The sequence below is a fragment of the Rhizobacter terrae genome (assembly GCF_003852895.1).
Classification (GTDB): domain Bacteria; phylum Pseudomonadota; class Gammaproteobacteria; order Burkholderiales; family Burkholderiaceae_C; genus Albitalea; species Albitalea terrae.
Genome location: NZ_QUSW01000001.1, coordinates 339,702 through 397,372, shown reverse-complemented (window position 1 = coordinate 397,372; position 57,671 = coordinate 339,702). Strand labels below are relative to the sequence as shown.

Genomic DNA, 57,671 nt, shown 5'->3' with positions numbered 1-57,671 from the left:
CCCATGCTCGAGGTGTGGGGCATGACCGAGACGTGCGGCGCATCGACCTACACGCCCCTGGGCCGCATCAAGCCCGGCATGATCGGCCAACCCTGCCCCTTCACCGAAGTGCGGGTGGACGACAGCACGGGCGAGATCCTCGTGCGCGGTGGCAACGTCTTCATGGGCTACCTGAACCTGCCTGACAAGACGGCGGAGACCTTCGCCGACGGCTGGTTGCGCACCGGCGACGTGGGCCTGGTGGACGGCGACGGCTTCTTCAAGATCACCGACCGCATGAAGGACATCATCATCACCGCAGGCGGCAAGAACGTCACGCCCAGCGAGCTGGAGAACGACCTCAAGTTCTCGCCCTACATCACCGACGCGGTGGTAGTGGGCGACCGGCGCGCCTACCTCACGGCCATCGTCATGGTGGACCAGGAGAACGTCGAGAAATTCGCTCAGGACCACGACATTCCGTTCTCCAACTATGCGAGCCTCACGCGTGCGCCCGAGGTGCAGGAGCTCATCTGGCAGGAGATCGAGCGGGTCAACAAGAAGTTCGCCCGAGTGGAGCAGATCAAGAAGTTCTTCCTGCTGGAGACCCAGCTCACGGCGGAAGACGAGGAACTCACGCCCACGATGAAGCTCAAGCGCAAGCTCGTGGAGCGCAAGTACGCGGACCGCATCGAAGCGATGTACCAATGAAGGAGACGTGGACCATGACATCCAAGCTCGCAGTTCTTGCCGCAGCCGTGCTGGCCGCCGGCGCCGTGCACGCCCAGACCCAGGGCGTGTCCAAGACCGAGATCGTGCTCGGCTCCATCCAGGATCTGTCCGGTCCCATCGCCGGCTTCGGCAAGCAGGTGCGCTCGGGCATGATGCTGCGCATCGACGAGGCCAACGAGCAAGGCGGCGTGCACGGCCGCAAGATCAGGCTGCAGGTGGAAGACTCCGGCTACGACCCGAAGAAGGCCGTGCTCGCGGCGCAGAAACTGGTCAACCAGGACAAGATCTTCGCGATGGTGGCGCACATCGGCACGCCCACCAACAACGCCGCCATGCCGGTGCAGTTCGAAAAGAACGTCATCAACTTCTACCCGGTGACGGCCGCGCGCGAGATGTACGAGCCGCTGCACAAGCTCAAGTGGGCCGCGGGCTCCAGCTACTACGACCAGATGCGCACCACGCTGCCGCGGCTGGTGAAGGAGAAGGGCGCGAAGAAAGTCTGCATCATCTACCAGGACGACGACTTCGGTTCCGACGTGCTCAAGGGCGTGGAGGCCGGCTTGCAGAGCATGAACATGCAGCTGGCGGAGAAGACCTCGTACAAGCGCGGCGCCACCGATTTCTCCTCGCAGGTGGCGCGCATGAAGGCGGCCAATTGCGACATGGTGGCCATGGGCACCATCATCCGCGAGACCATCGGCACCATCGCCGAGTCCAGGAAGACCGGCTTCTCACCGGTATTCGTCGGTACCAGTGCCTCGTACACCGACCTCATCCACAAGCTGGGCGGCAAGGCCATGGACGGCCTGTACGCCACGCACACCGTGCAGCACCCCTACCTCGACGAGGCGGCGCCGCAGATCCGCTTCTGGGCCACCAAGTACAAGACCAAGTTCAACGAAGACCCGACCACCTTCTCGGTATACGGCTACAACGCGATGGACGTGTTCATCAGCGCGGCGCAGAAGGCGGGGCCGAATCTCACCACCGACGGCTTCGTCAAGGCCATGGAGACCATGAAGACCCAGGCCGACATGTTCGGCGCGCCGGCCCTGGCCTTCAGCCCGACCAAGCACTACGGCAGCGACCTGTCGCGGCTGTCGCAGATCCAGGACGGACGCTGGAAGGTGGTGGTCGACTACGGCCAGTGACCGCGCCCGCGCCAGGGCCGGGCTGCCGGCCCTGGCCGATACACTTCAGGCCCTCCCAACGCTGAACTTCCTGCCGTGTCGCGCCTTGCCGTCCTCCCCCAATACATCCTTCCGAAGCAGCTCCTGACGGCGCTGATGGGCAAGCTGGCGTCCGCGCAGGGCGGTTCGCTCACCACGGCGGTCATCCGTCGCTTCGTGGCGCGCTATGGCGTGAACATGAGCGAGGCGGCCAACCCCGACATCGCCGCCTACCCGACCTTCAACGAGTTCTTCACCCGTGCCCTGCGCGAGGGCGCGCGGCCCATCGCGAAGGCCGACCTCATCTGCCCGGTGGACGGGGCCATCAGCCAGTTCGGCGCGGTGGACCGCGACCGCGTCTTCCAGGCCAAGGGCCACGACTACACGACCACCGCGCTGGTCGGCGGCGATGCCCGCCTGGCTGCGCAGTTCGAGCACGGCAGCTTCGCCACGCTGTACCTGAGCCCGCGTGACTACCACCGCATCCACATGCCCTGCGACGGGCGCCTGCTGCGCATGATCCACGTGCCGGGCCCGCTGTTCTCGGTGAACCCGACGACCGCGCGCGGCGTGCCCGGCCTGTTCGCCCGCAACGAGCGGGTGGTGTGTGTGTTCGACGGCCCGCGCGGCCCCTTCGTGCTGGTGCTGGTGGGCGCGACCATCGTGGGCAGCATGGCCACGGTGTGGCACGGCGTGGTCACGCCGCCGCGCTCGCGCCAGGTGCGCGAGTGGCACTACCAGGACCAGAACATCACGCTGAAGCAGGGCGAAGAGATGGGCCGCTTCCTGCTCGGGTCCACGGTCGTGATGCTGTTTCCGAAGGATGAGTTGCGCTTCAACCCGGCGTGGGAGCCGGCGGGGGCAATCCGGCTGGGTGAGGTGATGGCGACGTATCCGGACGGCGCCAGAGGGGGCTGAGCATTCGCCGGCTGAGCCGGCACGCTGGCGTCAGCAGGCGCCCGGCGTTTCGAGCTCCCGAGCAGTCAGCCACAGCCGCGTGTCGAACTCCAGCTGGGTGTAGGCCGGCTCCATGTGCATGCACAGCGCATAGAAGGCCTTGTCATGCGTGCGCTCCTTCAGGTGCGCCAGTTCGTGCACCACGATCATCCTGAGGAACGGGGCTGGCGCTTCCTTGAACAGGCTGGCCACCCGGATCTCGCGCTTGGCCTTGAGCTTGTTGCCCTGCACGCGTGACACGCTGGTGTGGGTGCCCAGGGCGTTCTGGATCACATGCAGCTTGTTGTCGTAGGCCACCTTGGCGATGGCCTGGGCGTTGCGCATGAAGCGGTTCTTCAGCACGGCCACATAGTCGTACAGCGCCTGGTCCGTTCGCACGTCGTGCGCCTCGGGGTAGCGTCGGCGCAAGGTCTCACCCAGGCGGCCCTCGGCGAGGAGCTGGCTCACCTGGGCCAGCAGCTCTGGCGGGTAACCTCGCAGGTAGTTCATGGGCGCGATTCTGCCCCGCCCCGATAATCTCGCATGAGCACTTCCTCCCAGACGGCGGTCACGCCCGTGAATTCCGATCCCACCGCCGGCCCGCCATTCAGCAGCCTGCCGCTGCCCCCTCCCACAGTGGCCAACCTGCAGCGGCTGGGCTATGAGCGCATGACGCCGATCCAGGCTGCCAGCCTGCCGCTGGCCTTGGCCGGCAAAGACCTGATCGCGCAATCCAAGACCGGCAGCGGCAAGACGGCCGCCTTTGCGCTGCCGCTGCTGGCCAACCTGAACCCGCGGCGCTTTGCGGTGCAGGCCGTGGTGCTGTGCCCAACGCGCGAGCTGGCCGAGCAGGTGACGCAGGAGATCCGCCGCCTGGCCCGCGCCGAGGACAACATCAAGACGCTCACCCTGTGCGGCGGTGCCCCCATCCGCACGCAGATCGCGAGTCTCGCCCACGGCGCACACATCGTGGTGGGCACGCCGGGCCGCATCCTCGACCACCTGTCTCGTGACACCCTGGCCCTGGATGCGCTGAACACCCTGGTGCTCGACGAAGCCGATCGCATGCTGGACATGGGCTTTGCCGAGGACATCGCCAACGTGATCAAGCTGTGCCCTGCGCAGCGCCAGACCCTGCTGTTTTCGGCCACCTACCCCGACGGTGTGGCGAAGATGGCCAGCCGCTTCATGCGCGAGCCTCAGGAGGTGAAGCTCACCGAGCGCCACGCCGTCACCAAGATCCGGCAACGCTTTTACGAAGTGAAGGAGGACGAGCGCCTGCACGCCGTCGGCCTGCTGCTCAGGCACTACCGGCCGGTGAGCACGCTGGCGTTTTGCAATACCAAGCAGCAATGCCGCGACCTCGTGGCGGTGCTGCAGGCCGAGGGCATCGTGGCGCTGGAGTTGCATGGCGACCTGGACCAGCGCGAGCGCGACCAGGTGCTGGTGCAGTTTGCCAACCGCAGCTGCAGCGTGCTCGTGGCCACCGACGTGGCCGCGCGCGGGCTCGACATCGCCCAGCTCGAAGCCGTGATCAACGTGGACATCACGCCCGACATCGAGGTGCACACCCACCGCGTGGGCCGCACCGGCCGCGCCGACGAATCCGGCTGGGCCTTCAACCTGGCCAGCCTGGACGAGATGGGGCGCGTGGGCCGCATCGAGGAGATGCAGGGCAGCGCCAGCGTGTGGCACCCGGTGAGCGAACTGGTTGCACCCGCCGGCGCCGAGCCCCTGCACCCGCCGATGGTGACGCTGCAGATCCTGGGTGGCCGCAAGGAAAAGATCCGTCCTGGCGACGTGCTGGGCGCCTTGACCAAGGACCTGGGTTTCGAGTCCGCGCAGATCGGCAAGATCAACGTCAACGAGTTCTCCACCTACGTGGCCGTGGAGCGCGGCATTGCCGACAAGGCCTTGCGCGGGCTGAATGCGGGCAAGGTGAAGGGCAAGTCGGTGAAGGTGAGGCGGCTTTGAATCCCTTTGCCTTGCTCGGGCTGAGCCCGGCGCTGGTTCGCGCCGTGAGTGAACGCGGCTATGCCCAGCCCACCGCGATTCAAGCGGCTGCCATTCCGGTTGTCCTGGCGGGCAACGATGTGCTGGGGGCGGCTCGCACCGGTTCGGGCAAGACGGCGGCATTTGCCTTGCCCCTGGTGCAGCAAGTGGAAGGCGTGGCACGCGAGGCACCCCGAAGGCTTCACGCCCTCGTGCTGGTGCCCACGCGCGAGCTCGCGGCCCAGGTCGGCGAATCGATCCGTGGCCTGGCGCGGGAGCTGGCCGATCCGGTGAAGGTTGCCATCGTGTTCGGCGGCGTGTCCATCAATCCGCAGATGATGGGCTTGCGTGGAGGGGCCGAGGTGGTCGTGGCCACCCCGGGCCGCTTGCTGGACTTGATTGATCACAACGCGCTCAGCCTGTCGGGCGTGGCCCTGCTGGTGCTCGATGAAGCCGATCGGCTGCTCGACGCGGGCTTCTCCGACGAACTCGCTCGCGTGCTCGCGTTGCTGCCCCGGCGCCGCCAGAACCTGCTCTTCTCGGCCACCTTCCCGCCTGCGGTGCAGGCGCTGGCGCATGACCTGTTGCACGACCCTGTCCGCATCGAGGTGCCGCTCGAACCGGACGCGGGGCCTGCCGTGGAGCAACACGCCGTGGAGGTCGACGCGGCGAGGCGCACGCCCTTGTTGCGCCACATGATCCAGGAAGGTGGTTGGACACGCGTGCTGGTGTTCGTGGCGAGCCGCTACGCGAGCGAACACGTGGCCGACAAGCTGCGCAGGTCAGGCATCGCGGCGGCGGCCTTGCATGGCGACCTGAGCCAAGGCGCGCGCACGAAGGCCTTGGCGGACTTCAAGGCCGGCAGGCTGCAGGTGGTCGTCGCCACGGACGTCGCCGCCCGCGGCATCGACATTGCGCAGCTGCCCGTGGTGGTGAACTACGACCTGCCGCGCTCGGCCGTGGACCATGTGCACCGCATCGGCCGCACGGCCCGCGCGGGAGAGAGTGGGCTCGCGGTCAGCTTCATCAGCGCCGAGACCGAGGCGCACTTTCGGCTCATCGAAAAGCGCCAGGGCCATCGCGTGACGCGGGAGCGGGTCGCGGGGTTTGAGCCGACAGAATCGACCGCACCGGTGACGTCCGGCGGCGGCATCAAGGGCAAGCGCAAGAGCAAGAAGGACAAGCTGCGCGAAGCATTGGCGAATGGCAGCTCGGGAAGGGCTGAACATGAGCAATAGCCCGCCAGATGTCTTCTGGCAGTAGGTGGGCGATCGTGTTCTGCAGACACTGGTGGCGCACTCGATCGAACAGAACGCGGTGTGTGTGCCCTTCGCCAACGGCATCTGGACCTGCCACATCGTGCTGACAGGACGGTGCGCCCGGCCCGTGGTCGCCGCCGACCTCGCACGCTGGCATGTAGACAAACCGGAGCTGGCCCGCAGGGCAGTCGCCAATCTCGACCGACTCGCTGCGCCTGTCGACTTGAATCTGATTTGGCTCGGCACCGGAGTTCCGGAGGTGGTGTCTCACTCGTCGACTGTCGGGACAGCCGCGGCCTGGGTGCTCACGACATCGTTCCAACAAAAGATCGGAAGCCTGCAGCCCGGTGCGTGGTTCATAACTGTGAGCATCACGACTGCCGCTTCTTCTTCTCCTTGTCCGCGGGAACAGATTGCTCCTGGGCGGGTTTGGTCATCCGCGGAGGCGCAAACGGCGGCGGAAAGCCCACGAACGCCAGGAAGACCAGGATCGGCAACAGGCAGTAGACGAGCGGGCGCTTCCAGTGCAGGTTCATGGAAGCGGCAGGTTGAGGCACCGGCGCCCCGATTCAAGTCCCCGACCGAACCTCGATCACTTCATGGAACCCCTCCTCCAGCGACGGCGGCTCCAGGTTCTGCTCGACGTGCCGCATCGCTTCCTCCTTGATGCGGGCCAGTCCGGTGCGGCGCGCATTGCGCTCGAAGGCCACGTCGAAGGGCTCGTTGATCCACACGCCGACACAGCGGCAGCCGGCATCGCGGACGATGGCCAGGGCCCGCTCGCGATGCTTGCGTGAGGGCAGCGGACCCGACAGGTAGACGGCGCGTGGCGGAAAGCGAAGGGAGTTCGCCGCCACCCAGGTGGACTTGCCGGCCCCTTGCAGACCGAACACCAGGTAGAACGTCGCCTCCGCACCAAGCTCGGTCAAGCGTTGCGTGACGAGGGCATAGGCCTGGTCCCAGGCAGCCCGCACATCCTCCCGGCCGACCGGCACGGCGCCGGACAGGTCCAGGAACTGGTCGGGGTCGATGCAATAGGGCGGCGAGAGCGTGGACCGGGCTTCAGCCATGCCGCGGCCTCTTCGCAGGGGGCGGCGATTTGGCCGGAACGCGGGGCCGCTGCTTGGCGGACACCATCTTCACGGTGGTCGACAGTGCCGGAGCGCCCTGCAGTTCATCGCTGGCCGCCGCTGCGGCCTGTCCGATCAAGGCCTGCACCGCGGGCTGCAGCAGGTCGCCTGCCGACTTCAACCGGATGCTGCGCACCCGGCTGCCCGTGCCTTCCAGCAGTTGTTGCGGATCGTCCAGGTCCACGCCGTGCGAGAAGAACAGCGTGACCCACTTCGGATAGCCGGCCACCGACACGAAGGCATCGGTGCTGCGATCGGTGGGAGAGATCGCGAAGACCAGGGCGTTGTAGTTGTCGAAGACAAGCTCGTGCCCGCGCGGGAAGAGGCTTCGCAGGTGCTGCCTCGCGTCGCGCAGCTGGGAGGCGATCTCGGGCAAATACTTCGCGAGGAAGGATTCGACTTGGTCTTCGACGCTGGCCTGGTTCATGAGACTGCGATGCTAGCCTCTCTAGAGACGCGGCCCTATGCACCTCTGCTACGCTCGCGCCACCGAGTCTCCGCCCCCTGCCGCGCCCGGCGCGACGAGCGAACCCCCATGCCCATGTCTCCCGCCAACCGAAGGCAATTCCTCCTCACGGTCAACGCGGTCGTGGCTGCAATGACCGCCGCTGGCTGTGCCCAGGCGCCGACGGCGCCGCGGTCGACACCGATCCAGCACTATTCGGAGACCATCTCGTCGGTGCTGATCTCGCAGGATCGGCGTCATCTGGTGGTGATCGGCGACCACTATCACTACGTCTTCGACACGCCTGCGCACTTTGCCGAGTTGCTGGCGTCTCCATTGCACCAGAAGGTGAGTGCGACGCTGTCGGAGTTCCACGTCAGCCGCGAAGGTGACATCACCGGCCGATTCACGCTCGACATGGATGCAGACCTGTCATTGCGTGATCGCGACACGGCGCAGGCGCTGGGCTTCGTGCAGGTGGACGCGCGGCACCTGGTGCAATACGGCGAAATGCGTGGACGCCGCTTCGTCGGCTCGGCCCTTCGGGCAGACCGCCAGCGCTCGGCACTGAATCACCCCTACACGATAGAGATCAGCGCCGAGGAGCCGGTCGGATCGCAGGTGGCCGATCGCCTGTCCACGCCAATCACCGTCACCAGCGACGGCATCTTGCTGCTGTACTACGTGGCGCTGTCCCCGGTGCTGCTTCCGATGGCGCTGATGTCGCGGGAGCGCAAGAACTGAGGTCGTGGGTCGCAGGCCCCCGGGCATCACGCCTCCCAGCCGCCGCCCAGCGCCCGGATCAACCCCACCATCGACTGGAACTGCGCCGACTGAACCTGCACCGCCTGCCGCCGGCTGCGCAGCTCGCTGCGTTGTGCATCCAGCAGGTCGAGCTGGCTCACCAAGCCGTTGCGGTAGCGCGATTCCGACAGCGTCGTGGCGCGCGTGGCTGAAGCAATTGCACGGCCCTGTGCGCCGGACTGCTCGGACAGCAGCCTCAGGTTGGCGAGTTCGTCCTCCACCTCCTTGAAGGCCACCAGCACCCGTTCGCGGTAGCTGGCGATGCCGATCTCCAGCTGCGCCTGCGCCGAATCCACCGCGGACTGCCGCCGTCCACCGTCGAGCAGGGGCAGCGACAGCAGCGCGCCCACCGACCAGGTGCGGGCCGACCACTTGAACACGTCCGACAGCTCGGGCGATGCGAAGCCGCCGGCCGCGGTGAGCGTGATGTTCGGGAACCACGCGGCCTTTGCCGCACCCACGCGGGCCTGTGCAGCCTGCAGGTCGCTCATGGCGGAGGACACGTCAGGCCGGCGCGCGAGCACCGTGCTGGGCACGCCCGGCGGAACGACTGGCAGGGCAGGGCGCCACGCGGCCTGGCGCTCGATGCTGAAGTCCGAGGCCGACGCACCCACCAGCACCGCGATCGCATGCTCCAGCGTCGCGCGGCGTGCATCCAGCGCGAGCCCGTCGGACTCCGTCGATGCGAGTTCGGTGCGCACGCGGGCCACGTCCAGCTCGGCCACGTCGCCCGCCTGGAAGCGGCGTTCCACCAGCTTGAGCGTGTTGCCGTAGGCGGCAAGGGTGTCGCGCACGATGTCGCGTTCCACGTCCAGCGCACGCAAGGCGAAGTAGGCCTGCGCCACGTCGGCCTGGGCCAGCAGCCGTGCGCTTTGCAGGAGGGCTTCGCGGCTCTTCACGTCCAGGCTCGCGGCCTGGCTCTCGCGCGAAAGGCGGCCGAAGAGGTCGACCTCGTAGCTGAGGTTGGCACCGGCCGTGACCAGCGTCGCACCCTGGCCGCCCGCGAGCGGCAGGGCCTCGCGCACCGCGCCACCGGACACGCCGATCTGCGGGGACCGGTTCGCGTCCGTCGCACCCAGCAGCGCGCGCGCCTGGGCCAGCCGCGCAGTCGCGATCTGGATGCTGGTGTTGTCGCGGCCCGCGCGCTCGACGAGATCATCGAGCGTCGCATCGCCGAAGGCCTTCCACCATTCACCGCGAGCCTGTGCCTGGGCCGGCGCCGCGATGGCCCAGCGGCCGTCGCCTTCCTTGAACTGGGCCGGCGTGGCGGGCAGCCGCTTCTCGTCGATGGTCACTGCCGTGGAGCAGCCCGCCAGCACCAGGGCCAGGGTGAGCGCGCTCAGCATGCCGGCGTGGCGGGCTGTTGTTGTCGTATGCATGGTCGTCATCTCATTCATGGCTGGAGACCGGTGCGGCCGGCACGGGCTTGATGCTGCCGCCACCTGCGGAATGCGGCGCCGAACCGGCAAAGGCCTCGGCATGCGGTACCTCGCCGTGCAGCTTCAGCGGCCGGTTGCGCGTCAGGGCACGCAGCGCCACGTAGAACACCGGCGTGAGGAAGAGGCCGAAGGCCGTCACGCCGATCATCCCGGCGAACACCGCGATGCCCATGGCCGAGCGCATCTCGGCGCCAGCGCCGGTGGAGAGCACCAGCGGCAGCACGCCCATCACGAAGGCCAGCGAGGTCATCAGGATGGGACGCAGCCGCAGCCGTGCCGCCTCCACCGCCGCCTGGATGGGCGTGCGGCCGGAGAACTCCAGCTCGCGGGCGAACTCCACGATCAGGATCGCGTTCTTCGCCGACAGGCCCACCAGCACCACCAGGCCGATCTGCGTGAACACGTTGTTGTCGCCGTGCGAGAGCCACACGCCGGTCATCGCGGCGAGCAGGCCCATGGGCACGATGAGGATGATCGCCAGCGGCAGCGTGAGGCTTTCATACAGGGCGGCCAGCACGAGGAACACGAGCAGGATGGCCAGCGGGAACACCCACACTGCGGAGTTGCCGGCGAGGATTTCCTGGTAGGTCAGCTCGGTCCACTCGTAGCTGATGCCCTGCGGCAGCGTCTCGGCGGCGATGCGCTTGACGGCGTCCTGCGCCTGGCCCGACGAATAGCCGGGCGCGGGCCCGCCGTTGATGTCGGCGGAGAGGAAGCCGTTGTAGCGCATGGCGCGTTCCGGTCCGAAGCTGGGCTTCACGTTCATCAGCGCGGCCAGCGGCACCATCTCGCCGGTGGCCGAGCGCACCTTGAGCAGGCCCACGTCCTCGGCATGTGCACGGTGCTGCGCATCCGCCTGCACGCGGACCGAGTAGGTGCGCCCGAAGCGGTTGAAGTCGTTCACGTACAGGCTGCCGAGGTAGATCTGCATGGTGTCGAACACGTCGGTCACCGCCACGCCGAGCTGCCGCGCCTTGGTGCGGTCGATGTCGGCGTACAGCTGGGGCACGTTCACCTGCAGGCTGGAGAAGAGGCCGGCCAGCTCGGGCGTCTGGTAAGCCTTGGCCATGAAGGCCTTGGTGGCGCCGTCCAGCGCTTCGTAGCCGAGCGACGCGCGGTCTTCCAGTTGCAGCTTGAAGCCGCCCGTCGTGCCCAGGCCTTGCACCGGAGGCGGCGGGAACATCGCGATGAACGCATCCTGGATCGCGCCGAACTTCTGGTTCAGCGCGCCGGCAATGGCCGCGCCGTGCAGGTCCGGCGTGCGCCGTTGCGAGAAGGGCTTGAGCGTCACGAACACGATGCCCGCGTTCGAGCTGTTGGTGAAGCCGTTGATGCTCAGGCCCGGGAAGGCCACGGCGCTTTCCACGCCGGGCTGCTTCAAGGCGATGTCGCCCATGCGGCGGATCACGTCTTCCGTGCGGTCCAGCGTGGCGCCGTCGGGCAGCTGCGCGAAGCCGATCAGGTACTGCTTGTCCTGCCCCGGCACGAAGCCGCTGGGCACGGTCTTGAACAGCAGCGCGGTCACGGCAGCGAGCACGAGGTACATCGCGAACATCGCCGTCTTGCGCGTCACCACCCGGCCCACGCCGCCGCTGTAGGCCTGCGAGCCGCGGCCGAACAGGCGGTTGAAGCCGCGGAACAGCCAGCCGAGGTAGCGGTCCATCGCTCGGGTCAGTGCATCCTTGGGTGCACCGTGCGCCTTCAGCAGCAGCGCGGACAAGGCCGGCGACAGCGTGAGCGAGTTGATGGCCGAGATGACGGTGGAGATGGCGATCGTCAGCGCGAACTGCCGATAGAACTGGCCGGTCAGGCCGCTGATGAAGGCCAGCGGCACGAACACGGCGATCAGCACCAGCGCGATCGCGATGATCGGGCCCGAGACTTCACGCATCGCGCGGTAGGTCGCATCACGCGGCGACAGCCCAGCGGCAATGTTGCGCTCCACGTTCTCCACCACCACGATGGCGTCGTCCACCACGATGCCGATGGCCAGCACCAGGCCGAACAGGCTCAGCGCGTTGATGGAGAAGCCGAACAGGTGCATCACCGCGAAGGTGCCGATGACCGAGATCGGCACGGCCAGCAGCGGGATGATGGATGCGCGCCAGGTCTGCAGGAAGAGGATCACCACCAGCACCACCAGCGCCACGGCCTCCAGCAGCGTGTGCACCACCGACTCGATGGATGCCCGCACGAACTGCGTGGGGTCGTACACGATGCGGTAGTCCACGCCCTCGGGCATGGTCTTCTTCAGCTCGGCCATGGTGGCGCGCACCTGGTTGCTGATCTCGATGGCGTTGGAGCCCGGCGCCTGGAAGATGGGAATCGCCACCGCCGGCTTGTTGTCCAGCAGCGAGCGCAGCGCGTACTCGGCGGCGCCGAGCTCGATGCGGGCGATGTCCTTGAGCCGCGTGACGGCACCGTCGGCGCCGGTCTTCACGATGATCTCGCCGAACTCGTCTTCGCTTTGCAGGCGGCCTTGCGCATTGATGGACAGCTGCAGGTCCACGCCGGGCAGCCCCGGCGATGCGCCCACCACGCCGGCCGCGGCCTGCACGTTCTGCTCGCGGATGGCGCGCACCACGTCGCCGGCCGAGAGGCCGCGCTGCGCGACCTTCTGCGGATCCAGCCACACGCGCATGGAGTAATCGCCCGAGCCGAACAGCAGCACCTGGCCCACACCTTGAACGCGAGCCAGCCGGTCCTTGACATTGAGCACCGCGTAGTTGCGCAGGTAGGTCATGTCGTAGCGGTCGTTGGGCGAGAGCAGGTGGACGACCATGGTGAGGTCGGGCGAGCTCTTGACGGTGGTCACGCCCAGGCGCCGCACCTCTTCAGGCAGGCGCGGCTCGGCCTGCGAGATGCGGTTCTGCACGAGCTGCTGCGCCTTGTCCGGGTCGGTGCCCAGCTTGAAGGTCACGGTCAGCGTCATGAGGCCGTCGGTGGTGGCCTGGCTGCCCATGTAGAGCATGCCTTCCACGCCGTTGACGGCTTCTTCCAGCGGCGTGGCCACCGTCTCGGCGATCACCTTCGGGTTGGCGCCGGGGTACTGCGCGCGCACCACCACCGAGGGCGGCACGACTTCCGGGTATTCCGAAATCGGCAGGCTGCGCAGCGCGATCAGTCCCGCGAGGAACATGAGCAGCGACAGCACGCCGGCAAAGATCGGCCGGTCGATGAAGAACTTGGAAAGATTCACGCGGATTGCTCCCTCACGATTGCTTGGCGCCGTTGTTGACGGCGTGCAGCGTCGGCTTGGCGTCCATGGCGACGGTCTCCGGCGCCACCAGCGAGCCGGGCCTCACCCGCTGCACGCCGTTGACGACGATGCGCTCGCCTGCCTGCAGCCCTTGCGTCACGATGCGCATGCCATTGGCCGTTGCGCCCAGCGTGACCTCGCGGTACTGCGCCTTGTTGTCCTTGTCGATGACCATCACGAAGCGCTTGTTCTGGTCGGTGCCCACCGCGCGCTCGTTCACCAGCAAGGCCGTGGCCTGCGTGGCCTGGCCCATGCGCAGCCGCGCGAACTGGCCGGGCATCAGCGCGCCGTCCTTGTTGTCGAACTTCGCGCGCACGCGCACGGTGCCGCTCTTGGCATCCACCTGGTTGTCCACCAGCTGCAGGCGGCCTTCGAAGGGCGTGTCGGCGGTGCCGGCGGTGCCCAGCATCACGGGGATGCGCTCGATGTGCGCGCGTGCGCTGCTGCCGCCGGGCAGGTCCTTCAGCGCGCGGGTGATGACCTGCTCATCCGCATCGAAGCTCGCGTAGATCGGGCTCACCGACACGAGCGTGGTCAGCACGGGGGCGCCGGGGCCTGCGGCCACGAGGTTGCCCGCGGTGATCTCGATCTTTCCGATGCGCCCGGCGATGGGCGCACGCACCTGCGTGTAGCCCAGGTTGAGCTTGGCCGATTGCAGCACCGCTTCCGCGGCGCGCAGGTTGGCTTCCGCTTCACGCAGGCCGTTGGTGCGCTCGTCCAGTTCGCGCTTGGCGATGGCCTGTTCCTCCCACAGGCGCTCGGCCCGTGCATGCTCGCTCTTCAGGTAGGTGGCGCGGGCTTGCGCAGCAGCCAGCTGGGCCTGTGCCCGGGCGACTTCCGCGGCATAGGGCTCGGGGTCGATGGTGAACAGCAGGTCGCCCACGTTCACCAGCGCACCTTCGCGGAAGTGGATGGCCTGGACCGTGCCTGCCGCGCGCGAGCGCAGCTCCACGTGCTCCACGGCTTCAAGCCGGCCGGAGAATTCCTCCCAGGCAGCGACTTGGCTTTGCACGACCGTGGCCACGGAGACGGGCACGGCCTGAGGTGCCGCCGCGGCCTGCTGGGCCTGGGCGGTGCCGCTGTTCATGCTGAAGATGGCCGCGGGAATGGCGGCAATGGCGGTGAGCAGGGTGCCCACCGTCCAGGCGCGCTTCCAGGAACGGCGGGGCGTTTGAAGGTTCGAGTTCTCGGTCATGGTGATGTCCTCCGGGGTGTTCAGGGCTGGTTCGACGGCTTGTCTTGTCCAATGTCCGGCGCCTGCAGGAAGCGCCGGATCGGTTCATGCACCCGCTGCTTCCAATCGGCGTCGCAGGGGCTTGTCTCCATGTAGGGGTGTGGGAATCCGGTGGGCGGCGGCAGCACAAGCACCTGCACGGGCACCTGCTCCTGCTTCAGCCGGCGCGCGAAGGCGTCGGATTCGTCGCGCATGGGGTCGTCTTTCGACGTGACGAGCAAGGTGGGCGGCAGGCCCGCCAGCCGCACTGCCTGGCCAGGCGTGGCGTAGGGGTGCAGTGCGTCGGTGGCCTTGGGCAGGTAGCTGCGCCAGCCGTCGGCAAAGCGGCAGCCCACCGGCCCGGCGTGGATGCCACGCATCGAGGCCGTGGCCGTGCACACGTCCAGCATGGGCGAGAAGAGCAACTGGCCGGCGAGCTGCGGGCCGTCGCGGTCGCGCGCCATCAGCGAGGTGGCCGCGGCGAGGTTGCCGCCCGCTTCCTCGCCGGCGATGAACAGCCGTGCCGCCGGCCCGCCGTACTGGCGGCGGTGCTTGCTCATGTGCACCAGTGCGGCGTAGACGGCATCGGGTGCCTGCGGGAAGGGATGCTCCGGCGCCAGCGGGTATTGGAAAGACAGCACCGATGCGCCCGCATCCAGCAACAGCCGAACAACGCACGGCATGCCACCTGTTGGTGCGCTCGTGAACGCACCGGCGTGCAGATGCAGCACCAAGGCGTTCGGCGTGATCTTGTTTTCCGTGGAGGCCGCCCGATATAGCGTGGCGTCATGCACCGTGTTCGCAACGGCGATGCGCACTGGCTGTAAGGTGGGCGAGACTGACGCAGACATGATGAATGGATGGCGACGAGGGGCCGTCGGGGCTTGCGGCGATGTGCCAAAGATAGGGATGGGCATCGCCGCAACCAATAGCCATGGCGCTCATGGATCATTTCAAGCAGCAGAACAATGGCGGCCTCATGATTCATGCCCTTCGTCCTGAACCACGAACAATCCCGGGAGTACGCATTCATGGACAAGCTCACCGCCATGCAGGCCTTCGTGCGCGTCGTCGAGGCCGGCACCTTCACCAAGGCCGCCGACACACTGGGCATGCCCAAGCCCACCGTCACGCGGCTCGTTCAATCACTGGAGCAGCAGCTTCAGACCCTGCTGCTGAACCGCACCACGCGGCGCGTCACCGTGACGGCAGACGGCGCCGCTTATTACGACCGTGCCGTGCGCCTGCTCGGCGAGATCGATGAACTCGAATCGAGCATGTCGCGCGCGAAGGTCAGCCCCAAGGGCCGGCTGCGCATCGACGTGGGCTCATCGGTGGGCACGCTGCTGCTCATCCCGGCGCTGCCGGACTTTCATGCGCGCTATCCGGACATCCAGATCGACCTGGGCGTGAGCGACCGGCCGGTGGACCTGCTCGGCGAGAACGTGGACTGCGTGATCCGAGGCGGCGAGCTCACCGACCAGTCGCTGGTGGCGCGGCGCATCGGCGAGTTCCACCTGATCCTGGCGGCGGCGCCGTCGTACATCAAGCGCAATGGGGTGCCCGTGCACCCCACGGACCTGGAAGATGACAAGCACCGCGTGGTGAACTACTTCTCGCACCGCACGGGCCGCATGTTCCCCTTCGTCTTCCACCGCGACGGCGAGAGCATCGAGGTCGAGGGCCGGCATTCGCTGGCCATCAACGACTCGTCCGCCGGACTGGCCGCGGGCCTGGCGGGGCTGGGCATCGTGCGCACCACCACCTTCCAGGCAGCGCCGCACTTCGCCTCCGGCGCCTTGCAGCCGCTGCTGCTGGACTGGTGCGGCGAAAGCATTCCCATCCACGTGGTGTACCCGCCCAACAGGCACCTGAGCAGCAAGCTGCGGGTGTTCGTGGACTGGGTGGCGGAGCTGTTCTCGCGCAGCGACCTCATCCACCGCAAGTGCAGCCTGCCCAAGCCGGGCGCGACGCAGCCGGCGGAACAGGACGCTGCGGTGGCGGTCGCCGCCTAGCCTCCGTCCGTACGCCGGCGACGGATTTGGTCGGCGTGTTGTACTCGGGGCTGAAACTTCAGCCTCGGGAGCAACTGTTCATGGGTTTGCGAGATTGGGTGCGGTACACAGGGGCCATCGGCCTGGCCTTCGTTTCTGCGCTGGCTGCGGCCGCGCCGGCGGTTCGAACGGGCACGGTGGACACGCCGGACGGGCAGCTCTACTACGAGACCCATGGCGAAGGCCCTGCGGTCTTCATGCTGGCCGGCGGCCCCGGCGCGCCGCGAACCTCGCTGATGCCGGAGTTCGACCACCTGGCTGCGCGGCACACCGTCGTCTACTTCGACTACATCGGCCGGGGCCGTTCTTCCGACCTGCCCGCCGGCAAGCACCACTCGCCCGAGCGCGACGCGATGGACGTGGAGCGGTTGCGCCAGGCCCTGGGCTTCGAGCGCATCGCGCTCATCGGCCATTCCTACGGCGGCTACCCTGCGCTGGCCTACGCCGGCATGTTCCCGCAGCGGCTCACGCACCTGGTGATTTCCAGCTCGGGCCACAGCGCCGAGTCCTGGCAGCGCAACATCGACAACGTGAACCGCTTCGTCGAGAACCAGTACCCCGAGACCTGGAAGAAGCTCTCGGAGCTGCGTCAGCGCGGTGTGAAGACCTGCGCCAACGACTACCAGGACCTGTACGGCGAGCCCATCGGCCAGCTCTACTGGCACGACCAGGCCAAGGCGGCGCTGCGCAAGCCCGTGTCCACCGACCCGCGAGACAAGTTCAAGCGCGTGGTCTACTGCGACATGATCGGTGATGACTCCGAGATGAAGGTTGGCGGCACCATGGCGCATTTCGACGCGCGGCCGGCGCTGGCCAAGGTGAAGCTGCCGGTGCTCGTCACCGCCGGCCGGTACGATCCGGTGAGCCCGCCGGTGGTGGCCTACGAGATCGGCGAGGCGTTCAAGGCGGGCCCGGCGCAGGTCCGCATCTTCGACAACAGCTCGCACCGGCCATGGGTGGAGGAGGGCGAGGCCTACTTCAAGGTGCTCGACGCCTTCCTCGGCGACCCGGCGATGTAGCGGCGGATCAAAAGCCCAATGACGTGCGGATGAACTCCACCGTCCTTCGCTGGCTGAAGTAGTTCAGGTGGTGCACCACCGGGTTGGTGCCGTACGCCAGCACGCGCGACGGTTCGGTGATGCGCGTGCCCACCGCCATGCGCGTCATCGAGTCCGTGTCCACCACCAGGTCGTTCTCGCCGGAGAAGATGACGTCAGTGGCGGCGTCGGCGATGTTCTCCTTGCGGAAGTGGCGCCAGAACTCCCAGCCCGGATCCTCGGTCTCGAAGTTGGTGCTGACGGCGAAGTAACCTTCGGGCGCGGTGGTCCAGCCGAAGCCGAGCTTTTCGAGCTCGTAGTTGCCGGTGATGAAGTCCGTGCCGTCCGGCCCGAAGCGCGACATGGCCGCCACGCCCGGCACGCTCGCAGCCGTCACGTCGGCAATGGGCGTGCGCGAGAGCATGGCCGTGCTTGATGCCACCAGCGTCATCAGGCCCTGTATCACCGAGAACATCGGCACCACGAGCGAGGCCAGTTCGGCGACGCCATGCATGGCCGAGGCCATGTTGGTGAGCAGCTTCAGGGCGGTGCGCAGGCGATAGGGTGAGGCGAGGGCCGTGCCCATCAGCGGCGAACCGCAGAACACCACACGCGCACCCGGCGCGAACTGCCGGCTCAGCACTTCGAGCCACCAGCGCACCACCAGCCCGCCGCGGCTGTGGCACACCACATCCACCTGCGCGGTGGAGCCGGCGAAGGCGCGCGACAGGTCCAGCGCGTTGAGCACCGGGCCCACTGCCAGCGTGGGGTGTTCGAACAGCAGCACCTGGTCGTAGTGGCCGCGAGCCGCCGCCAGCAGGTGCCGGCCTGAGCCGTCCGGGATGCCTTGCAACTGGCCGACGATCGCATCGCACTTGCTGAAGGTCCCGTGCACGATCAGCAGCACGCGGCCTGAGGGCACGATGGTGTCCACGCGCTGGCCGTCCAGGTCGAAGAGGCCGTAGCGGGCGTTGAAGCCCTGGTCCAGCTTGGTGAGGAAGGTGGACACCTGCGAGCCCGCGACGGGGCGGAAGGCGACCTGGTCGATGGGCTGCGCATCGAACAGCCCTCGCCGCCCGGTCCGCCGCGTGGGGTAGGGCGAGGGGCCGGCATCGACCTGCCAGTCCAGCAGGCCGTCGTCGCCTTGCACCAGCGTGAGGTAGCCGGCCTGGTCGATGCGGTCTTCGTCGCCCAGCCGGCGCCGGCGCATCTCCACCACGCCCGGCATGCCCTGCACGCGCGGGCCGACGTCCACGCCTTGCGCCACCAATCGCCTGGTGGCGTCGTCCATCAATTGCCGCAGCTGCTCCGGCGTTGTGGTGCTCATCCCTTCGCTCCCAGCAGGGGCAGCGGCGTGACGCCGCGGTCTCGTGCCAGTCGCACGTCGATCATGGCCGCGAACTCCGACACGCGGCGCAGGTTGTTCTTGCCTTCGGTGGCGGCCGATTCGAAACCGCCGCGGTTGGTGAGCCAGGTGGCCTCCAGCGGAATGAGGTGGCGCTGGTAGACACGCTGGCGCACTTCCTGGTGCTGGCTTTGCCCCAGCACGTAGCCGGGGTTGTTGATGGCACTGGAGCCGCCGCTGTTGACGGTGTCGCCGTCCGGACCGTTGGCACCGAACACCAGCTCGAGTCCGTGCATGTCGAGGAACTCGGAGTGCATGCCGTCGCTGCGCCAATAGCCGGTGAAGGCGTGGCCGGTGAGCAGGAAGATCACCGGGTAGATGTCCACGTACTCCAGGCAGGCTGCCAGCAGCAGCGCCAGGTCGATGCAGGTACCGCGCCGTTCCGCCAGCAACTGGCTGGGCGTGCGCAGCCGCTGCGTGTAGTTGCCGTAGGACGGCGGCGGGTTGATGTAGCTCACGCCGTGCGCATTGAGCACCGCATACCAGATGGCCTGCACCTGCTTGTCCACGTTGCCGAAGCGCTCGGCCTCGGTGCGGCCCTGGCCCAGGCTCTGGTAGCCGTCGAAGCCCGCGGTCGGGTCGTCGGCCAGCGCGCAGAGGATGCCTTGCGCCGAATCGATGATGCGCGACACGGCCGGATCGCGCGGCAGCACGAAGGACGGCAGCCAGCGCCACTCGTCCTTCTCGCCGTCCTGCCATTCGTCCACCGGCGCGAGGCCGACGCGGAAGGTCTCCTCCTTCACCGTCTGGCCTTCGCAGGTCACGTGCAGGCGAAGGCTGCTCTGGATGGGCTCGCTCTGCGTGCGGATGAGCGCGGAGGTCAGCGGCAGCACGATCTCGCTGGTGAGGTCGCGACCGCTCTCGCCTTCGGCCAGGTCGAAGCTCATGCTGAAGGGAAAGGAGCCTTCGCCGGCGTTGAGGTCCACCGTCACGCGGATGTCGCGGATCGCGCCTTCCACGTTGTTGCGGAACACCTGCAGCGAACGGAAGGGGCTTTGCTTGTTGTGCAGCAGCGAGTAGTTCACCTGCGGCTTGGGCGAGCGCTCCACGCGGATGCGGTCGCGCGGGGCGATGTCGGCCAGCGTGCGAGCCCGTGAAGAGGGCGACGCCGTGCGCCGGGGCGGCTTCTTCGGCGCATGCTTGGCCTCGATCAGCGACACGCTGCTCCACAGCACGATGCACGCGCCGCGCAGGCTGCCCGGCTGCCTGCGCAGCGCGGCGACGGCCGCCTCGAAAGCTTCGAGCATGTCGCCCTGCGTTTCGGCCAGGCGCTGGTAGAGCGCAGAGCAGAAGATCATGGCCAGGCCATCTTCGATCACGTCGTGGTAGCCCACCGCGAACTTCGCGCCCAGGGCCACGCAGCGTGCCGCGATGCGCGAGGCCGAGTTGTACAGGTTGCACACCACCAGGTCGGGCTTGGGCTCGCCGCCGCACAGCAGGCCGGCCAGGTCCTCCGCCTCCACGAGGTCGATGACATCGGTGTCGGTGGGCGACTTCAGCGCATAGCCGTCGTGCAGCGAACGGGCCGGGTGTTCCGCCTCCAGCCCGAGCAGCGACACCGCCTGGTGCGAGTCCACGCCCGCGAGGTGGATGACGCTCGGGGCCTTGGCCCGTACCCAGTATTCCAGCACCGTGCGCGTGGGGTTGCACAGGTGGCGCTCGGAAGAAGTCTCCAGCCCCATGCTCGACAGCATGAGGTTGCCCTCGGCCGCCGTGTCGTAGTACTGCGAGAGCCGGCCGGGCGCCGACTCGATGCTGCGTGCATTGTTCAGCCGCACCGCCTCCGTGGCCTTGGCCCGCTCCGTCTGCTGGTGGCGGATGACGGTGAGCGGCCGGCTGCGCAGGCCCCGCGTGGCGGCGGAGAGGGCATATTCCCAGGGGAACACGCGCAGCGGCCAGTCCTCGGCTTCACGCGCGGAGGCCGGAATGCCGACCTCGATGAGCCGCGCATCAGCGATCTTCTGCAACTGCTGTGTCGTGAGGTAAGCCTGCAACGGGCCCGAGTCGCCCTGGCCCGGGTCGGTGCCCGACGTCCACCGGTCGCGGTTGCGCGCGATGTACGACCAACGCATGGCTTCGGCCTGGAAGTTGGGCCCGAGCGCGATGGTGATAGGCGGCTCGGACGGGTTGTCCAGGCGAAGGGTGACCGAGGGCGCGGGCATCGTCGTGGTCCGGGTTTGTCGAGGGCGCGACCTTATCGCGAGCGCATGCACCATGCAAGTTCGAGCTGGCATGTCCGTGGCTTGGCCGGTCCGTGACGGACCGGTGGATGTGCCTGGTCATGCGCCCATCAATGCGTTGACCAGACATGCGCCTTTCCTGCGGACGAGTCGGTGAATGGTGATGAGCTGATGAGCAGGGTTCCTCCGTCCAGCCGTTGGCCACGGGCATCGCTGAGGCGGTAGGTGATCTGCGCATCGCCGGCGTCGACCAGTTGGTCCGAGCGCCAGACGCGCTTCTCCTGGATGCGTTCGACCTGCCCCTGCACTGAAACCTCCAGCAGGCCGCGGCCGTCCATCAGCGATTGCAGCCGCAGCCCTGCCACCAGTGACCAGAACGCTTCGGGAGACTTGTCCGGATCAATGCCGTCGAGCAATGAACCCGCTGCTGCGACCGCTCCGGCGAGGTCCGACGTGGCCGCGGGATCGATGGTTGAAGCCTGCCCTGCGGGGCCATCGCGTGCCAGCAGGGCCTGGCCCAGGTCATGCTGCCTGCGCAGCTGCTCGATGTCCTCCAGCAGCGCCCAGGCCACCTGGACCATCGTCGGATCGGGGCGATCGATTCTCGACAGCTCCACGCCTGAGTGCTTGTTGCACTCAACCTCCAGGAAATCATGCAGGTGCGCCTGGGCTTCATCCTTCTGCTCGAAGAGGCTGATGGTCCGGTCGGCCCGGAAGAACTTGCCTGCGTCGCTCAGCACATTGAGAGCGAACGGCACAGTCTGGACGGCGGCGAGCGCGGCGGGCAGTGCCGGCAGCACAAATGGTGCCGCTGCCGACTCTGCTGCTTGCCAGGCATGGATCGCTGCATCGAGCCGATGGAACTGCTGCACGAGGCGTTCGCGCGCGAAGGTGCTTCGCTGAGCTGTCTGCCACGCCTGCTGGTCCGCGAGCACGTAGCGCCCCGGGTGTTCAGACAGGGCAGCCGCCACGCGGACGGCCCCCTTGCCGAGGCAGACCAGCAGGTTCTTCTTCGAGTGCAGCGAGAGCGTGCCATCCACGCCTTTGGTAATCGAGAGGCTTCCCTCCTTTCCTGGAACGGCCAGGCCGGCCAGCCCTTCCTTGATGCCCTGCAATTGCGCGAACTCCGCGGACGCGCCGGCCCTGGCGAGTCCCGATCGTGCCAGCACGGCATCCCGCAGGGCATCGGCGAGCTTCTTGTCGTTGGACGCCTCGCCGACCTGCCGGCCAATTTGAGCGACCATCTGTGCGCCGAGCAATTGCTGCTGCCCCGCCAGCAACTGGGTCTGCGTTGTGACAACTGCAAGCTGGAGCTGCAACTGCTTGACAGCGTCGTCGGCCACGGTGTCGGCCGCCGCTGCTCCCACCTGCGGTGGCGCGGCGACGACGCGGGGACCGGCCAAGGGCGGCGGCACTGGCCTGCCCGTCCTGGCCTGGGCCTCCTGCACCGCAGCCAGCGCATCGACGAGGGGACCGACGGGTTTGCCGCTGTCGGAGACCACGGCCGAGCCTGTCTGCACGAGGATCTCTCGCACCTCGTCGTGCGACAGCGCGGGGTTCGCTGCGAGCATCAGGGCTGCCACGCCCGCGACCTTGGGCGTGGCGCCGGATGTGCCCCCGAACCGGTTGCGGTACGAAGTGTCGGAGGCAGCGGTACAGCTCAGGTCGTGATCGGGGTCTCCCGGCGCGCAGACGGTGACCGTGGGGCCGAAGTTGCTGAAGCCCGCACGCCGGTTGCCATGCGGATCGAAGAGCGTCGCACCGACCAGGATGGATCCGGTGGGCTCGAAGGGTGTGCCCTGGTCATCCAGATCGGCGCGGCGGTCGCCGTTGCCGGCGGCCACGCACACGATGCAGCCCGCGGCGATGGCGCTGCGCACTGCACGATGGACCGATGGGATCTGCTCGTAGTTGCCCAGCACCGGATTGGTCTGCACTTCGAGGATGATGACCTTGCGACGGCCACCGGAGTCTTCCTGGGCCACGAACTCCAGGGCTTCGGCCCAGGCTTCATGGCTCAGCGCCGGCCCCGGTCCGCTGTCCGCCTGGATCGCCCACAGCGTCGCCCGGGGCGCCACGCCCTGCATGCCCATGCCGTTCTCGCGGGCTCCGGCGATCGACAGCACTGCGGTGCCGTGGTTCACGGCGGGGCCCTGTGTCACGTCGGCACCATGGTCCACCGCGTTGAAGGTGCGTTCGATGCCTTCGTGCAGGTCATCGTGGGTGATGCGGAACCCCCAGTCGATGTCCGCGATGACGACGTCCGCGCCTTGTGAACGGCTCCAGGCCGGCACGATCTTCAGCCGGTGCAGGTACCACTGCGTTTCCAGGCCGGTTTGCGCATCGACGACCGGTGAGGCGCTACCCACCAGGGGGTCGGGCACGGGCTCGGGCTGGAGCACCGCCGCAGGCGGGGCCGCCCCGGGGACGACCACGGCCTTCTTCACCGCTTCCAGATCCAGCAGCGAGCGGGTGACTTCGTTGGCCGGCGTACCGGGCGGAAAGTGCAGCCGGACGAAATGGCTCAGCGGGGCGAGGCTGGCGTCCGCAGGCGCTGCGGCGGCCGCGCCGGACCGTGCCCTGTCCTGCGAGCGACGGGCATCGTCGCGTGACATGCGGGCCTCGCTGAACACCGGCCGCGTGGCCTTCATGCCGTACCGGTTCAGCACATCATGCAGATCCACGATGTGACCGGGAGCGTCCGCCAGGCGCATCGCATCGCGTGCCGGCCCCGCGTGCAAGCCCGCTGCCTGCGCTGGCGTCGACAGTTCGACCTCGACGATGAGGTCGCCGCCAAGGTCCGAAGGCGCCGCCGCGAGTGGGGCGAGCTGCGGGAGGCCTTCGGTGGAGGTGTCGTTGACCGGGATGCCGCGGCCTGCAGCGGCGCCCGCTCCGTCGGGAGTCGTGGGGATGTTCGGCATGTCGGCCTCCTGGTGGGTGGGGCTACTTGATCCAGTCGAACAGCGTGTCCAGGCCGTAGCTCATGCCCAGCCGCCACGACTGCTTGCGTCCGGCTTGCACGACGGCACCGCTGGCATCAAGCTGGTCGCCCTTGGTCCAGAACGAGCCAATGAAGAGAATGAAGCCACCGGTGGGCTGGTCCTTCTGCATGGTGAACACGCCATCGGCGAAGCGGTAGCCCAGTCCGATGCCCACGGAGTCGAAGGGCCGGCGCGACGGCGCGATCAGCAGCTTGGCGACCAGGCGGTGCCCATCACCCGCGTCGTAGCGCTTGTAGACATCGCCGAACAGGTAGTTGATGCCCAGGTAGACCTGCTGGGGCTTGTCCCGCTCCAGGATGATCTTCTTGTCCGGGTCGTACTTGAGTTCCTTCACACCGTTGACGACGGCGTCCGCGGACAGGAACCAATGCTCCTCGGGACCGGTGATGAGCTGGGTGGTGGCCTTGGACGTGTCGCTCCCTGCGCCTTTGACGTCCACCGTTACGTCGGCGGTGGCGCGAAGATTCTTGAAGGTGAAAGCCTTATCGAAGTAGCACAGCCGTTGGCTGGGTGCGATAGCGTCGGGCGGGGCGGCTGTGGTCGATGGTGCCGCGGCATTCTTGTTGAGGATGAACTTGAGAACCGACGACACATCCTTGGAGAACGCGGTCTTGCGCACATGTTCCTCGACGGCGATTTCGACGGTGTCGTCGACGCCTGTCGGGCAGTTGCCGCGCACCCGGTCGACATAGACCACGTGCAGCTTGTCGCCTTGCTCGGAGATGGCACGCAGGTCCTTGCAGGCCGCGAGCGCCGAGGTTGGCCGTGTGTCGATGGCGCCTGCGCCCGGCGTGGCCGTCTTCAGGTCCGGTGCGCAGAAGTAGGCGATGTCCTTGCCCGCTGTGAGACTGTCGATGCTGCCGAGGCTGTCCAGGTCAAGCTTCGAGGCATAGAGGTAGTGGTCGCTCGCACGCGGCAGTTGCGCAGCAGCCGTGATGGTGCTCACCATGGCGGCGACGCAAAGAAACACGGATTGTTGGATGTTCACGACGCTTCTCCTTGAGGGCTTCGGGCAGCACGGTGCTGCCGGTGCGGTGCCACTCTAGGGAGGCGCAGGTCTGCTGTCGTCCTCAGCTTGGAGGAGATCGGTCGCCGGCACGATGTGCGCAGGCCTTGAAGAACGAATAGCAGAAGGTGCCGTCGCCCTGCGTGGTGCGATGCAGGTCGCAGATGCCTTGGTCGAAACGTTCGGGTGTGATGAAGCCAGCGGTCATGGCGTCGTCCCGCACGCCTTCCACCATGGCGATGAAAGTCTTGCGGGTGAAGGCGTCCACCCATCCAGGGCGGCCGGCATCTGCCCAGGCGATGCGCGGCGAGACCGTGACTGCCTCGAAGCCGGCCTGGGCCAGCAGCGGATGAAGTTCCCGTCCAATGAGCGCGTTGCCGCCGGCCTGTGCCTGAAGGCGGATCAGGCAACCGATGGCCTCGTGGGCCGCATCGCTGTGCGGGTGCATCAGCGTGGAGCCATGGTCGCCTTCGATGACGGTGATGCTGCCGCCCGGCCTGATGAGTTCGTGCAGATGGCGCAAGGCCAGCAATGGATCCGGCAGATGCTCCAGCACGAAGCACACGAACACATGGTCGAACGACTGCGGTTCGAAGGGCAGGGCCAAGAGGTCGGCCTGCTGGAACTGGACGTTGCACAACCCGGCCGACTGCACCCGATGCCTTGCGCGTTGCAACGAATGCGCCGAGATGTCGATGCTGGTGAACTGCGCATCGGGGCTTCGCGACGCGAGCGTCACCGTCTGCGATCCGATGCCGCAGCCTGCTTCGAGGACGCGGCTGCCGGGTGGGTAGCGGGTGTCTGAATGCAGGAGTTCGGCCAGCACGTCGGCCTGGTCTTGCAAGCGTTCGCTCTCGCGGGCCTGGTAGCCGTGGACGTAGGAGTAGGAGGAGGTCATGCCGCCACTGTGCAGGGCGGTGGGCGGCAGGTCTTGAACGTTATTGCAGCGCTTGCACCGCCACGGCCCGCTGCCATGCGCCGGGGGTGAAGCCGAAGTGCCGCGTGAAGATGCGGGTCATGTGGCTCTGGTCCGCGAAGCCGCAGGAGGCGGCCGCTTCTGCGAGGCCGGTGCCGGCCTGGATCAGGTTCCAGGCATGTTCGGCACGGTGCTGAAGCAGCCAGGCATGCGGCGGCACGCCGAAGGTTTTCTGGAACCGCCTGAGCACCTGGTACCGGCTCAGACCATCGATGCTGGCGAGTTCGGCCAGCGATGGTGCGTTCAGCCAGTCGTCAGCCAGCCGTTGCCGCACACGCCGCATGTCGGCAGCCACCGAAGGCTCCGGCCGGGCCGTCGAGTGGCTGTTCATCAACCGTCCCAGCGCATGCACGAGCGATTCCTCGCCAGCCAGCAGGCTCAGATCGCCCACCGGGCCAGACTCCATCCCATCGAGCAGCTTGCGCAAGGCCGCATGCAGCAGGGGATCGTGGATCACCGGCTGTGTGATCTCCACGCCATCGCATGACTGCCCCAGCAGCGCGGCCAGGGCCTGCGGCTGCAGGTACACCATGCGCCAGCGCCGTGATGGCCCGCCCAGCGGCTGGCCGTCGTGCACCTCGCCGGGGTTGGTGGTGATCACGTCGCCAGCCACCGCATCCACCCGCCCGCGCCCGCTCGCCGAGCGCTGTGCGCCGTCTTCGATGAGCCCGAAGCCGTAGGTGGCATGCGAATGCCGGCCGTAGTGCCGGGCGCTGTCGATGTGCGTGCCGAACACGCCGGCCCAGGGCGAGGCGAAGACGCGGCTGCGGTGTGCGGGCGCTTGTGGCATGGGCGCCATTGTCCTCTTGCAACGTCCAGGCTTTCACATGGCTGTCGAAGCCTCGTGCCAAGCTGTCAGTTGCCTGTCGATGAGGCCAGGGAGCGGGTGATCCCGATGCGCGCCGGTCCGCAAGCACGTCCACACTGGCTTCGGCCTCATCGCCGGGAGGGACCGGCGAACAAACCCAACACACAGCCCTAGGAGACACCATGGTCACTCGTCGCGCATGCATCCTCGCCGGCCTGGGCGCCGCAGCACCAGCCCTCGCCCTGGCGGCCTCGCCCACGGCCGCACCCACGCTGGCGAAGCTGAAGATCTACATCCCCGCCGGTGCCGGCGGCGGCTGGGACCAGACCGGTCGCGGCATCGGCGCGGCCCTGCAGTCGGCCAACCTGGTGCGCGAGATCGAGTACGAGAACAAGGGCGGCAAGGGCGGCACCATCGGCCTGGCGGACTTCGTGGAGCGCTACCGCAGCGACCCGCATGCCCTGCTCGTCGGCGGCCTGGTGATGGTGGGCGCGCTCGCGCTGAACAAGAACGAGGGCGCCTTGAAGGACGTGTCGCCCATCGCGCGCCTGACCAGCGACTACCTTGTGCTGGCCAGCGCACCCGACTCGAAGATCAAGACCTTCCAGGACCTCGCCGACGCGCTGCACAAGGACGTGTCGTCCATCACGTTCACTGGCGGCTCGGCCGGCGGCGTGGACCACATGCTCTCGGCCATGCTGCTGCGCGCGCTGAAGGTGGACACCGCCGGCCTCAAGTACCAGCCCACCGCCAGCGGCAAGGAAGCCCTGGAGGCGCTCAAGTCCGGCAAGGCGACGGTGGCCATCTCGGGCTACAGCGAGTTCAAGACGGGCATCGAGTCGCATGCCGTGGTGCCGCTGGCGGTGTCGTCCAAGCGCTCGCTGTTCGGCTTGAAGAGCCTGCGCGAGCTGGGGGCTGACACCGAGCTTGCCAATTGGCGCGGCGTGTTCGCGCCCGCGGGCATCAAGCCCGAGCAGAAGGACCTGCTGCGCTCGCTGGTCGTGCGCGCCACCGAGTCGTCCACCTGGAAGCAGACGCTGCTGGAAAACGACTGGGTCGGCTCGCTGCTGTACGGCCGCGACCTGCAGAAGTTCATCGAATTGGAACAGGGCGTGGTGGGCGTGGTGACGTCCATGCTGAAGCTGCACAACTGAAGCGGCGATATTTCACGGACTTTCACCGCCGGCGGGCCGGCGGCCGCGTCAAGCCTGCCCGCCGGCGGGCCGATAACCCGATGTGGTCCGCCCAACGCCCATCACCCATGCCTCGTCCTGCCGCCGAATCGTGCGGTGGGGTCGGCTCGTGCTGGCCGCGGCGATCTTCGTCTTCGGCCTGGCTGCCTCGGCAGTGGCGGGGCCGATCGGCGATGCGGTCTTCGCCATCGAAGCCAAGCACGGCAATGCGCCTCACGAGGTCATCCGCCAGCTCCAGGCGCTTGAAGCCCAGGCCCGCGCGGCCGGCGGCGACGACCTGCGCATCTTCCTGGCCGCCTGGGGCTACGCCCATGCGTCGATCGACAAGCCCGCGGTGGCCGATGCCGCCATCGAGGAACTGACCGACCTGGGCGAGCGCACCCACAACAACGCGGCGCTGGCCTCGGCCTACACGCTCAAGGCGGCCATGCTCTCGTTCTCCGGCCAGGTCCGCGCGGCCTTCGGCTGGATCGAAAGCGCCGTGCCCTTGTCCGAAACGGTGGGCAGCCCCGACCTGCACTACTGGGTCACCATGACGGCCGGTGACCTGGCCACGTCCAATGGCCACATCGACGAAGGCATCCGCCTGTTCGAGGCGTCGGTGGCAGCGGCCCGGCAAAGCCGCAACCCGCGACGCGAAGCGCAGGCCTACCAGTGCCTGGCGCCGCTGCGCCTGGTCAAGGGCATGTTCGATGCGTCCATCCGCGATGCCGTGCGCGTGCGCGAGCTGGGCGCACAGGCCCAGGACAGCTCGCTCGTCATTTCCGGCTGGGTGCTGGAGGCGCTGGCTGCCGAAGCCCACGGCGAGAAGGAGCATGGCGTGCGGGCACGCCGCTCGGCGATGGCCCTGGCCGAGCAGATCCGTCCGGGGGCCGACCCCAAGCTCAATTCACAGGCCAGCGGCGTGGGCGGCCTCAGCACCGAGATGGAGACGCTGCTGAGCCTCTCCGGCATGTACCTCAGCGTGCGCGACTTCGACGCGGCACGCGACTACGCCGCGCGTGCACGCAGCCATGCCGAGGCACTGCACGACCCCGACAACGCCGCGCGGGCCACCATCAATCTCGGCCTGGCCGACATCGGTGCCGGCCGTCTTCAAGCCGGCAAGAAGGCAGCCGACGACGGCGTGGCCGCGCTGGAGCACAAGAAGCGCGACGCCGAGCTGCTGATCCAGATCAACCGCTATGCCGCGGCGCTGGAGCGCGCGGGCGATGCCGCCGCCGCCCTGCAGCGCCTGCGTGAATCGCTGCTGCTGGAAACCGAACTCGCGCGCCGCGACCGGCAGAGCACCGTCGTGGCGCTGCAGCGCGAATCCAGCTTCCAGCAGCGCCAGCGGCAGATGGACAAGCTGGAGCACGACAACACCCTGCAGGCAGTGGAGATTGCGCGCCGGAACACCGAACGCCTGCTCATGCTGCTGCTGGCCGGCGCGATGGCCATCGGCGTGGTGGTGGCGTGGCGCCTGTACCTGCGCGCCCGCGAGTCCAACCGCCAGCTGCGGCTCAACAACGAGACGCTGGAGTTCGCGAGCAACCACGATCTGGTGACGGGCCTGTTCAACCGCCGCGCCATGGAGCGCGACGTCGTCGCGATGAACGGCGAACCCTTCAGCGGCGCGTGGGTGTCCATCAAGCAGTTCGGGCTCATCGTGGGCAGCGTGGGCCACCAGCAGGGCGACAACCTGCTGTGCCAGATCGCCCAGCGGCTGGAGGAGGTCGTCCTGCAGTGCGGTGGCCAGCTCTACCGCGTCGACGGCGTGACCTTCGCCGCCATCTACCGCTTCGCCGGCAACGAAACCCGCTTGCGCAAGACGCTGGAGGCGCTGACGTCGGCGATGGACGCGCCGTTCAAGATCGGCAACCAGGACCTGATCGTCTCCATCGGCGTCGGCGCGTCGGAGTACCCGACCGATGCGACCTCGGTCATGGAGGTCGCGCGGCTGGCCGAACTCGCGAAGCTGCAGGCGCATGCGGAGCCGGGCAACAGCTACGTCATCTACGACGCCCGCATGGGCAACACCCAGCGCGACAAGCTGCACATGGAAACGCGCATGCTCAAGGCGCTGGAGCACGGCGACTTCGAGGTGTACTACCAGGGCCAGCGTGACCTGCGCGACGGCGGCATCAAGGGCTTCGAGGCGCTGATCCGCTGGCATGACAACGGCAAGATGGTGTCGCCCGCGCAGTTCATTCCACTGGCCGAGGAGTCCGGGTTGATCGTGCGCCTGGGTTCGTGGGTGCTGCACCAGGCCTGCCGCCAAGCCAAGGCCTGGGCCGATGCGGGGCTGGGGCGGCCCGTGGTCGCGGTCAACATTTCTCCGCGGCAGTTCAACCACCCCGACTTCATGACCACCGTGCGCGCCGCCTTGCAGACCACCGGCGTGGACCCGGCGCAGATCGAGCTGGAGATCACCGAAGGCAGCGTGATGGACGATGCCGAAGCCAGCATCTCGCAGCTGCACGCCCTGCGTGCGCTCGGGCTGGCCCTGGCCATCGACGACTTCGGTACCGGCTACGCGAGCCTGTCGTACCTGCGCCGCTTCCCGCTCAACCGGCTCAAGGTCGACCGTTCCTTCATCATGCAGCTGGGCAACAGCGAGGGCGACGACACCATCGTGCGCACCGTGATCGAGCTGGCCCACAGCCTGGGCCTGTCGGTGACGGCCGAGGGCGTGGAGACCGTGGCCCAGGAAGCCACGTTGCGCAGCTGGGACTGCGATGTCGTGCAGGGCTTCCTGCATTCGAGGCCGTCGCCGGCGGCCGTGGCGACGGATTTGCTGGTGACGGAACGCAAGGGGATGCCGGCGGCGGCCTAGTGTCGACGCGCGGCCGGCATCGCGGCCAGTGCTGCCCGATGCACGGCGGCATCGTCGTCGATGTCGCCATCGATGGGAATGTCCGGAACGAGCGGCTCGTTGTTGCCCCGGACCCGGTTACGCCATACCTTCAACGGAAGCATGAGCTGGTTGCCGCTTGGCAGCGCAATCCATGCGACGTCGATGTACACCGAGTCCGCGCCGGTGGTCCGCCCGATGTGCACGGCACCGGGAACGAGCCTGACCTTGTCGGCCATGTCCAGGCAGGCGCTCACGCAGCCGCCGTCGGTCACCAGTACCACGGGGCCGGTGAAGCGGCGCAGGCGGCCGTGGCGGGACACCACGTCCTGGCGCGTGATGCGATAGCCGCCATCCTGGTCGAACCACGTCCTGCCACGGCTGTGCGCGAGTTCGATGGCGGCGAGGAAGGCGCGGCTGTTGCGAGCGTTGTCGCTGTCGGGGCCGTACACCTCGATCCGGCGGTCCAGGCGCCGTCGTGCGGCGTCGAGCGCAATCGGCGAGACGCGCCATTGCGCGTGGATCCGTGGAAGCTTGTCCAACCCGGCGAGGTCGAAGTCCAGTCCGCCGGTGGCGGCGTCGAAGATTCGGTCGCCCACCGAGCTGTCGCCACCGCCGTTGCCGCGCAGGTCGAAGACAATCTGCTTCACGCCCCGCAGGCCGGCCAGTTGGCGAAGCATGGTCTGCAATGACGCCGCGTCATCCGTAGTGAGGCCGAAGTTCGCCGCGCGAATCCACAGCAGGCCGTTCCTGAACTCGAAGGAGTTCGTCCGCGCGGCCGCCTGAGGCAGCGCGGCCGATTCCCTGAGATAGACGAGGTGCCCATCCCGGAAGGTGGTCACGTAGTCGTTCACCAGAGACAGTGCTGCGTCGCGGTTGGTCACGCGAGACAGCAGCGCCAGGGCTTCTTGGTAGCCCTTGTCCGTCCAGGCCTTGAAGCCGGGGTTGAGCTCATCCAGCATGCCCGGATGCCCATCGACGATGGCGAGGTGGACGGCCTCCAGATCGGCGCGTGCCAGATCCTGCCAGCGTTGGACAGCGTCGTCCGCAAGGCAAAGTCTGGAAAAGGCACCCAGTGCGAGTGCCCAGGCAAAGCGGCGGAAGCTCACGACCGCGCGTTGATCGTCACATCCACCCGCCGGTTGCGCGCCCGCCCGGCATCCGACCCGTTGTCCGCTACAGGCTGAGACTTGCCGAAGCCCTTGGCAGACAGCCGCGCCGCCGGCACGCCTTCCTGCGACGACAGGTAATCCTTCACCGCCTGCGCCCGCTGCTCGGACAGCTTCTGGTTCGATGCCTCGGAGCCGACGTTGTCGGTGTGGCCGGACACCACCACCGGCACGTCGGCGAACTTCTTGATGCGTTCGGCGGCTTCATGCAGCGTGGTCCTGGCCTCGGGCTTGATCGTGGCCTTGCCGGTATCGAACAGCACGGCTGCATCGAGCGCGATGGTGATCTGCTTGGGCGGTGTGAAAGGCTCGAAGTCGTAGGGGCCCTCGAAGCGCACGCGCCAGTCGAGCGTGAACTCGCTGACGTCCACCCGCAGGATCACCGGCTGCCGCTTGTCGACCATGCAGCTTTCGACCGCACGCTTGTCCAGGGTGGTGTTGCCCAGCTGCGTCTGGCAGATGCGCTCTGAGCGCTGCGTGTACAGGCCCACACGCAAGGCTTCCGCCGTGGCGGTGGCGCTGTTCTTGCCGTCGATGGTGAGCGTGAGTTCACCAGGGCCGGCATTGAACGCGTAGTAGTACGACGCCCCTTGGCCCTTGCCCGCGCTCTTGATGCGGTTGGTGGACAGGCGAGTGGGCTCGTCGATGTCGGTGCTGCCCACGCCGGCCGGGGCGGGAGCAGAGGCTGCGGCGGCCGAGGCGCTTGCAAGTTCGACTGGCCCGTCCATCGCCACCGTGTAGTCGATGGTCTCCTCGCTCAGGTCCAGCCGCAGGACCAGCGGCTGCGCCTTGTCGATGGTGCAGTTGACGGTGAAGGTCTTGTCGCTGGTGGTGTTGCCCGCGGTGTCGTAGCACAGGCGGTTGGCCTTGGTGTCGTACAGGCCGACGGTGAGCGCATTGGTCGAGCCGCTGGGCAGGTTTTTTGCTGTGGCGGTCAGCTTGATGGCGCCCGTCGCGGACTTGAAGGCGTAGTAGTAGCTGATGCGCGACTTGAGCCCCTGGCCCTTCAGCTCGCGGGCGGTGAGCGGCGTGGGCGAATCGGGATCAGTGGAGGCGACCGGCACGGCTGATGCAGCGGGCACTGGGGCAGACGCGGCGGAGGCCGGCGGCGGTGCGGCCGGCGCAGATGCCACGGGCGTTGCCACCGGGGCAGGCGTGGGCGGGGTGGCGTCCTTCTTGCCGCAGGCCGCGAGCAAGGCGGCCAGGCTCATCAGTACGGGGGCGGCGTGCAGGCGCAATCCGGATGCGGTCATGGGTCCTCCTGTGATGAGGCCGGATTGTGCCGTCGCCTTCAGGGCTCGCCGCGCTGCTGCTCCTCCCGGCGCTTGCGGGCATCCTCGAGACGCTTGCGGTCGGCCTTGCTGGCGCCGGGTCCGTCGATGACGGCGAGCTGCCGCACGTCCAGCGCTCGGCCGTCCTGCGAGCGGACCCGCAGCGGTGCGATCTCCTTCATGGTCTCACGCTCCACGATGCGGATGGGAGACCCCTTGGCACCCACGGCGTGCTTGTCGCCCCACTGCGCCACCGCCACGATGACCGGGAACAGGTCGCGGCCCTTGTCGGTAAGCCGGTATTCCAGCGCCTTGCCGGAGGCCGTCGCCTCGGCCACGTGCAGGATGCCGTGCTCCACCAGCTTGGACAGTCGCGTGCTCAGGATGTTGGGTGCGATGCCCAGGTTGGCCTCGAAGTCCTTGAAGCGCCGTGTGCCGTAGAAGGCTTCGCGCACGAGCAGCAGCGTCCACCAGTCGCCGATCTGCTCCAGCGAACGGGCGACCGGGCAGGTCATGGAAGCGAAGGAAGTGCGGCGCATGGTGTCCGGGAGTTTACTTGCTTCATGCAAGTTGGTGGGATATGCTTGCTTGCATCATGCAAGTAAAGCGCTGCCCGGAGCGGCGACGACGAGGACACCATGGCCCACGATGCGATCTTCATCCACTCCACCGGCACCGGCCCCTTCATGTGGCAGCGGCTGCAAGGCCTGCTGCCTGCGGGCTGGACGGTGCACACCCCCTCGAACCGCGGCTACCCGCCGTTCGACGGTCTGCCGCGCGGTGTGCCGGCGGGGCTGGACGACGACGTCGAGTCCGCCTGGCAGCAACTCCCGGCGGGCGTGAAGGCTGTGCATCTGGGCGGGCATTCGTATGGCGGGCTCGTCGCACTGAAGATGGCGCTGCAGCCGCGCGTGCCGGTGAAGTCGTTGTGGTTGTACGAGCCCGTGATGTACGGCGCGCTCAATCACCGCCTGCCGCAGTTGCGCCTGGACGTGGCCGCGGACGTCGAGCGCCTGTTCAGCCATCCGGCCCTGCGCAGCCTGGATGTCTCCAACGGCGGCAACGATGCATGGCTGGAAGAGTTCATCGACCACTGGAACGGCCGCGGCGCCTGGCAGGCCATGCCCGAGAACGCCAGGGCCCGATCACGCGGCCTCGGCTGGAAGATGTACCTGGAGGTTCGCGGCCAGGCGCAAGACCCGCTGCGTTTCGAGGACTGCAAGCTGCAGATTCCGTTGACGGTGGTGATGGGCGAGCGCACCACCGCCGCTGCCAAGGAGATGGCGCGATCTCTTGTGGCGGTGAACCCGCAGGCGCGGCTGGAGGTGTTGGACCGGCAAGGCCACATGGCGCCTGCCGTGGCCTTCGACAGCGTCGCGCCGTCGATCCTCAAGCACCTCGCGCAGGCTTGAGCGGCTGCATGCCCGAAGAGGGCTGCAGCGCAATTTGCCGGGCTCACCGATCCGACGGCTTGGACTTCCCCACCGAGCTGACGAGCAAGGTCGCCTGCGCATAGTTGAGCTTGGCAAGCACGGTCCAGGGGTGAGCGACGGCCTCCGTGCCCGCCAGCGCGAGGTCGTCTCGCTTGCGCTGGGTCGCATAGTCGGCGAACGGCACGACGGGCTTGCCGATCAGCTCCCGCGCCTGCCGGATTCTCTCGGCGTTCTCGGCCGTCGGTGCCTTCTCCTGGATGCGTTCGGCCTTGATCAACGCATCGACCGCTTGGCGCAGTTCGGCGTGGGCCCGGGTGATGGTGCGCTCGAACAAGGCGGCCACGAGTTCCCGGCGCTCTTCGTACAAGGCCAGGTCGAACTTCACCGGCGTCTTGCGGGCCACCGCGTACACGTTGGGAAAGTCCGAAGGCACCTTCAGCGACGCTGCGGCGTAGGGCGATGCCGGCATGCGGCTGATGGCCTTCTCGAACAGCAATTCCTGGCCCGGGGTGGACAGCGCGAACTTGATGAACCGTTCGCCTTCCCTCGGGGCCTTGCTGCCGGCAACCATCGCGATGCTCGCCGGCAGCACGGCCGTCCGTTCCGGGTAGGCAAAGGTCACGGGAGCGCCGCTCGCCTTGGCCGACAGGCCGAAGAAGTCCACCACCAGGCCCACGCCTGATTTGCCTTCCTTCACGAGCGTGGGCACGTCGCCGCTCTTGGGCGAAATGGCCGCGCAGTTCGCGGCAATGAACAGCAGCTGCGTCCAGCCGGCGTCCCAGCCTTCGGCCTGCAGGATCACGTCGACCGTGAGGTGTGTCGTGCCCGAGCGCAGCGGCGACGACATCGCCACGTGATTGAAGTAGACCGGGCGGGCCAGGTCGGCCCAGCTGAACGGCGTGCGCAGGCCGTTCTGGCGAAGGTAGTCCCGGTTCCACATCAGCCCGTAGCCCGACAGCGCCTGTCCGAAGTAGAGGTTGTCGGGCCCGTTCATCGGAAAGCTGCCGATCCGGGTGGGAATGCTCGTGTTGCGCAACTCCGCCGCCGGACTCAGCAAGCCCTGGTGTGCCATGGCGGCAAATGCACCGGGATCCGACGCCCACACCACGTCCGGCCGCTGCCCGGTGGGCATCTTCTTCAAGGTGGCGACGAGGTCGCTCGAACTCTTGCTGACGACCTCGACATCCACACCAGGAGCCGAGGCTTCATAGGCTTTCTTGTAGACGCTCACGACCTCGGACGGGAACGAAGTGAGCACGGTCACTTTGGCGGCATGCGCCGCAACGCCAGTGAACAGCGCCGCGAGAGACGCCATCGTGGCGAAGCGCGATGACCTCAGCGCAAGGCACCAAGCGCCTGTCTTCCCAACTGCAGAAGCCATGTTTTCCCCGACTCGAATGATTGCTGGTGAGTCCGTGAAGACTCCAAGCCAGTCTACGAATCGCGGGGGCTGTGTGGTCCTACAAGTCTTTGTAGATTCGGAGGCAAAAGGCCTGCCTCAGGACACGATATATGCGCCGGCGCCGGTGCTGAGCAATTTCCCATCGGCGCCAAGGAATTCCATGCGCGTCGACGCCACACGCGATCCCAGCCGCATCACCTGCGCCTTCAGCACGAAGCGCTCCCCGATGCCCGGGCGCAGGTAGTCGATGCGCAGGTCGATCGTGCCCAGCTTGCCGAAGCGCATGAGGCGTTGCATGGGCGCCTCGTCCATGTGCCGCGCGCCGATGGCGGCCATGACGGCCAGCCCGCCCATCGCATCGAGCGTGGCGCTGATGACGCCGCCGTGCAGGCGCTGGTGCGCGAAATGGCCGATGAGTTCCGGCCGCATGTCGATGTGGCCGGTGACTTCCTCGGCGCCCAGCGTGTCGATCTTCAGTCCCAGCAACTGGTTGAAGACGATGCGCTCTTCGAAAATCTCCTTGAGCTTGTCGATGAACTCGGGCTCGAAGCCCTGTGTCTTTGGCGTTGCCTTGGTCACAGTCCCATCTGGCGCGCGGCCAGCTCCTTCATGATTTCCTCCGTGCCGCCACCGATCATCATCACCTTCACTTCGCGGTAGATGCGTTCGCTCTTCATGCCGCGCATGTAGCCCATGCCACCCAGCATCTGCACGGCCTGGTCGGCGCAGTGTTGCATGGTCTGCGTCGCGTGGTTCTTGAGCATGCACACCTGCGCCACCCAGTCGGGCGAGCTGTCGCCGGCGTCGGCGCGGTCGCCCAGCGCATCGACCCAGGCCTGCGTGGAGGCGATGCGCATCTGCATGTCCACCAGCTTGTGGCGGATGACCTGGCGCTCGATGAGCGGCGCGCCGAAGGTCTGTCGCTGCCTTGCCCAATCCAGCGCTTCGTCGTAGCAGCATTGCGCAAAGCCCAGCGACGCGCCGGCCAGCGTGAGGCGCTCGCCGTTGAAGTTGTCCATGATGGCCTTGAAGCCCGCGCCCTCATCGCCGAGCAGGTGGCTGGCAGGCACGAGCACGTCCTTGAAGTGGATCTGCGCGGTGTCGGAGCACCACCAGCCCATCTTCTGCAGGTTGGTGCGCGTGAGTCCCGGGCTGTCGCCGGGCACGGCGATCATCGACAGGCCGCGGGCACTGCCGTCGCCGGTGCGCACGGCCACGGTGAGCCAGTCGGCGCGCACGCCGGAGGTGATGAAGACTTTCTCGCCATTGATGCGGTAGTGGTCGCCTTCGCGGACGGCGGTGGTGCGGATGCGCGCCACGTCGCTGCCGCCGCTGGGCTCGGTGACGGCGAGGGCTGCGATCTTCTCGCCGCGCAGCACGGGCGGAATGATCTGGCGCTGCAACTCGGGCGAGCCCATAGCGAGGATGGGCGGTAGGCCGATGTTGTGCGAGAAGAGCCCGGCCAGCACGCCGCCGCTGGCGCCGAAGCGGGCAAAGGTCTGGGCGTTGGCCAGGCGCATGCGCCACGACGCCGTGGTACCGCCCAGTTCCTCGGGGTAGCCCAGGCCGAGCAGGCCGATCGCGGCGGCTTGCGCGTACAGGCTGCGCGGGAACTCGCCGGCTTCTTCCCAGGCGTGGACGTTCGGGGCGACTTCGCGCTGCGCGAAACGGGTCACCGCGTCCACCAGGGCGTGGCGTTGTTCGATGAATTCGTCGTTCATGCGAAGCTCAGCAGCAGTTGTTGGGATGAGACCTGTTGGCCCGGCTCGACGGCCAGGCTGGCGATGACGACGTCGCGCGGGGCGCTGATGGCGTGTTCGAGCTTCATCGACTCGATGACCAGCAGCACCTCGCCAGCGCTGACGGGTTGCCCCGCACGGGCGTGCAGCGCCACCACCTTGCCGCTGAAGGGTGCCTTGAGCGTGGGGGCGGTGTGGCCATGGCCGGTTGTCGCGGGCTCGAAGCTGGCGTCTTCGATGAAGGTGTCGATGCCGTCGATCTGCAGGTGCCAGCCATCGTGTGTGCGGGCGGATTGCGCAGGCGAATGGAGGTCGAATTCGGTGGTGTTGCCATCCACCGTGACGCACAGTCTCGCGCCTTGTTCGTTCAGCGTGGCATCGACGGTGCGACCGCGATGGCGCACGCGCAACGGCCGGTTGAACGGGCTGGTCAGCCGCGTGCCGCGGCCCGCTGACTGGGCTTGCCACAGCGCGTGCAGCCAGTGCGGCAGCAGCGACTCCTGCGCCGCGTGGAGTCGAGCGCGGATGTCGTCGCCATGTGTGGACAGGAAGGGGATCAGGGCTTCGCCGCGGCCGAAGACCGTGTCACGCAGACATTGCGCCAGCAAGGCGCGGTTGGTGGGCAGGCCCAGCACCACGGTCTGGTCCAGCGCGGATGCCAGGGTGGCGATCGCCTCCGGGCGTGTCGACGCATGGGCGATCAGCTTGCCGATCATCGAGTCGTAGTGGGGTGGCACGACGGCGCCATCATGCAGCGCATGGTCGACGCGGACACCCTGCGGCGCGACGAAGCGCTGCACCGTGCCGGCATGCGGCGTGAAGTGCTCGTCCTCGGCGCACAGCCGTACCTCGATGGCGTGGCCGTTCAGCCGCACCTCGTCCTGCGACACCGGCAGGGGTTCGCCACGCGCGATGCGGATCTGCCACTCCACGAGATCGAAGCCCGTCAGCGCCTCGGTGACCGGGTGCTCCACCTGCAGCCGCGTGTTCATCTCCATCAGGAAGAACTCGCGCCCTTCCAGCAGGAACTCGACGGTACCAGCGCCGACGTAGCCGGCGGACTGCGCCAGGCGCACGGCGCACGACCCCATGCGCTCGCGCAGTGGCGCATCCACGGCGGGGCTGGGCGATTCCTCGATGATCTTCTGGTGCCTTCGCTGCACCGAGCAGTCTCGCTCGCCCAGGTGGATGCAGTGGCCGCGCGCGTCGGCGAAGACCTGAACCTCCACGTGCCGGGGCGAGAGCAGCGCGCGTTCGATGAGCAGTTCGTCGCTGCCGAAGGCGGACTTGGCCTCCGACGCCGCGCTGTCCAGCGCCGCAGGCAGGTCGCTCGCCCGGTGCACCAGGCGCATGCCGCGTCCACCACCACCAGCCGCGGCCTTGACCATCACCGGGTAGCCGATGCGTTCGGCCTCGTCGATGAATCGGCGAAGCGACTGGTCTTCTCCCGCATGGCTGGGCAGGCAGGGCACGCCGGCTTCGTGCGCGCGGCGCTTGATGGCGGACTTGCTGCCCAGGTCGCGGATGGCCTGCGGCGGCGGCCCGACCCAGGTGAGCCCGGCATCGATCACGGCCTGTGCGAAGTCGGCGTTCTCGCTGAGGAAGCCGTAGCCAGGGTGCACCGAGTCGGCGCCGGTGGCGCGCGCCGCGGCGATGAGCTTGTCGATGCGCAGGTAGGTGTCGGCCGAGGCATTGCCGCCCAGTGCGACCGAGGCGCTCGCTTCCTTCACATGCAAGGCCTGCGCATCCGCGTCCGAGAACACCGCCACCGTGGTAACACCCATGCGATGCGCGGTGCGGATGATGCGCCGCGCGATCTCGCCGCGGTTGGCGATGAGCAGCCGCGTCACCGTGCCCATGATGCGGCTCTCTTCCTGGCGAAGGCGGCCAGGCCTTCGGGGGCTTCGCTGCCACGCAGCGAGGCGGCGAAAGCCTGTGCGGCGTCGAGGCGCAAGTCCTTGGTGGCGTGCTGATCGAGTTCTCGCAGCAGCCTCTTGGTGACGGCCACGGCCTGTGGCGCGGCAACAGACAGGGATTGGATGAAGGACTGAGTCACCGCGGCCAGGTCGTCAGCCACCTCGTCGACCAGGCCCATCGCCTGCGCCTGCACCGCATCGAAGCGTTGCGCCCGCAGCAGCAGCTGCCGCGCTGCCCGATCACCCAGCCGCTTCCACACCACCGGCGCAATCTGCGCCGGCGCGATGCCCAGTGTGACCTCGGGCGTGGCGAAGCTTGCGCCCCGGCTCGCGATCACGAAATCAGCGCAGCACACCAGCCCGAAGCCACCGGCCATCGCGGGCCCGTCGACGGTCGCCACGAGCACCTGCGGCAGCGCGCACAAGGCCTGCAGCAGGTCGCCGAAGCGCATGTTCATCGCGATCAGCGGATCGGTTTCGCCGGCCGCCAGCGGCTGGCCGATGAGCGAACCAAACCCGCCCAGGTTGCCGCCCGCGCAGAAGCTGCCGCCGGAACCCGTGAGCACGATGAAGCGCAGCGACGCATCCCGTGACGCCTCCGCGCAGGCCGCATGCAAGGCCTCCACCACCTCGTCATCCAGCGCATTGCGCTGCGCCGGGTTGTTCATCACCCAGCGCTCCACCGCGCCCTCGCGTTCGCGCAGCAGCTTCATGCCACCGGCCGCTTGGCGATGCCCATGGTCTTGGCGATGATGCCCATCATCACCTCGTCCGCACCGCCGCCGATGGAGGCCAGGCGTCCGTCGCGGAAGAGGCGCGACACCCGGTTGTCCAGCGTGTAGCCCATGCCGCCCCAGAACTGCAGGCAGGCATCGGGCACGATGCGCATGAGGCGGCCGGCCTTGAGCTTGGCCATCGACGCGAGTTCGGTCACGTCCTGCCCCGAGATGTAGAGGTCGCAGGCGCGGTAGGTCAGGGCCCGCAGCGCTTCCACCTCGGTCTTCAGCTCGGCCAGCTTGAATTGCACATGCTGCTGGTCGGCCAGCGCGGCGCCGAAGAGCTTGCGTTCCTGCGCCCACTCCACCGTCCAGGCGATGCAGTTGGTCAACGCCTCGATGGCATTGGCCGAGGCCCACAGCCGCTCTTCCTGGAACTGCTGCATCTGGTAGATGAAGCCCTGGCCTTCGTTGCCGATGCGGTAGCGTTGCGGCACGCGCACGTTGTCGAAGTAGATGAGCCCGGTGTCGCTGGAATGCATGCCGATCTTGCGGATCTTCTTCGCCTTCTCGATGCCCTTGGTGTTCATGGGCACCATCACCAGGCTCTTGTTCTTGTGCACCGGGCCGTCGCCGGTGTTCACCAGCATGCACATCCAGTCGGCCTGCAGGCTGTTGGTGATCCACATCTTCTGGCCGTTGATGATGTAGTCGTCGCCATCCTTGCGGGCCGTGCTCTTGATGGCCGAGACGTCCGAGCCGGCGCCGGGTTCGGACACACCGATGCAGCCCACCATGTCGCCGGCGATGGCCGGGGCGAGGAACTCGCGCTTGAGCTCGTCGCTGCCGAAGCGGGCCAGGGCCGGCGTGCACATGTCGGTCTGCACGCCGATGGCCATGGGCACGCCGCCGCAGTGGATGTGGCCCAGCATCTCGGCCATGACCATGGCGTAGGAGTAGTCCAGCCCCGAGCCGCCGTATTGCTCGGGCTTGGTGAGGCCCAGCAGGCCCAGGGCGCCCATCTTCTTGAACACCTGGTGCGCGGGGAAGATCTCGGCTTCCTCCCATTCCTCGACGTAGGGGTTGATCTCGGTGTCGATGAAGCGCTTGAGCGTGCGGCGCAACTCGTCGTGTTCGTGGGTGAAGTTCATGGCTGTCTCCTTCCTGATTGAATCAGTGGCCCTGTCAGGGGCGGGCCACGCCGAACTGCATGGGGTTCACGCGTCGCGCCTGCGCATCGGCGCAGACCGCCAGGCATTCGGCCAGCACGGCACGCGTGTCGCGCGGGTCGATGACGCCGTCATCCAGCAGCAGGCCCGAGGTGTAGAACACATCGGCCTGCCGCTCGAACATCTCGACGATGCGCGCGCTTTGTGCATCGAGCATGGCTGCATCGGCGGGCACGCCCTTGCGCGCCGCGGCGGCCTCGGCCACGATGCGCATGGTCTGCGCCGCCTGCTCGCCGCCCATCACCGCGGTCTTCGCGGCGGGCCAGCTGAAGAGGAAGCGCGGCGCATAGCCCCGGCCGCACATGCCGTAGTTGCCCGCGCCGAAGGACGCGCCGCACTGGATGGTGATCTGCGGCACGGTGGCGCTGGTCACCGCCTGGATCATCTTGGAGCCGTGCTTGATCATCCCGCCTTGCTCGCTCTCGCGGCCCACCATGTAGCCGGTGGTGTTCTGCAGGTAGACGATGGGGTGTCCAAGCTGGCAGCAGCGCTGGATGAAGTGCGTGGCCTTGTTGGCGCCGGCCACGTCGATGGGGCCGTTGTTGCTGATGAAGCCGACCTGGCGGCCGTCGATGCGACCTTGCACGCACAGCGTCTGCGCGCCGTACAGCGGCTTGAACTCCAGCAGGTCGGAGCCGTCGGCCAGGCGGGCCATGACCTCGCGCATGTCTACCGGCTGGCGCAGGTCTGAAGGCATCAGGGCGAGCAGGTCGTCGACGCCGTGGTGCGGCGGCACAGTGTCCGGGGATGCCATGGTGGATGACCACCCCAGCTGTGCGACGATCTCGCGGGCGAGGCCGATGGCGTGCCGGTCGTCCTCCGCGAGGTACTCGCCGAGACCGGAAACCGCCGTGTGCATCTCGGCGCCGCCCAGTTCTTCTTCGGTGGCGATTTCTCCGGTTGCCGCCTTGAGCAAGGGCGGCCCGGCGAGGAAGGCGCGCGAACGTCCGCGCACCATCACCACCACGTCGCTCAATCCCGGCATGTAGGCTCCTCCCGCCGTGCCGGAGCCGTGCTGCACGGTGACCACCGGAATGCCCGCGGCCGACAGCCGTGCGAGGTTGCGGAACAGCGCGCCGCCATGGACGAAGCCCTCGACGCGGTACTTCATCAGGTTGGCGCCGGCGCTTTCCACCAGGTGCACGAAGGGCAGCCGGTTTTCCAGCGCGATCTCCTGCACCCGCAGGATCTTCTCCAGCCCCATGGGCTGTACCGCGCCGGCATCGATGCCGGAATCGCTCGCCAGCACCATGCAGCGCACGCCCGACACCCACCCGATGCCTGCGACCACGCCGCCACCGGGGATGGACTTCTCCGCATCGGGCGTGTCCTGCAGATAGCCCGCCACGCTGCACAGCGGCAGGTACGGCGCGCCGGGGTCCAGCAGCAAGGCCACGCGCTCGCGCGGCAGCAGCTGCCCGCGCTTGTCGAACATCGGTTTGGCCTTGGCGGACGCTTCCGCCGCGCGCCGTTCCAGCGCCCGCAGCACCTCCAGACGCACGAGCATGGCGAGGCGACGAGACTGCGCCGCGTCGCCGTTCGCGTTCCAGTTCGAAGCAAACACGCTCACGACAAGGCCCGCGGCATGGTGGCGAGGTGGAAGCCGTTGAAGGGCTTCACCGCATCGCGTTCCAGATGGCTCGGATCGGGCTCGCCCATCGGCCAGCCCATGCGCACCTGCGGCCTCGCGCCATCCACCCGCAGCGTGGTGCCGCTGATGAAGCTGGCGGCCGGGCTCAGCAGGAAGACGATGGCTGCCGAGGTCTCGGCCTCGGTGCCGAAGCGCTTGAGCGGCACGGTCTTCTTCATGGCCTTGAGCATGGGCGCTGCTTCGGGCGGGTAGTGGTCCATGCCGCTGGAGGCGATGTAGCCCGGCGCCACGGCATTCACCCGCACGCCGCTGCCGGACCATTCCAGCGCGGCCGTCTCCGTGAGGCTCACCATGCCTGCACGCGCCGCGCCGCTGTGGCCCATGTTGGGCATGGAGCCCCACATGTCAGCCACCACGTTCACGATGGCGCCGCCGTGCAGGCTCATCGACTGGCTGTGGCACTCGCGCGCCATCAGGAAGCCGCCCGTGAGGTTGGTGGCGACCACCGCCTCGAAGCCCTTGGCGCTGATGTTCTCCAGCGGCGAGATGTACTGCCCGCCGGCGTTGTTGACCAGCCCGTGGATGCGGCCGTGCCGGTCCACGATGCCGGCCACTGTCTGCCGCACGGCATCTTCCTGCCGCACGTCGCAGGCCGCGGTGTCGACCTTGCCGCCCTCGGTGAGGATCTCGTCCTTCACCTTCGCCAGCTTGTCCGCGTTGCGGCCGATGAGCACCACGGTGGCACCGAGCGCCGCCAGTTCATGCGCCGTGCAGCGGCCGATGCCGGAGCCGCCGCCGGTGACGATGACCACCTGGCCGTCGAACAAGCCCGGCGCGAAGACCGACCGGTAGCGGGAGGAAGGTTCACTCATTGCAGGTCCTCTCGGATGAACAGTGCCATGGCGGCATCGGTGATCTTGTCCAGCGACGCCGACTTCTTCGCATCGAACCACTGCACCGACCAGTTGAGCGCGCCGAAGATCAGCAGGCGCGCCAGGCTGGCGTCGGTGCGCAGCTGCCCGGACCGGCTCAAGGCCTTGAGCACGGGCACCCACGCGGCCTCGTACTGGCGCTGCAGGTCGGCGATGCCGTTGCGCTGCCGCGTGGTGAGCGAGCGCGATTCGTAGAGCATCACCGGGATGAAGTCGCGTCCCGGCCCGTGCAGCGTGTCGAAGTGCGAGCGGATGAGCCGGCGCAGTTGTTCGGCGGCCGGCTCCTCATCGGCCAGCACCTTGGCTTGCCGGTCGAGTGCCCACTGCATGCCTTGCTCCATCACCGCGTAGAGCAGGTCGCCCTTGCTCTTGAAGTGATAGAAGGGCGACCCCGAATGCATGCCCACGGCAGCGGCGATGTCGCGCGTGCTCGTGGCGTCGAAGCCCTTGCGGCGAAACAGCCTGGCCGCGGCCTTCACCAGCTCCAGCCGGCGGTTGCCTTCGTCGCGCTCGTCCAGCGTCTTGCGCGGACGGCCGCGCGGGCGCTTGGGGGTGTCGATGGCGGCGGCAGTCATTGGGGTATTTATACAAAGCGTTTGCTTTGCATAAAGTCTATACTGATTCCCGGCCCTTGTGGCATCAGGAGACCCCCCATGACCGAAGCGTTCATCTACGACGCCATCCGCACGCCGCGCGGCAAAGGCAAGGCCGATGGCAGCCTGCACGAGGTGAAGCCCGTGAACCTGCTGGCCGGTGTGCTGGTTGCGCTGCAGCGCCGCAATGACCTGGACACCGCCCAGGTCGACGACGTGGTCATGGGCTGCGTGTCGCCGGTGGGCGAGCAGGGCGCGTGCATCGCCAAGACGGCGGCGCTCAAGGCGGGGTGGGACGTGCAGGCCGCGGGCGTGCAGATCAACCGCTTCTGCGCTTCGGGCCTGGAGGCGGTGAACCTGGCAGCGCAGAAGGTGCGCTCCGGGTGGGAAGACCTGGTGGTGGCCGGTGGCGTGGAGAGCATGTCGCGCGTGCCCATCGGCTCCGACGGCGGGCCCTGGGCACAAGACCCGGAGACCAGCATGGCGACCGACTTCGTGCCGCAGGGCATCGGCGCCGATCTCATCGCGACGCTGGCGGGCTTCACGCGGCAGGACGTGGATGCCTATGCGCTGGAGTCGCAGCGCCGCGCGGCCAAGGCCCGGGCCGGCGGGTTGTTCGCCGACAGCGTGGTGCCGGTGCGTGACGGGCTGGGGCAGGTCATCCTCGATGAAGACGAGTTCATCAAGCCGCAGACCACGCTGGAAGGGCTGGGCGCGCTGAAGGCCTCGTTCGAGCAGCTCGGCGGCATGGGCTTCGACGCGATCGCGATCAAGCGCTATCCGCAGGTGCAGCGCATCCAGCACGTGCACCACGCCGGCAATTCCTCGGGCATCGTGGATGGTGCGGCGGCGATGCTCATCGGCTCGGAGGCCAAGGGCCGGGCGTTGAAGCTCAAGCCACGGGCCCGCTTCGTGGCCACGGCGCTGTCGGGGGCAGACCCGACCATCATGCTCACCGGCCCGATGCCGGCCACGCGCAAGGCGCTGGCCAAGGCGGGGCTGCGCATCGAGGACATCGACTTGTTCGAGGTGAATGAAGCCTTCGCTGCCGTGCCCATGCGCTTCATGAAGGAGATGGGCGTGCCGCACGACAGGGTGAACGTGAACGGCGGCGCGATCGCGCTGGGCCATCCGCTGGGTGCGACAGGCGCCATGATCCTCAACACGCTCGTCGACGAGCTGCATCGGCGCCGATTGCGCTACGGCCTGGCCACGCTGTGCGTGGGCGGCGGCATGGGCATTGCAACCATCGTGGAGCGTGTATGAGCGTGATGACGACCATCAAGTACGAACTGGATGCGGCCGGCATCGCCACGATCACCTTCGACGAAGCGGACTCGCCGGTGAACACCATGTGCCTGGCCTGGCAGGCCGACCTCACGACGCTGGTGCAACGTGTCGTGGCGGACGTGGCCAACATCAAGGGCATCGTGCTCGCGTCGGCCAAGAGCACCTTCTTCGCAGGCGCGGACCTCAAGGGCGTGATGCGCCTGCGCGACATCGATGCGCCGCAGTGCTACGAGGAAGTGCAGACGCTCAAGAAGAACTTCCGCACGCTGGAGAAGCTGGGCAAGCCCATCGTGGCCTGCCTGAACGGCTCGGCGCTGGGCGGCGGCTGGGAAGTGGCGCTGGTGGCGCATCACCGCGTGGCGGTGGATGACGCCAAGGCGCAGTACGGCCTGCCGGAAGTGACGCTGGGTTTGATTCCCGGCGCGTCGGGCATCACCAAGATGACGCGGCTGCTGGGCCTCATGGGGGCGCAGCCGCACATCCTCGAAGGCCAGCTGTTCACCGCGGCCGAGGGCCAGGCGCTCGGGCTCATCCATGAGCTGGTGGGCGATGCCGCCGATCTGCGGGCCCGCGCCCTGGCGTGGATCGCCGAGCATCCGGCAGCGCAGCAGCCCTGGGATGCGAAGGACTACAAGATGCCCGGCGGCACGCCGTCGAATCCGAAGATCGCCGGCGGCCTGGTGGTCGCGCCGGCCGTGCTGCGCAAGACGACGCGCGGCCTGTACCCGGCGCCCGAGGCGGCGCTGTGCGTGATGGTCGAGGGCGCGCAGGTCGACTTCGACACGGCCTTGCGCATCGAGAGCCGCGCGCTGGCGAAGCTGATGACGGGCACCAATGCGCGCTCGATGATCAGCGCCTTCTTCTTCGACCTCAACGCGATCAAGTCGGGCCGTTCGCGACCCAAGGCCGTGCCGCGCAGCAAGCCGCTGAAAGTGGGCGTGCTCGGCGCCGGGATGATGGGCGCGGGCATCGCCTGGGCCAATGCTTCAAAGGGCATTGCCACGGTGCTCAAGGATGTGAGCCTGGAGAAGGCGCAGGCCGGCAAGGCCTACAGCGAGAAGCTGTGCGCCGGCCGCGTGGCCAAGGGGCGCATGAGCGAGGCTGATGCGGCGACGCTGCTGGCGCGCATCACGCCCACGGGGAGCGACGAGGACCTGACAGGCTGCGACCTCATCATCGAAGCGGTGTTCGAGAACCGCGAGTTGAAGGCGCAGGTGACGAAGGCCACCGAGCCGATGCTGGCACCGGCCCACGGCTTCGCCACGGGCGTGTTCGCATCCAACACCTCCACGCTGCCCATCGGCGGCCTGGCCAAGGCCAGTGCGCGGCCGGAGAAGTTCATCGGCATCCACTTCTTCTCGCCGGTGGACAAGATGAAGCTGGTGGAGATCATCCGCGGCCCGCTCACCGACGACGAGACGGTGGCACGCGCCTTCGACTACGTGCAGGCCATCGGCAAGCTGCCCATCGTCGTCAACGATTCGCGCGGCTTTTTCACGAGCCGGGTGTTCGGCACCTTCGTGATGGAAGGCGCGGCGATGCTGGCCGAGGGCACCCCGGCCGCGGTGATCGAGAACGCCGGCATCCAGGCCGGCATGCCGGTCGGGCCGCTGGCGGTGCTGGACGAGACGTCGCTCAGCCTGTCGGTGCATGTGATGGACCAGACCAAGGCGGACTTCGCGGCGGAAGGCAAACCGTATGCAGCCACCGACGGCGAGCGTCTGGTGGAGCTGATGGTGAAGGAACACAAGCGCGCAGGGCGGGCGGCCGGAGGCGGCTTCTATGACTACCCGGCGGATGGGAAGAAGCTGCTGTGGCCAGGCCTTGAAACGCTGTTCGAGAAGGACGCGGCATGGGACATGGAAGAGCTGAAGGATCGCCTCCTGTTCCGCCAGGCCATCGAGACCGCACGCTGCCTGCATGAAGGCGTGCTGCGCGAAGTGCATGACGGCAACGTCGGCTCCATCTTCGGCATCGGCTTCCCGGGCTGGACGGGTGGTGCGCTGCAGTTCATCTACGGCATGGGCGTGGATGCGTTTGCGCAGCGGGCGGGTGAACTGGCGAGCAGGCATGGGGCTGGCTTTGCACTCGATGAGGCGGTCATCGCCAGCCTGGTGCGGCACGAGCCCACGTACGACTGAGACAACTGAGCGAAGGTCAGGCGCGCGGATGCTCTTCAAAGAACCGCAGCATCTCGCGCGACGCATCCGGCCCCTGCGGATCGGTGAACGAGCCTGCACGGTCTCCGCCTGACCAGGCGTGGCCCGCGCCATGCACCACCCAGTGTTCGGCATCGCACGCGCCGGATTCGTCGATGTGGATCCGCCGTGTGTATCGCCGCCCGCGGTCCACCTGCCCGGTCTCCACCTCGAACCCCGGCGTGCTGCCCGAACGTGTGATCGCCTCCTCGCCATTGCGTGGATGCACCACGTGGTCGCGGTCGCCGTGGAACACGATGGTCGGCACGAACACCTCGCTGGCCGATCCTTCGTCAGGCAGGCCGAGCTTCATCGCACGCAGGGCTGTGACGAGATCGCTGGCCGCGGCATAGGGCAGCCCGGAATGGATGCCCACCGCGGCATACAGCTCCGGATAGGTCGTGGCCATGATGGCCGACATCGCGCCACCCGCTGACAGGCCGGCCACGAACACGCGGCGGCGGTCGATGGCCTGCGTGCGCAGCACCTCGCGCGTGAGGTCCGCGATGATCGATGGCTCGCCCTCGCCGCGCCGCTGGTCCACATCGCTGAACCAGTTCCAGCAGCCGTGGCGGTTCGCGGTCGCGACCTGTCCGGGGTACAGGACGTACCAGCCCAGCTTCTCGCCCCACTCGTTCATGCGCGTGCCGCGCGAGAAATCCAGCGGGTTCTGCTTGCAGCCGTGCAGCATCACCAGCAGCGGCCGCGGCGTCGCGCGGTCGCCGGTGGGAATGAACAGCATGTAGGGCCGCGCGCCGGCCTCGTTGCTGAACGAGCCTTCCACGAACTCGCTCGGAATGCGCACACGGCGCAATCGCCGCACCAGGCGTGTCCACCACTGCCGAAACCACTTCATCAGGCATACCCCTTGCCACTGCTTGCTTCTGAGACGCACCAACGAGGAGCAACCCGATGGCGAGCAGCACTCCACCTGCAAGAAAGGGGCAAGCCCCATCGCAGCTCAGCCGCGATGCATTCGGCGAACGTTTCCGGCAATCGTTCAGCGACCCCTTGTTCGATGGGCATCGCGACGCGATGCAGCGCATCGAACTCGTGGCCTGGGAAGCCTACGACAAGGGTCGTAAATCGCCTGTGACACGCAAGGCCGGGCCGGGCTTTGCCGATCCGGACTACGACCTGTCGGTGGAGTGGCGCGAAACGCGGGACCGGTTGATACAAGCACAGAAGCGCTGGCAGGACAAGGCGACGCCCTCGCGTGTGCTCGTGGTCTGCGGCTCGCCGCGCAACGATGGCACCTGCCCCGGCGAGATCTCCAAGACCTTTCGCCTGAGCCAGATGGCGATCGACATCGTGAAGGGCGCGGGCATGGAGCCCGACTTCCTGGACCTCAGCCTGCTCACGTCCGAATACGGCCGGCGCATTCATCCTTGCAAGGGCTGCGTGTCCACCGCCATGCCACTGTGCCATTGGCCGTGCTCGTGCTACCCCAACCATTCGCTGGACCAGGTGGACGACTGGATGGCCGAGATCTACGAGCGCTGGGTGTCCGCGCACGGCGTCATGCTGTTCACGCCCGTGCATTGGTACCAGGTGCCCAGCGTGCTCAAGCTGATGATCGACCGGCTGGTGTGTGCGGATGGCGGCAACCCCGACCCCACGTCCACCGGAGGCAAGAGGCCCGACAAGGCCAAGGCGCTGGAGTTGCAGGGCTGGTCGTATCCGAAGCATCTGGCCGGGCGTGTCTATGGCGTGGTGGTGCATGGCGACGTGGCGGGCATCGAAGGCGTGCGGCGCGCGCTGAGCGACTGGCTGGACTGGATGGGGTTCATCGATGCCGGCGCGAGGGCGAGGCTGGACCGGTTCGTGGGCTACTACGAGCCCTACGCAACCAGCCATGAGGCGCTGGATCGCGACGAGGCCGTGCAGGAAGAAGCGCGCAATGCGGCACGCGCGGTTGTCGATGCCGTGAGGGAGTTGCGCGAAGGCCGCTTGTCGATGCCCGACCGCCAGTTGAAAGACCCGCGGCCGAAGTAACGGCCATCAACGCCTGGGCAACTTGCCCAGGCGCTTGGCATTCGCCGTTGCCTTCCGATGCACCGGCTTGAGCCCACGGCCGGTCACGCGTGCCGTGGCATCCGACAAGCGCTGCGCCGATTGCGTCGAACGCGCCACCGACTGCACCAGCTGCGATTGCTTGGCGATCGCCTGCGGCAGGCTCCTGCTGCCGGCCACGGACATCCACGCCACGCCGGTGCGTGCCATGTCCTGCCAGGCCTTGATGCCCAGCTCCATCTGCGTGCGGCTCATCTGCTCGGCCATGGCCCAGGCGGATTCACCGGCGGCTTCCACTTTCTCCAGGCCCATGCGGGTGAACTCCTTGCGGTCACGCGCATTCGGTGAGGGTCCCGCGCTCACCATGCGGCCGGTGCGGTGCGTGATGACCTGGGCCGATGCGGCGAGCATCTCGCCGGTCTTGAGCGCCAGGTCGGTCCACAGGGTGAATGGGTTGAAGGCCGTCTTCAGGGTACTGCTTCGGCGGGCCATGGGGTTCCTTTGTCATGCAATGCGCAAGCGCACGTTGTGGGTTTGCCGGTCGTCCACCAGCGGGATGGCCTGGCCGGCCTGCCAATGGCCGTCCAGGTCGATCGACGGCACGTCCTGCGCGCCGCGGGCGACTTCGATCTCGATGCGATACGGCGTGGACCGGAAGCGGTACTCGACCGCATAAGCCGTCCAGTCTTCGGGCAGGCAGGGCGAGATGGTCAGCGTCGCACCGTCCTTGTCGATGTGCAGTTTCAGTCCCAGCAGCGACTCCACCACCAGCCGGTACATCCAGCCCGCGGACCCGGTGTACCAGGTCCATCCGCCGCGCCCGGTGTGCGGCGGCACGCTGTACACATCGGCGGCCACCACGTAGGGCTCGACCTTGTAGACCGCCACCTCCTCGGGCGTGCGGCCATGGTGCAGCGGGTTGATGAGGTTCATGAGCCACCAGGCGCGTGTCGCATCGCCCAGGGCCGCGAAGGCCATGGTGGCCCACACCGCGCTGTGCGTGTACTGCCCGCCGTTCTCGCGCACGCCGGGCACGTAGCCGGCGATGTAGCCGGGGTTCGGCCCCTTGCGGTCGAAGGGCGGGTCCAGCAGTTGCACCAGCTTCGCGTCGGGCCGCACCAGGCGCGTGGCCATCGAGTCCATGGCCTGTTGCACGCGCTCGGTGCTGCCGATGCCCGACAGCACCGCCCAGCTCTGGGCGATGGAATCGATCTGGCATTCGACGTTGTCGCGGCAGCCCAGCGGCGTGCCGTCGTCGAAGTAGGCCCGGCGGTACCACTCGCCGTCCCAGGCCTCGGCCTCCAGCCGCTGGCCCAGGGCTTGCCGCTCGCCTTCGCAGCGTTGCGCGAAGGACTCGTCGCCATGCCGACGCGCCAGCACCGCGAACTCGCGCAGCACCTCGCACAGGAAGAAGCCCAGCCACACGCTCTCGCCCATGCCGTGGTGGCCCACCTGGTTCATGCCGTCGTTCCAGTCGCCCGCGCCCATCAGCGGCAGGCCGTGCGGGCCGAAGCGCAGGCCATGCAGCACGGCGCGCACGGCGTGCTGGTAGAGGCTGGCCGAATGCTGCGAACGTGCCGGCAGGTCGTAGTAGGACTCGTCGGTGGGCGGCACAGGCCGGCCTTCGAGGAAGCTCACCGTCTCGGCGAGCACGCCGGTGTCGTTCGTGGCCTGCACGTAGCGGCACAGCGCCAGCGGCAGCCACAGGTAGTCGTCGCTGATCTGGGTGCGCACACCGCGGCCCGAAGGCGGATGCCACCAGTGCTGCACGTCGCCTTCGACGAATTGCCGGCTGGCGCTGTGCAGCAGGTGCTCGCGCAGCAGGACGGGCTTGGCGTGCACCAGCGCCATCGCGTCCTGCAACTGGTCGCGGAAACCGTAGGCGCCGCCGGACTGGTAGTAGCCGCTGCGCGCCCAGATTCGGCAGCCCAGCGTCTGGTACATCAGCCAGCCGTTGGCCAGCAGGTTCAGGGCCTGGTCGGGCGTGTCCACCTGCACGGTGTCGAGCACCTGCTTCCAGTGCTCGTGCACTTCCTTCAAGGCTGCCTTCACTGCGTTCTTGCCGCGGAAGCGCGCCACCAGCTTGCCGGCCTCGTCGGTGCTGCGGCCCATGCCGAGCCGGAAGGTGACCTCGCGGCTTTGCCCAGGCTCCAGCTCGAAGGGCACCATGATGGCCGCACACGGGTCCAGCGCCGGCCCGGTGCGGCCCGACAGGCGGATGCGCCGCAGCGCCGCGGGCCGCCGCAGCGAGCCGTTGCGGCCGATGAACTCCGCGCGATCGCAGGTGATGGTGGCCGAGAGGCGGTCGCTCTCGTCGATGTCGAAGAAGCCCACCCAGTCGCCGAAGTCGTTGCTGTAGCGGTTGCGGGCGTAGATGGCGCCGTTGTCGGTGGACACGTCGGTGTGGATGTGCGGCCCGGTCTTGGAGCGCATGTCGCCCAGCACCCACTCCACGTAGCCAGTGGCCGAGAGCAGGCGCGGCCGGTCGCTGTTGTTGCGCACCACGAGCTTGATGAACTTCACGGCTTCCGTCATCGAGACGAACATCATCAGTTCGCTGTGGATGCCGGCGCGCTCATGTTCGAACGCGCTGTAGCCGAAGCCGTGCCGCGTGAGGTAGGGCGGGTCGGTGCTCTCGTCGCGCAGGTCGCCGGGGGAGGGCAGGGACGTGGGCATCCACACCTGGCCGCTTTCTTCGTCGCGCAGGTAGACGACCTCGCCGCCGGAGTCCGCCACCGGGTCGTTGTGCCAGGGCGTGAGCCGCAGCTCGTGCGCGTTCTCGCACCAGGTGTAGGCCGTGCCGCCTTCGGACACCACCGTGCCGAAGCGCGGGTTGGCGATGACGTTGACCCAGGGCGCCGGCGGCCGCTTGTCAGCCCGCGGTGCGATGACGTATTCGCGGCCGTCCGGCGAGAAGCCGCCGGTGCCGTTGAACAGCAGCAGGTTGCGCGTGGCCGATCGCAGTGTCGATGAACTGGACGGCTCCACCGGCCGCGACGGCTGCAGCGGGGCCACCTGCCGATCGCTGCCACGCTTGCGGTTCACCTGTTCGGTCAGCGAGCCCAGCCGGTCGCTGATGATGGCGCGCGCCACCGCCTGCAGCAGCACGCGGTCTTCCATGGCGATCTGCTCCGCATGCCGCACGAAGATGCCGCCGGGCCGGTCCACCACGTGCGATTCGATGCTGCCCGCGATGAGCCCGAGGATCTGCTCCTGCAGCCGCTGCCGGTACACGTCGCGCTCCTCGTTCCAGATGACGAGGTCCACCGCCAGGCCTTTCATGCGCCACCAGGCGTGGGCCTGCACCATCTGCCGCACGAGCTCGATGTTGGACGCCTCGCTCACCTGCAGCAGCACGATGGGCAGGTCGCCCGAGATGGCATAACCCCACAGCCCCGACTGCCCGCGCCGGTTGCGCAGCAGCACGCTGGCCTCGGCGCGCAGCGTGGGCTGCGAATACACGACGGTGTTGGCCAAGCGCGCGTAGAGCTGCGTCTCCGCCTCGGTGGCATTGAGCTGCCGCAGGATGACCTGGCTGTGCGTCCACGCCACTTCGAACACGCGGTCGGCCAGGCGCCGGTCCATGTACTTGTGGACCAGGGCGAGGCAGGCCTCGCGGTTGTCGGCGGCGCCGTAGACGATGTCGATGGTGGCTGTCTGCTCCGGCTCCAGCGTGATGATGCGTCGCGTGGCGGCGATCGGGTCCAGCACCGAACCCTGGCTGCCCGACAGGGGAGCCGCACTGCGCAGGGCTTGCGGCGCATGCAGGCTGCGGCCGCGGCCGATGAACTTCGAGCGGTCGGTCTCGTGCGAGATGTCCCAGGCCTTGGCGCCGTGCACAGCGACGAGGTGGAACATCCACGGCGCCTGCTCGCCGGCGGAGCGCGGACGCCGCGTGCACAGGATGGCCGCCGGATCGTTCACGATCTCCGTCTGCACGAAGAGCTTGCTGAAGGCCGGGTGCTGCGCATCGGCCGCGGCGGGGGCCATCACCACCTCGGTGTAGCTCGTCACCTCGATGCTGCGCCGGGTGCGGCTCAGGTTGGTGATGCGCAGCCGCCGCAGTTCGATGTCGTCTTCCGGCGAGACCACGACTTCGGTGTAGGCATCGATGCCCTGGTCGCGCCGGCGGAACTCCGCACGGCCTTCGGTGAAGATGGCTTCGTAGTGGTCCGACTTCCACTGCGTGGGCTGGTGCGTGGTGGACCAGAAGGTGCCGGTCTCGGTGTCGCGCAGGTAGCAGAAGCTGCCCCACGAGTCGGCCGTGCCGTCCTCGCGCCAGCGCGTCACTGCCAGGTCCTTCCAGCGGCTGTAGCCCGCACCGGAGTTGGTGAGCATCACGTGGTAGCGGCCGTTGGACAGCAACTGCACCTCGGGCGATGCGGTGTCCGGTGTGGTGATCAGGCGCAGCGGCACTTCCACGCCAGGCTGCCCGCTGCGGATGTCCGCGCGTTCGGGCATCACCGGGTGGAAGGGCACGGCCTTGGGGACGCGCTCCTGCAGCAGCAGCAAGGTCGCCTGCAGCCGCGTGTCGTGCGCGAAGCGGCGCTGCATGGGCTGCTCGTGCAGCAGGTAGGCCAGGGCCAGCAGGCTCATGCCCTGGTGGTGGGCCATGTACGACCGCACGATGGACCGGGTCTCGCCACGCGGCACGCGCGAGGGTGTGTAGTCCACCGCTTCATAGAAGCCGAAGGTGCTGGCCAGGCCCTCGTCGGCCAGGCGGTACAGGTTCTGCACGGCGGCCTTGGGGTCCACCATCAGCGACATCACGGTGGCGTAGGGCGCCACCACCAGGTCCTCGGCCAGCCCGCGCTTGAGGCCCAGGCCCGGCACGCCGAAGGCGCGGTACTGGTAGTTCAGGTGCGCGTCGGTGATGTTGTAGCCAGACTCGGAGATGCCCCAGGGCACGCCGCGCTGCTTGCCGTAGTGCGCCTGCCGCTCCACCGCGCCCTGCATGGTCTCGTCCAGCAGCGTGTGCTGGTAGCTGGGCATGACCAGCATGGGCATGAGGTACTCGAACATCGAGCCGCTCCACGACAGCAGCACGCGCTTGCGGTCCATGGTGGCGAGTTGCCGGCCCAGGGAGAACCAGCTTTCCTGCGGGATCTGCCCCTGCGCGATGGCGACGAAGCTGGTGAGCCGCACCTCCGAGGCCAGCAGGTCGTAGTGGCCCGAGTCGCGGCGGCGGTCGTCCACGTTGTAGCCGATGGCCAGCAGCTTGCGGCCGGGGTCGTAGAGGAAGCCGTAGTCCATCTCGGCCATGCGGCCGGCGCGGTCGGCCAGCGAGCGCAGTGCGCTGGCACGGTGGACGAGGGCGGGCATGTCCCAGGTGGCATCGGGCGAGTCTGCGGCGCGCGGGGCGAGCAGCAGGATGTCGGCGAGGATGGCATCGCACTGGACCACGAGTGCCTGCGACCAGCGGCGCGCTTCGTCGATGGCGTGGCGGGCTTTCTCCGTGGGTTCTTCACCGGCCTCGGCCAGCTTGCGGGCCGATTGTTCGTCCACCCAGAGCCGGATGTCTTCGGCACCCTGCTTGAGCGCATCGAACGACGCGAAGAGTTCCGACGGCTGCGCCGGCGCTTCGAGCAGGCTGTGCTCCAGCATGGCCGCCAGCTTCAGCACCGGGCTGCCGAACTGCTCCTTGCCGATCGTCTGGCGCAGCAAGGCCAGCGTGTCGCGCAAACCGAGGAAGCCGAGGTCGAAGTGCGGCATCTCTTCGGCGAGCAGCAACAGCCCGCCGCGCAGCGTGAGCAGGTGGCCTGCGAGGTTGCCGCTGTCCACCGACGACACGTAGGCCGGCCTCAGCGGCTGCAGCGTCTGCGTGTCGTACCAGTTCAGCCAGTGGCCCTGGTACTTCTGCATGCGGTCCATGGTGTCCAGCGTGCAGGTGATGCGCTCGATCATCTGGCCCGCGCTGATGTAGCCGAAGTCGCGCGCCGTGAGGTTGGCCAGCAGCGACAGGCCGATGTTGGTCGGCGAGGTGCGGTGCGCGACGCGCTCCACCGGATGCTCCTGCATGTTGTCCGGCGGGAGGAAGTTGTCCTCGCGGGTGACGAAGGTCTCGAAGAAGGCCCAGGTGCGGCGCGTGAGCATGTGCAGATAGGCCGTCTGCGCATGGCTGAGCGTGGACTGCTTGCGCGTGATCGGACGGTTCAGTGCCCACACCAGCGCGGGCGAGATGAACCACAGGCCGAGCAGGGGCAGGGCCACGGGGAAGGCATCGACGCGGAAGGTGGCCAGCCCGATGAAGCTGGCGACGGCCAGTCCCGGGGCCACCCACATGCGGCGGGCGGTGGCGGTGAAGTCATGGAACGCGGAGCCGTTGGCTTTGCTCGCAGACACCGACGAGGGCTGCCACTCCAGCAGCCGCCGCCGCGTGAACCACAGCCGCCACACCGTGCGGGCGATCGCATCGAGGCTGAAGAAGGCTTCGTACGGCAGGCACGCCAGCGTCAGCGCGGCCTGGCCCAGGTGACGGGCGAACGACGGCAGCGCGACGCCCAGGTGCTGCGGCATCGTGAGTTCGTCGGGCTTGCGCGCGATGTCGCCCAGCAGCGCGAACAGTGGCGGCACGACGAACACCGCGAGGACCGCGGCCGTCCACAGCCATGCCGGTTGAAGCAGCGTCCACCCCAGCAGCAGCGAGGCGACCAGGGCCGCAGGCACCACGCTGCGGCGCAGGTTGTCGAAGATCTTCCAGCGCGACAGCGCCGACAACGGCTTGCGCACCCAGGCGGCGATCTGCCAGTCGCCGCGGATCCAGCGGTGCCTGCGCTTCACGTCCGCGTCGTAGCGCGAGGGCGATTCCTCCACCAGCTCCACGTCGCTGAGCAGCCCGCTGCGCGCGTAGCAGCCTTCCAGCAGGTCGTGGCTGAGGATGCGGTTCTCCGGCAGCCGGCCGCCCAGCACGTGCTCGAAGGCGTCCACGTCGTAGATGCCCTTGCCGATGAAGGAGCCTTCGCCGAAGAGGTCCTGGTAGACGTCGCTCACGGCGCGGGTGTAGGGGTCGATGCCCGGCTCGCCGCCGAAGAGGCGCCCGTAGCGCGTGCGGTTGGCCGCCTGCAGGCTCACGCTCACCCGCGGCTGCAGGATGCCGTAGCCCGCCACCACGCGAGGCGCATGCGCCGGCCCGCCGAAGCGCGGCCGGTTCAGCGGGTGCGACATGGTCGCCACGAACTGCCACGCGCAGTCGCGTGGCAGCTGCGTGTCGGTGTCCAGCGTGATGACGTAGCGCACGCCCGAGAGCTGCGAGGTGTCGCCCACGATCAGCGAGAAATGGCTGCCGTCGCCGCTGCGCAGGAAGGCGTTCAGGTCCGCCAGCTTGCCGC

General features: G+C 67.9%; 43 protein-coding genes (2 of these 43 cut by a window edge). 14 read left to right on the top strand and 29 right to left on the bottom strand.

The window, feature by feature from the left end; translation table 11 throughout:
- The 3 genes from DZC73_RS01765 to asd all read left to right on the top strand — a co-directional run.
- Window positions 1–690, top strand: partial view of an AMP-dependent synthetase/ligase gene (locus DZC73_RS01765; protein ID WP_124538476.1) — the 3' end only. It extends 1,164 nt beyond the left edge of the window; only the last 690 of its 1,854 coding nucleotides appear in the window; its start codon lies off the left edge, out of view; it ends in the stop codon at window positions 688–690.
- Between the two features lie 14 nt (window positions 691–704).
- Entirely contained in the window at window positions 705–1,862 is a 1,158-nt protein-coding gene (locus DZC73_RS01760; RefSeq protein ID WP_124538475.1) for an ABC transporter substrate-binding protein, read from the top strand.
- 135 nt (window positions 1,863–1,997) lie between these two features.
- Complete coding sequence (gene asd, locus DZC73_RS01755) at window positions 1,998–2,798, top strand: archaetidylserine decarboxylase (protein WP_124539461.1); 801 nt, start codon at window positions 1,998–2,000, stop codon at window positions 2,796–2,798.
- Window positions 2,799–2,828: 30 nt separating this feature from the next.
- Here the strand turns inward: asd and DZC73_RS01750 are convergent, their stop codons facing one another.
- A complete protein-coding gene (locus DZC73_RS01750) occupies window positions 2,829–3,326 on the bottom strand; it encodes a YgjP-like metallopeptidase domain-containing protein (protein WP_161974414.1) in 498 nt (165 codons plus the stop codon).
- A 33-nt stretch (window positions 3,327–3,359) separates the two neighbouring features.
- Here DZC73_RS01750 and dbpA point away from each other — a divergent pair, with 33 nt between their 5' ends.
- Both dbpA and DZC73_RS01740 read left to right on the top strand, forming a co-directional pair.
- Window positions 3,360–4,790, top strand: coding sequence for an ATP-dependent RNA helicase DbpA (dbpA, locus tag DZC73_RS01745; RefSeq protein WP_124538474.1), 1,431 nt, complete (start codon window positions 3,360–3,362; stop codon window positions 4,788–4,790).
- Window positions 4,787–6,046, top strand: coding sequence for a DEAD/DEAH box helicase (locus tag DZC73_RS01740; protein ID WP_124538473.1), 1,260 nt, complete (start codon window positions 4,787–4,789; stop codon window positions 6,044–6,046). Before dbpA ends, DZC73_RS01740 begins: the two co-directional genes overlap by 4 nt.
- 392 nt (window positions 6,047–6,438) lie before the next feature.
- On the opposite strand, the gene DZC73_RS29935 is transcribed toward DZC73_RS01740, so the two are convergent.
- The 3 genes from DZC73_RS29935 to DZC73_RS01730 are packed head-to-tail and all read right to left on the bottom strand — an operon-like array spanning window position 6,439 to window position 7,624.
- On the bottom strand, window positions 6,439–6,603 hold the full coding sequence (locus DZC73_RS29935; RefSeq protein ID WP_198414756.1) for a hypothetical protein: 165 nt from the start codon (window positions 6,601–6,603) through the stop codon (window positions 6,439–6,441).
- A gap of 33 nt (window positions 6,604–6,636) precedes the next feature.
- Window positions 6,637–7,137 (bottom strand): ATP-binding protein, encoded by a 501-nt coding sequence (locus DZC73_RS01735; protein WP_124538472.1) that lies wholly within the window; start codon window positions 7,135–7,137, stop codon window positions 6,637–6,639.
- The gene (locus DZC73_RS01730; protein ID WP_124538471.1) at window positions 7,130–7,624 is read right to left on the bottom strand and encodes a DUF1801 domain-containing protein; all 495 of its coding nucleotides are present in this window, start codon (window positions 7,622–7,624) and stop codon (window positions 7,130–7,132) included. Before DZC73_RS01730 ends, DZC73_RS01735 begins: the two co-directional genes overlap by 8 nt.
- Before the next feature lie 108 nt (window positions 7,625–7,732).
- Between DZC73_RS01730 and DZC73_RS01725 the strand changes: the two genes are divergently transcribed.
- Entirely contained in the window at window positions 7,733–8,386 is a 654-nt protein-coding gene (locus DZC73_RS01725) for a hypothetical protein (protein WP_124538470.1), read from the top strand.
- Window positions 8,387–8,412: 26 nt separating this feature from the next.
- Here the strand turns inward: DZC73_RS01725 and DZC73_RS01720 are convergent, their stop codons facing one another.
- The 4 genes from DZC73_RS01720 to DZC73_RS01705 are packed head-to-tail and all read right to left on the bottom strand — an operon-like array spanning window position 8,413 to window position 15,208.
- Window positions 8,413–9,825: an efflux transporter outer membrane subunit gene (locus DZC73_RS01720; RefSeq protein ID WP_124538469.1), complete on the bottom strand. Its 1,413-nt coding sequence runs from the start codon at window positions 9,823–9,825 to the stop codon at window positions 8,413–8,415.
- Between the two features lie 10 nt (window positions 9,826–9,835).
- A complete protein-coding gene (locus tag DZC73_RS01715; RefSeq protein WP_124538468.1) occupies window positions 9,836–13,084 on the bottom strand; it encodes an efflux RND transporter permease subunit in 3,249 nt (1,082 codons plus the stop codon).
- A 13-nt stretch (window positions 13,085–13,097) separates the two neighbouring features.
- Window positions 13,098–14,339 carry an efflux RND transporter periplasmic adaptor subunit gene (locus tag DZC73_RS01710; RefSeq protein ID WP_124538467.1) on the bottom strand — a complete coding sequence of 414 codons (1,242 nt, stop codon included), beginning with the start codon at window positions 14,337–14,339 and terminating at the stop codon, window positions 13,098–13,100.
- A gap of 20 nt (window positions 14,340–14,359) precedes the next feature.
- A complete protein-coding gene (locus tag DZC73_RS01705) occupies window positions 14,360–15,208 on the bottom strand; it encodes an alpha/beta hydrolase (RefSeq protein ID WP_124538466.1) in 849 nt (282 codons plus the stop codon).
- Window positions 15,209–15,388: 180 nt separating this feature from the next.
- On the opposite strand from DZC73_RS01705, the gene DZC73_RS01700 reads away from it, so the two are divergent.
- Together DZC73_RS01700 and DZC73_RS01695 are read left to right on the top strand one after the other, a co-directional pair.
- Complete coding sequence (locus DZC73_RS01700) at window positions 15,389–16,372, top strand: LysR family transcriptional regulator (RefSeq protein WP_124538465.1); 984 nt, start codon at window positions 15,389–15,391, stop codon at window positions 16,370–16,372.
- A gap of 80 nt (window positions 16,373–16,452) precedes the next feature.
- A complete protein-coding gene (locus DZC73_RS01695) occupies window positions 16,453–17,430 on the top strand; it encodes an alpha/beta fold hydrolase (protein WP_124538464.1) in 978 nt (325 codons plus the stop codon).
- 7 nt (window positions 17,431–17,437) lie between these two features.
- Here DZC73_RS01695 and DZC73_RS01690 read toward each other — a convergent pair whose 3' ends face one another.
- The 6 genes from DZC73_RS01690 to DZC73_RS01665 form a co-directional block, all read right to left on the bottom strand.
- Window positions 17,438–18,775: an esterase/lipase family protein gene (locus DZC73_RS01690; protein ID WP_124538463.1), complete on the bottom strand. Its 1,338-nt coding sequence runs from the start codon at window positions 18,773–18,775 to the stop codon at window positions 17,438–17,440.
- On the bottom strand, window positions 18,772–21,015 hold the full coding sequence (locus tag DZC73_RS01685; protein ID WP_124538462.1) for a hypothetical protein: 2,244 nt from the start codon (window positions 21,013–21,015) through the stop codon (window positions 18,772–18,774). Before DZC73_RS01685 ends, DZC73_RS01690 begins: the two co-directional genes overlap by 4 nt.
- A gap of 128 nt (window positions 21,016–21,143) precedes the next feature.
- Entirely contained in the window at window positions 21,144–23,954 is a 2,811-nt protein-coding gene (locus DZC73_RS01680; protein WP_124538461.1) for a S8 family peptidase, read from the bottom strand.
- Between the two features lie 22 nt (window positions 23,955–23,976).
- Window positions 23,977–25,023, bottom strand: coding sequence for a hypothetical protein (locus tag DZC73_RS01675; RefSeq protein ID WP_124538460.1), 1,047 nt, complete (start codon window positions 25,021–25,023; stop codon window positions 23,977–23,979).
- A gap of 82 nt (window positions 25,024–25,105) precedes the next feature.
- Window positions 25,106–25,939, bottom strand: a complete 834-nt coding sequence (locus DZC73_RS01670; protein WP_124538459.1) for a class I SAM-dependent methyltransferase — start codon at window positions 25,937–25,939, stop codon at window positions 25,106–25,108.
- 40 nt (window positions 25,940–25,979) lie between these two features.
- Complete coding sequence (locus tag DZC73_RS01665; protein ID WP_124538458.1) at window positions 25,980–26,807, bottom strand: AraC family transcriptional regulator; 828 nt, start codon at window positions 26,805–26,807, stop codon at window positions 25,980–25,982.
- Between the two features lie 200 nt (window positions 26,808–27,007).
- Between DZC73_RS01665 and DZC73_RS01660 the strand changes: the two genes are divergently transcribed.
- A complete protein-coding gene (locus DZC73_RS01660; protein WP_124538457.1) occupies window positions 27,008–27,979 on the top strand; it encodes a Bug family tripartite tricarboxylate transporter substrate binding protein in 972 nt (323 codons plus the stop codon).
- A 130-nt stretch (window positions 27,980–28,109) separates the two neighbouring features.
- Window positions 28,110–30,833 (top strand): bifunctional diguanylate cyclase/phosphodiesterase, encoded by a 2,724-nt coding sequence (locus DZC73_RS01655; RefSeq protein ID WP_124538456.1) that lies wholly within the window; start codon window positions 28,110–28,112, stop codon window positions 30,831–30,833.
- Here DZC73_RS01655 and DZC73_RS01650 read toward each other — a convergent pair.
- Genes DZC73_RS01650 through DZC73_RS01640 form a run of 3 tightly spaced genes read right to left on the bottom strand, consistent with a single transcriptional unit; the run spans window position 30,830 to window position 33,830 of the window.
- Entirely contained in the window at window positions 30,830–31,960 is a 1,131-nt protein-coding gene (locus DZC73_RS01650) for a S41 family peptidase (RefSeq protein ID WP_124538455.1), read from the bottom strand. The two genes, DZC73_RS01655 and DZC73_RS01650, sit on opposite strands and share 4 nt — an antisense overlap.
- Window positions 31,957–33,273 carry an OmpA family protein gene (locus DZC73_RS01645; protein ID WP_124538454.1) on the bottom strand — a complete coding sequence of 439 codons (1,317 nt, stop codon included), beginning with the start codon at window positions 33,271–33,273 and terminating at the stop codon, window positions 31,957–31,959. The genes DZC73_RS01650 and DZC73_RS01645 overlap by 4 nt, the downstream gene beginning before the upstream one ends.
- A gap of 38 nt (window positions 33,274–33,311) precedes the next feature.
- Window positions 33,312–33,830: a winged helix-turn-helix transcriptional regulator gene (locus DZC73_RS01640; protein WP_124538453.1), complete on the bottom strand. Its 519-nt coding sequence runs from the start codon at window positions 33,828–33,830 to the stop codon at window positions 33,312–33,314.
- Between the two features lie 99 nt (window positions 33,831–33,929).
- Between DZC73_RS01640 and DZC73_RS01635 the strand changes: the two genes are divergently transcribed.
- The gene (locus tag DZC73_RS01635; RefSeq protein ID WP_124538452.1) at window positions 33,930–34,703 is read left to right on the top strand and encodes an alpha/beta fold hydrolase; all 774 of its coding nucleotides are present in this window, start codon (window positions 33,930–33,932) and stop codon (window positions 34,701–34,703) included.
- Between the two features lie 43 nt (window positions 34,704–34,746).
- Here the strand turns inward: DZC73_RS01635 and DZC73_RS01630 are convergent, their stop codons facing one another.
- From DZC73_RS01630 to DZC73_RS01590, 9 genes are all read right to left on the bottom strand, one after another.
- Window positions 34,747–35,982, bottom strand: a complete 1,236-nt coding sequence (locus DZC73_RS01630) for an ABC transporter substrate-binding protein (RefSeq protein ID WP_161974413.1) — start codon at window positions 35,980–35,982, stop codon at window positions 34,747–34,749.
- A 240-nt stretch (window positions 35,983–36,222) separates the two neighbouring features.
- Window positions 36,223–36,705, bottom strand: a complete 483-nt coding sequence (locus DZC73_RS01625) for a thioesterase family protein (protein WP_124538450.1) — start codon at window positions 36,703–36,705, stop codon at window positions 36,223–36,225.
- Window positions 36,702–37,847, bottom strand: coding sequence for an acyl-CoA dehydrogenase family protein (locus DZC73_RS01620; RefSeq protein WP_124538449.1), 1,146 nt, complete (start codon window positions 37,845–37,847; stop codon window positions 36,702–36,704). The genes DZC73_RS01625 and DZC73_RS01620 overlap by 4 nt, the downstream gene beginning before the upstream one ends.
- Window positions 37,844–39,724: an acetyl/propionyl/methylcrotonyl-CoA carboxylase subunit alpha gene (locus DZC73_RS01615; protein ID WP_407924080.1), complete on the bottom strand. Its 1,881-nt coding sequence runs from the start codon at window positions 39,722–39,724 to the stop codon at window positions 37,844–37,846. Before DZC73_RS01615 ends, DZC73_RS01620 begins: the two co-directional genes overlap by 4 nt.
- A complete protein-coding gene (locus DZC73_RS01610; RefSeq protein ID WP_124538448.1) occupies window positions 39,712–40,494 on the bottom strand; it encodes an enoyl-CoA hydratase/isomerase family protein in 783 nt (260 codons plus the stop codon). The genes DZC73_RS01615 and DZC73_RS01610 overlap by 13 nt, the downstream gene beginning before the upstream one ends.
- Window positions 40,491–41,648 (bottom strand): acyl-CoA dehydrogenase family protein, encoded by a 1,158-nt coding sequence (locus tag DZC73_RS01605; RefSeq protein WP_124538447.1) that lies wholly within the window; start codon window positions 41,646–41,648, stop codon window positions 40,491–40,493. Before DZC73_RS01605 ends, DZC73_RS01610 begins: the two co-directional genes overlap by 4 nt.
- A gap of 34 nt (window positions 41,649–41,682) precedes the next feature.
- Window positions 41,683–43,296 (bottom strand): acyl-CoA carboxylase subunit beta, encoded by a 1,614-nt coding sequence (locus tag DZC73_RS01600; protein ID WP_124538446.1) that lies wholly within the window; start codon window positions 43,294–43,296, stop codon window positions 41,683–41,685.
- Window positions 43,293–44,189 (bottom strand): SDR family oxidoreductase, encoded by an 897-nt coding sequence (locus tag DZC73_RS01595; RefSeq protein ID WP_124538445.1) that lies wholly within the window; start codon window positions 44,187–44,189, stop codon window positions 43,293–43,295. The genes DZC73_RS01600 and DZC73_RS01595 overlap by 4 nt, the downstream gene beginning before the upstream one ends.
- Complete coding sequence (locus DZC73_RS01590; protein ID WP_124538444.1) at window positions 44,186–44,824, bottom strand: TetR/AcrR family transcriptional regulator; 639 nt, start codon at window positions 44,822–44,824, stop codon at window positions 44,186–44,188. Before DZC73_RS01590 ends, DZC73_RS01595 begins: the two co-directional genes overlap by 4 nt.
- A 78-nt stretch (window positions 44,825–44,902) precedes the next feature.
- Here DZC73_RS01590 and DZC73_RS01585 point away from each other — a divergent pair, with 78 nt between their 5' ends.
- Together DZC73_RS01585 and DZC73_RS01580 are read left to right on the top strand one after the other, a co-directional pair.
- A complete protein-coding gene (locus tag DZC73_RS01585; protein ID WP_124538443.1) occupies window positions 44,903–46,108 on the top strand; it encodes an acetyl-CoA C-acetyltransferase in 1,206 nt (401 codons plus the stop codon).
- Window positions 46,109–46,113: 5 nt separating this feature from the next.
- Complete coding sequence (locus tag DZC73_RS01580; RefSeq protein WP_124539458.1) at window positions 46,114–48,273, top strand: 3-hydroxyacyl-CoA dehydrogenase NAD-binding domain-containing protein; 2,160 nt, start codon at window positions 46,114–46,116, stop codon at window positions 48,271–48,273.
- A 16-nt stretch (window positions 48,274–48,289) separates the two neighbouring features.
- Here DZC73_RS01580 and DZC73_RS01575 read toward each other — a convergent pair whose 3' ends face one another.
- Window positions 48,290–49,186: an extracellular catalytic domain type 1 short-chain-length polyhydroxyalkanoate depolymerase gene (locus DZC73_RS01575; RefSeq protein WP_161974412.1), complete on the bottom strand. Its 897-nt coding sequence runs from the start codon at window positions 49,184–49,186 to the stop codon at window positions 48,290–48,292.
- Window positions 49,187–49,242: 56 nt separating this feature from the next.
- On the opposite strand from DZC73_RS01575, the gene DZC73_RS01570 reads away from it, so the two are divergent.
- Window positions 49,243–50,325 (top strand): flavodoxin family protein, encoded by a 1,083-nt coding sequence (locus tag DZC73_RS01570; protein ID WP_124538441.1) that lies wholly within the window; start codon window positions 49,243–49,245, stop codon window positions 50,323–50,325.
- Window positions 50,326–50,331: 6 nt separating this feature from the next.
- Here DZC73_RS01570 and DZC73_RS01565 read toward each other — a convergent pair whose 3' ends face one another.
- Together DZC73_RS01565 and DZC73_RS01560 are read right to left on the bottom strand one after the other, a co-directional pair.
- Entirely contained in the window at window positions 50,332–50,835 is a 504-nt protein-coding gene (locus DZC73_RS01565) for a polyhydroxyalkanoate granule-associated phasin (protein WP_124538440.1), read from the bottom strand.
- Window positions 50,836–50,847: 12 nt separating this feature from the next.
- Window positions 50,848–57,671 carry the 3' portion of a glycoside hydrolase family 94 protein gene (locus DZC73_RS01560; protein ID WP_235834952.1) on the bottom strand. The gene runs 1,801 nt beyond the window's last position, so the window shows 6,824 of its 8,625 coding nt (coding positions 1,802–8,625); its start codon lies beyond the right edge, outside the window; the stop codon is at window positions 50,848–50,850.

What these genes read in the sequence shown, in the direction of transcription:
- DZC73_RS01760 (WP_124538475.1), top strand. Translation starts at nt 705, where the DNA reads ATGACATCCAAGCTCGCAGTTCTTGCCGCAGCCGTGCTGGCCGCCGGC.
- asd (WP_124539461.1), top strand. Translation starts at nt 1,998, where the DNA reads ATGGGCAAGCTGGCGTCCGCGCAGGGCGGTTCGCTCACCACGGCGGTC.
- DZC73_RS01750 (WP_161974414.1), bottom strand. Translation starts at nt 3,326, where the DNA reads ATGAACTACCTGCGAGGTTACCCGCCAGAGCTGCTGGCCCAGGTGAGC.
- dbpA (WP_124538474.1), top strand. Translation starts at nt 3,360, where the DNA reads ATGAGCACTTCCTCCCAGACGGCGGTCACGCCCGTGAATTCCGATCCC.
- DZC73_RS29935 (WP_198414756.1), bottom strand. Translation starts at nt 6,603, where the DNA reads ATGAACCTGCACTGGAAGCGCCCGCTCGTCTACTGCCTGTTGCCGATC.
- DZC73_RS01735 (WP_124538472.1), bottom strand. Translation starts at nt 7,137, where the DNA reads ATGGCTGAAGCCCGGTCCACGCTCTCGCCGCCCTATTGCATCGACCCC.
- DZC73_RS01730 (WP_124538471.1), bottom strand. Translation starts at nt 7,624, where the DNA reads ATGAACCAGGCCAGCGTCGAAGACCAAGTCGAATCCTTCCTCGCGAAG.
- DZC73_RS01725 (WP_124538470.1), top strand. Translation starts at nt 7,733, where the DNA reads ATGCCCATGTCTCCCGCCAACCGAAGGCAATTCCTCCTCACGGTCAAC.
- DZC73_RS01720 (WP_124538469.1), bottom strand. Translation starts at nt 9,825, where the DNA reads ATGCATACGACAACAACAGCCCGCCACGCCGGCATGCTGAGCGCGCTC.
- DZC73_RS01710 (WP_124538467.1), bottom strand. Translation starts at nt 14,339, where the DNA reads ATGACCGAGAACTCGAACCTTCAAACGCCCCGCCGTTCCTGGAAGCGC.
- DZC73_RS01705 (WP_124538466.1), bottom strand. Translation starts at nt 15,208, where the DNA reads ATGTCTGCGTCAGTCTCGCCCACCTTACAGCCAGTGCGCATCGCCGTT.
- DZC73_RS01700 (WP_124538465.1), top strand. Translation starts at nt 15,389, where the DNA reads ATGGACAAGCTCACCGCCATGCAGGCCTTCGTGCGCGTCGTCGAGGCC.
- DZC73_RS01695 (WP_124538464.1), top strand. Translation starts at nt 16,453, where the DNA reads ATGGGTTTGCGAGATTGGGTGCGGTACACAGGGGCCATCGGCCTGGCC.
- DZC73_RS01690 (WP_124538463.1), bottom strand. Translation starts at nt 18,775, where the DNA reads ATGAGCACCACAACGCCGGAGCAGCTGCGGCAATTGATGGACGACGCC.
- DZC73_RS01685 (WP_124538462.1), bottom strand. Translation starts at nt 21,015, where the DNA reads ATGCCCGCGCCCTCGGTCACCCTTCGCCTGGACAACCCGTCCGAGCCG.
- DZC73_RS01680 (WP_124538461.1), bottom strand. Translation starts at nt 23,954, where the DNA reads ATGCCGAACATCCCCACGACTCCCGACGGAGCGGGCGCCGCTGCAGGC.
- DZC73_RS01670 (WP_124538459.1), bottom strand. Translation starts at nt 25,939, where the DNA reads ATGACCTCCTCCTACTCCTACGTCCACGGCTACCAGGCCCGCGAGAGC.
- DZC73_RS01665 (WP_124538458.1), bottom strand. Translation starts at nt 26,807, where the DNA reads ATGCCACAAGCGCCCGCACACCGCAGCCGCGTCTTCGCCTCGCCCTGG.
- DZC73_RS01660 (WP_124538457.1), top strand. Translation starts at nt 27,008, where the DNA reads ATGGTCACTCGTCGCGCATGCATCCTCGCCGGCCTGGGCGCCGCAGCA.
- DZC73_RS01645 (WP_124538454.1), bottom strand. Translation starts at nt 33,273, where the DNA reads ATGACCGCATCCGGATTGCGCCTGCACGCCGCCCCCGTACTGATGAGC.
- DZC73_RS01640 (WP_124538453.1), bottom strand. Translation starts at nt 33,830, where the DNA reads ATGCGCCGCACTTCCTTCGCTTCCATGACCTGCCCGGTCGCCCGTTCG.
- DZC73_RS01635 (WP_124538452.1), top strand. Translation starts at nt 33,930, where the DNA reads ATGGCCCACGATGCGATCTTCATCCACTCCACCGGCACCGGCCCCTTC.
- DZC73_RS01620 (WP_124538449.1), bottom strand. Translation starts at nt 37,847, where the DNA reads ATGAACGACGAATTCATCGAACAACGCCACGCCCTGGTGGACGCGGTG.
- DZC73_RS01615 (WP_407924080.1), bottom strand. Translation starts at nt 39,724, where the DNA reads ATGGGCACGGTGACGCGGCTGCTCATCGCCAACCGCGGCGAGATCGCG.
- DZC73_RS01610 (WP_124538448.1), bottom strand. Translation starts at nt 40,494, where the DNA reads ATGAAGCTGCTGCGCGAACGCGAGGGCGCGGTGGAGCGCTGGGTGATG.
- DZC73_RS01605 (WP_124538447.1), bottom strand. Translation starts at nt 41,648, where the DNA reads ATGAACTTCACCCACGAACACGACGAGTTGCGCCGCACGCTCAAGCGC.
- DZC73_RS01595 (WP_124538445.1), bottom strand. Translation starts at nt 44,189, where the DNA reads ATGAGTGAACCTTCCTCCCGCTACCGGTCGGTCTTCGCGCCGGGCTTG.
- DZC73_RS01590 (WP_124538444.1), bottom strand. Translation starts at nt 44,824, where the DNA reads ATGACTGCCGCCGCCATCGACACCCCCAAGCGCCCGCGCGGCCGTCCG.
- DZC73_RS01585 (WP_124538443.1), top strand. Translation starts at nt 44,903, where the DNA reads ATGACCGAAGCGTTCATCTACGACGCCATCCGCACGCCGCGCGGCAAA.
- DZC73_RS01580 (WP_124539458.1), top strand. Translation starts at nt 46,114, where the DNA reads ATGACGACCATCAAGTACGAACTGGATGCGGCCGGCATCGCCACGATC.
- DZC73_RS01575 (WP_161974412.1), bottom strand. Translation starts at nt 49,186, where the DNA reads ATGAAGTGGTTTCGGCAGTGGTGGACACGCCTGGTGCGGCGATTGCGC.
- DZC73_RS01570 (WP_124538441.1), top strand. Translation starts at nt 49,243, where the DNA reads ATGGCGAGCAGCACTCCACCTGCAAGAAAGGGGCAAGCCCCATCGCAG.
- DZC73_RS01565 (WP_124538440.1), bottom strand. Translation starts at nt 50,835, where the DNA reads ATGGCCCGCCGAAGCAGTACCCTGAAGACGGCCTTCAACCCATTCACC.